Source organism: Sphingobium sp. SG1 (assembly GCF_057063145.1).
On sequence record NZ_JBVVOJ010000002.1, the window covers coordinates 53,916 to 108,534 of the forward strand.

General features: G+C 65.3%; 59 protein-coding genes and 1 tRNA gene (1 of these 60 running past the window's edge). 26 read left to right on the plus strand and 34 right to left on the minus strand.

What is annotated here, in order from left to right; genetic code table 11:
- Nucleotides 1–108 precede the first annotated feature (108 nt).
- From metK to AC0KVN_RS05765, 4 genes are read right to left on the minus strand one after another with little or no spacing between them, the layout of a single operon-like run.
- Nucleotides 109–1,308 carry a methionine adenosyltransferase gene (gene metK / locus AC0KVN_RS05750; RefSeq protein WP_097382700.1) on the minus strand — a complete coding sequence of 400 codons (1,200 nt, stop codon included), beginning with the start codon at nt 1,306–1,308 and terminating at the stop codon, nt 109–111.
- A gap of 57 nt (nt 1,309–1,365) precedes the next feature.
- Nucleotides 1,366–2,907 (minus strand): apolipoprotein N-acyltransferase, encoded by a 1,542-nt coding sequence (gene lnt / locus AC0KVN_RS05755; RefSeq protein WP_435566297.1) that lies wholly within the window; start codon nt 2,905–2,907, stop codon nt 1,366–1,368.
- Between the two features lie 10 nt (nt 2,908–2,917).
- Nucleotides 2,918–3,553, minus strand: a complete 636-nt coding sequence (locus AC0KVN_RS05760; protein ID WP_435566298.1) for a YqaA family protein — start codon at nt 3,551–3,553, stop codon at nt 2,918–2,920.
- An 11-nt stretch (nt 3,554–3,564) separates the two neighbouring features.
- Nucleotides 3,565–4,086 (minus strand): GNAT family N-acetyltransferase, encoded by a 522-nt coding sequence (locus AC0KVN_RS05765; protein ID WP_435566299.1) that lies wholly within the window; start codon nt 4,084–4,086, stop codon nt 3,565–3,567.
- Between the two features lie 114 nt (nt 4,087–4,200).
- Here AC0KVN_RS05765 and AC0KVN_RS05770 point away from each other — a divergent pair, with 114 nt between their 5' ends.
- From AC0KVN_RS05770 to AC0KVN_RS05800, 7 genes are all read left to right on the plus strand, one after another.
- Entirely contained in the window at nt 4,201–4,443 is a 243-nt protein-coding gene (locus AC0KVN_RS05770; RefSeq protein ID WP_004212020.1) for a reeler domain-containing protein, read from the plus strand.
- A gap of 117 nt (nt 4,444–4,560) precedes the next feature.
- Complete coding sequence (locus AC0KVN_RS05775) at nt 4,561–5,337, plus strand: hypothetical protein (RefSeq protein WP_435566300.1); 777 nt, start codon at nt 4,561–4,563, stop codon at nt 5,335–5,337.
- A gap of 253 nt (nt 5,338–5,590) precedes the next feature.
- Nucleotides 5,591–6,586 carry a porphobilinogen synthase gene (gene hemB, locus AC0KVN_RS05780; RefSeq protein WP_435566301.1) on the plus strand — a complete coding sequence of 332 codons (996 nt, stop codon included), beginning with the start codon at nt 5,591–5,593 and terminating at the stop codon, nt 6,584–6,586.
- A 7-nt stretch (nt 6,587–6,593) separates the two neighbouring features.
- Nucleotides 6,594–7,181: a gamma carbonic anhydrase family protein gene (locus tag AC0KVN_RS05785; RefSeq protein WP_069338155.1), complete on the plus strand. Its 588-nt coding sequence runs from the start codon at nt 6,594–6,596 to the stop codon at nt 7,179–7,181.
- Between the two features lie 140 nt (nt 7,182–7,321).
- Entirely contained in the window at nt 7,322–9,340 is a 2,019-nt protein-coding gene (locus AC0KVN_RS05790; protein ID WP_435566302.1) for a pilus assembly protein TadG-related protein, read from the plus strand.
- Complete coding sequence (locus AC0KVN_RS05795; protein ID WP_435566303.1) at nt 9,337–9,852, plus strand: TadE/TadG family type IV pilus assembly protein; 516 nt, start codon at nt 9,337–9,339, stop codon at nt 9,850–9,852. The genes AC0KVN_RS05790 and AC0KVN_RS05795 overlap by 4 nt, the downstream gene beginning before the upstream one ends.
- Entirely contained in the window at nt 9,849–10,268 is a 420-nt protein-coding gene (locus AC0KVN_RS05800; RefSeq protein WP_037507863.1) for a TadE/TadG family type IV pilus assembly protein, read from the plus strand. The genes AC0KVN_RS05795 and AC0KVN_RS05800 overlap by 4 nt, the downstream gene beginning before the upstream one ends.
- 27 nt (nt 10,269–10,295) lie before the next feature.
- Here AC0KVN_RS05800 and AC0KVN_RS05805 read toward each other — a convergent pair whose 3' ends face one another.
- The 6 genes from AC0KVN_RS05805 to AC0KVN_RS05830 form a co-directional block, all read right to left on the minus strand.
- Entirely contained in the window at nt 10,296–10,817 is a 522-nt protein-coding gene (locus tag AC0KVN_RS05805) for a hypothetical protein (RefSeq protein ID WP_435566304.1), read from the minus strand.
- A gap of 55 nt (nt 10,818–10,872) precedes the next feature.
- Nucleotides 10,873–11,490 carry a bifunctional 4-hydroxy-2-oxoglutarate aldolase/2-dehydro-3-deoxy-phosphogluconate aldolase gene (gene eda / locus AC0KVN_RS05810; RefSeq protein WP_017502334.1) on the minus strand — a complete coding sequence of 206 codons (618 nt, stop codon included), beginning with the start codon at nt 11,488–11,490 and terminating at the stop codon, nt 10,873–10,875.
- Nucleotides 11,487–12,467, minus strand: coding sequence for a glucokinase (gene glk / locus AC0KVN_RS05815; protein ID WP_125987052.1), 981 nt, complete (start codon nt 12,465–12,467; stop codon nt 11,487–11,489). Before glk ends, eda begins: the two co-directional genes overlap by 4 nt.
- A 62-nt stretch (nt 12,468–12,529) precedes the next feature.
- Nucleotides 12,530–14,362, minus strand: a complete 1,833-nt coding sequence (edd, locus tag AC0KVN_RS05820) for a phosphogluconate dehydratase (RefSeq protein ID WP_435566305.1) — start codon at nt 14,360–14,362, stop codon at nt 12,530–12,532.
- On the minus strand, nt 14,355–15,830 hold the full coding sequence (zwf, locus tag AC0KVN_RS05825; RefSeq protein ID WP_004212033.1) for a glucose-6-phosphate dehydrogenase: 1,476 nt from the start codon (nt 15,828–15,830) through the stop codon (nt 14,355–14,357). Before zwf ends, edd begins: the two co-directional genes overlap by 8 nt.
- A gap of 148 nt (nt 15,831–15,978) precedes the next feature.
- A complete protein-coding gene (locus tag AC0KVN_RS05830) occupies nt 15,979–16,389 on the minus strand; it encodes a MerC domain-containing protein (protein ID WP_010337978.1) in 411 nt (136 codons plus the stop codon).
- Nucleotides 16,390–16,582: 193 nt separating this feature from the next.
- On the opposite strand from AC0KVN_RS05830, the gene AC0KVN_RS05835 reads away from it, so the two are divergent.
- Nucleotides 16,583–18,040: a S41 family peptidase gene (locus AC0KVN_RS05835; RefSeq protein WP_435566306.1), complete on the plus strand. Its 1,458-nt coding sequence runs from the start codon at nt 16,583–16,585 to the stop codon at nt 18,038–18,040.
- Nucleotides 18,041–18,075: 35 nt separating this feature from the next.
- On the opposite strand, the gene AC0KVN_RS05840 is transcribed toward AC0KVN_RS05835, so the two are convergent.
- The gene (locus AC0KVN_RS05840) at nt 18,076–18,414 is read right to left on the minus strand and encodes a hypothetical protein (protein ID WP_435566307.1); all 339 of its coding nucleotides are present in this window, start codon (nt 18,412–18,414) and stop codon (nt 18,076–18,078) included.
- Nucleotides 18,415–18,530: 116 nt separating this feature from the next.
- On the opposite strand from AC0KVN_RS05840, the gene AC0KVN_RS05845 reads away from it, so the two are divergent.
- The 3 genes from AC0KVN_RS05845 to AC0KVN_RS05855 all read left to right on the plus strand — a co-directional run bounded on the left by AC0KVN_RS05845 (nt 18,531) and on the right by AC0KVN_RS05855 (nt 19,385).
- A complete protein-coding gene (locus AC0KVN_RS05845) occupies nt 18,531–18,839 on the plus strand; it encodes an autorepressor SdpR family transcription factor (RefSeq protein WP_017503720.1) in 309 nt (102 codons plus the stop codon).
- Nucleotides 18,824–19,201: an ammonium transporter gene (locus tag AC0KVN_RS05850; RefSeq protein WP_333701243.1), complete on the plus strand. Its 378-nt coding sequence runs from the start codon at nt 18,824–18,826 to the stop codon at nt 19,199–19,201. The genes AC0KVN_RS05845 and AC0KVN_RS05850 overlap by 16 nt, the downstream gene beginning before the upstream one ends.
- Before the next feature lie 99 nt (nt 19,202–19,300).
- Nucleotides 19,301–19,385 (plus strand) — tRNA-Leu (locus AC0KVN_RS05855).
- A 95-nt stretch (nt 19,386–19,480) separates the two neighbouring features.
- Here AC0KVN_RS05855 and AC0KVN_RS05860 read toward each other — a convergent pair.
- Nucleotides 19,481–20,617 (minus strand): aminotransferase class I/II-fold pyridoxal phosphate-dependent enzyme, encoded by a 1,137-nt coding sequence (locus AC0KVN_RS05860; protein WP_435566308.1) that lies wholly within the window; start codon nt 20,615–20,617, stop codon nt 19,481–19,483.
- Between the two features lie 57 nt (nt 20,618–20,674).
- Between AC0KVN_RS05860 and AC0KVN_RS05865 the strand changes: the two genes are divergently transcribed.
- On the plus strand, nt 20,675–20,941 hold the full coding sequence (locus tag AC0KVN_RS05865) for a hypothetical protein (protein WP_435566615.1): 267 nt from the start codon (nt 20,675–20,677) through the stop codon (nt 20,939–20,941).
- Nucleotides 20,942–21,004: 63 nt separating this feature from the next.
- Here the strand turns inward: AC0KVN_RS05865 and pgl are convergent, their stop codons facing one another.
- The 5 genes from pgl to AC0KVN_RS05890 form a co-directional block, all read right to left on the minus strand.
- Nucleotides 21,005–21,697, minus strand: coding sequence for a 6-phosphogluconolactonase (gene pgl / locus AC0KVN_RS05870; protein ID WP_435566309.1), 693 nt, complete (start codon nt 21,695–21,697; stop codon nt 21,005–21,007).
- Between the two features lie 5 nt (nt 21,698–21,702).
- Complete coding sequence (locus AC0KVN_RS05875) at nt 21,703–22,179, minus strand: YbaK/EbsC family protein (protein ID WP_435566310.1); 477 nt, start codon at nt 22,177–22,179, stop codon at nt 21,703–21,705.
- Complete coding sequence (gene galE, locus AC0KVN_RS05880; protein WP_435566311.1) at nt 22,176–23,177, minus strand: UDP-glucose 4-epimerase GalE; 1,002 nt, start codon at nt 23,175–23,177, stop codon at nt 22,176–22,178. Before galE ends, AC0KVN_RS05875 begins: the two co-directional genes overlap by 4 nt.
- 67 nt (nt 23,178–23,244) lie before the next feature.
- Nucleotides 23,245–25,422, minus strand: a complete 2,178-nt coding sequence (locus AC0KVN_RS05885) for a 3-hydroxyacyl-CoA dehydrogenase NAD-binding domain-containing protein (protein ID WP_483656003.1) — start codon at nt 25,420–25,422, stop codon at nt 23,245–23,247.
- Nucleotides 25,423–25,599: 177 nt separating this feature from the next.
- Nucleotides 25,600–26,808: an acetyl-CoA C-acetyltransferase gene (locus AC0KVN_RS05890; RefSeq protein WP_483656004.1), complete on the minus strand. Its 1,209-nt coding sequence runs from the start codon at nt 26,806–26,808 to the stop codon at nt 25,600–25,602.
- A 151-nt stretch (nt 26,809–26,959) separates the two neighbouring features.
- On the opposite strand from AC0KVN_RS05890, the gene AC0KVN_RS05895 reads away from it, so the two are divergent.
- Complete coding sequence (locus AC0KVN_RS05895) at nt 26,960–27,715, plus strand: metallophosphoesterase family protein (protein WP_435566313.1); 756 nt, start codon at nt 26,960–26,962, stop codon at nt 27,713–27,715.
- Between the two features lie 47 nt (nt 27,716–27,762).
- The gene (locus tag AC0KVN_RS05900) at nt 27,763–29,433 is read left to right on the plus strand and encodes an MFS transporter (RefSeq protein WP_048937021.1); all 1,671 of its coding nucleotides are present in this window, start codon (nt 27,763–27,765) and stop codon (nt 29,431–29,433) included.
- A 42-nt stretch (nt 29,434–29,475) separates the two neighbouring features.
- Here the strand turns inward: AC0KVN_RS05900 and AC0KVN_RS05905 are convergent, their stop codons facing one another.
- A complete protein-coding gene (locus AC0KVN_RS05905; RefSeq protein WP_010335385.1) occupies nt 29,476–30,072 on the minus strand; it encodes a nucleotidyltransferase family protein in 597 nt (198 codons plus the stop codon).
- A gap of 157 nt (nt 30,073–30,229) precedes the next feature.
- Here AC0KVN_RS05905 and folE point away from each other — a divergent pair, with 157 nt between their 5' ends.
- The 6 genes from folE to AC0KVN_RS05935 all read left to right on the plus strand — a co-directional run bounded on the left by folE (nt 30,230) and on the right by AC0KVN_RS05935 (nt 37,271).
- Nucleotides 30,230–30,838, plus strand: coding sequence for a GTP cyclohydrolase I FolE (gene folE / locus AC0KVN_RS05910; RefSeq protein ID WP_037507879.1), 609 nt, complete (start codon nt 30,230–30,232; stop codon nt 30,836–30,838).
- Nucleotides 30,835–31,695: an SDR family oxidoreductase gene (locus tag AC0KVN_RS05915; RefSeq protein ID WP_010335387.1), complete on the plus strand. Its 861-nt coding sequence runs from the start codon at nt 30,835–30,837 to the stop codon at nt 31,693–31,695. Before folE ends, AC0KVN_RS05915 begins: the two co-directional genes overlap by 4 nt.
- 84 nt (nt 31,696–31,779) lie before the next feature.
- Nucleotides 31,780–32,556, plus strand: a complete 777-nt coding sequence (locus AC0KVN_RS05920) for an enoyl-CoA hydratase-related protein (protein ID WP_435566314.1) — start codon at nt 31,780–31,782, stop codon at nt 32,554–32,556.
- 346 nt (nt 32,557–32,902) lie between these two features.
- A complete protein-coding gene (locus tag AC0KVN_RS05925) occupies nt 32,903–35,281 on the plus strand; it encodes a TonB-dependent receptor (RefSeq protein WP_169860393.1) in 2,379 nt (792 codons plus the stop codon).
- Nucleotides 35,281–36,522: a dipeptidase gene (locus tag AC0KVN_RS05930; RefSeq protein WP_483656005.1), complete on the plus strand. Its 1,242-nt coding sequence runs from the start codon at nt 35,281–35,283 to the stop codon at nt 36,520–36,522. Before AC0KVN_RS05925 ends, AC0KVN_RS05930 begins: the two co-directional genes overlap by 1 nt.
- A gap of 119 nt (nt 36,523–36,641) precedes the next feature.
- Nucleotides 36,642–37,271: a class I SAM-dependent methyltransferase gene (locus tag AC0KVN_RS05935; RefSeq protein ID WP_435566316.1), complete on the plus strand. Its 630-nt coding sequence runs from the start codon at nt 36,642–36,644 to the stop codon at nt 37,269–37,271.
- 54 nt (nt 37,272–37,325) lie between these two features.
- On the opposite strand, the gene AC0KVN_RS05940 is transcribed toward AC0KVN_RS05935, so the two are convergent.
- Complete coding sequence (locus tag AC0KVN_RS05940; RefSeq protein ID WP_435566317.1) at nt 37,326–37,958, minus strand: RcnB family protein; 633 nt, start codon at nt 37,956–37,958, stop codon at nt 37,326–37,328.
- Between the two features lie 159 nt (nt 37,959–38,117).
- Between AC0KVN_RS05940 and AC0KVN_RS05945 the strand changes: the two genes are divergently transcribed.
- Both AC0KVN_RS05945 and AC0KVN_RS05950 read left to right on the plus strand, forming a co-directional pair.
- Nucleotides 38,118–39,050, plus strand: a complete 933-nt coding sequence (locus tag AC0KVN_RS05945; RefSeq protein ID WP_037507883.1) for an ABC transporter ATP-binding protein — start codon at nt 38,118–38,120, stop codon at nt 39,048–39,050.
- Nucleotides 39,047–39,817 carry an ABC transporter permease gene (locus tag AC0KVN_RS05950; RefSeq protein WP_159366546.1) on the plus strand — a complete coding sequence of 257 codons (771 nt, stop codon included), beginning with the start codon at nt 39,047–39,049 and terminating at the stop codon, nt 39,815–39,817. Before AC0KVN_RS05945 ends, AC0KVN_RS05950 begins: the two co-directional genes overlap by 4 nt.
- A gap of 66 nt (nt 39,818–39,883) precedes the next feature.
- On the opposite strand, the gene AC0KVN_RS05955 is transcribed toward AC0KVN_RS05950, so the two are convergent.
- From AC0KVN_RS05955 to AC0KVN_RS05975, 5 genes are all read right to left on the minus strand, one after another.
- A complete protein-coding gene (locus AC0KVN_RS05955) occupies nt 39,884–40,204 on the minus strand; it encodes a WYL domain-containing protein (RefSeq protein ID WP_004212065.1) in 321 nt (106 codons plus the stop codon).
- A gap of 113 nt (nt 40,205–40,317) precedes the next feature.
- Nucleotides 40,318–41,628: an MATE family efflux transporter gene (locus tag AC0KVN_RS05960; RefSeq protein ID WP_435566616.1), complete on the minus strand. Its 1,311-nt coding sequence runs from the start codon at nt 41,626–41,628 to the stop codon at nt 40,318–40,320.
- Between the two features lie 119 nt (nt 41,629–41,747).
- Nucleotides 41,748–42,677, minus strand: coding sequence for a DUF808 domain-containing protein (locus tag AC0KVN_RS05965; RefSeq protein ID WP_161733611.1), 930 nt, complete (start codon nt 42,675–42,677; stop codon nt 41,748–41,750).
- Nucleotides 42,678–42,795: 118 nt separating this feature from the next.
- Entirely contained in the window at nt 42,796–43,038 is a 243-nt protein-coding gene (locus AC0KVN_RS05970; RefSeq protein WP_004212068.1) for a hypothetical protein, read from the minus strand.
- Complete coding sequence (locus AC0KVN_RS05975; RefSeq protein ID WP_017501193.1) at nt 43,035–43,394, minus strand: hypothetical protein; 360 nt, start codon at nt 43,392–43,394, stop codon at nt 43,035–43,037. Before AC0KVN_RS05975 ends, AC0KVN_RS05970 begins: the two co-directional genes overlap by 4 nt.
- Before the next feature lie 104 nt (nt 43,395–43,498).
- On the opposite strand from AC0KVN_RS05975, the gene AC0KVN_RS05980 reads away from it, so the two are divergent.
- Entirely contained in the window at nt 43,499–43,768 is a 270-nt protein-coding gene (locus AC0KVN_RS05980; protein ID WP_435566318.1) for a plasmid stabilization protein, read from the plus strand.
- Nucleotides 43,769–43,812: 44 nt separating this feature from the next.
- Nucleotides 43,813–43,980, plus strand: a complete 168-nt coding sequence (locus tag AC0KVN_RS05985) for a hypothetical protein (protein WP_435566319.1) — start codon at nt 43,813–43,815, stop codon at nt 43,978–43,980.
- 150 nt (nt 43,981–44,130) lie between these two features.
- On the opposite strand, the gene rplI is transcribed toward AC0KVN_RS05985, so the two are convergent.
- From rplI to rpsF, 3 genes are read right to left on the minus strand one after another with little or no spacing between them, the layout of a single operon-like run.
- Complete coding sequence (gene rplI, locus AC0KVN_RS05990; RefSeq protein WP_435566320.1) at nt 44,131–44,727, minus strand: 50S ribosomal protein L9; 597 nt, start codon at nt 44,725–44,727, stop codon at nt 44,131–44,133.
- 13 nt (nt 44,728–44,740) lie between these two features.
- On the minus strand, nt 44,741–44,965 hold the full coding sequence (gene rpsR, locus AC0KVN_RS05995; RefSeq protein ID WP_004212076.1) for a 30S ribosomal protein S18: 225 nt from the start codon (nt 44,963–44,965) through the stop codon (nt 44,741–44,743).
- A gap of 13 nt (nt 44,966–44,978) precedes the next feature.
- Nucleotides 44,979–45,383 (minus strand): 30S ribosomal protein S6, encoded by a 405-nt coding sequence (gene rpsF / locus AC0KVN_RS06000; RefSeq protein WP_004212077.1) that lies wholly within the window; start codon nt 45,381–45,383, stop codon nt 44,979–44,981.
- 246 nt (nt 45,384–45,629) lie between these two features.
- Here rpsF and AC0KVN_RS06005 point away from each other — a divergent pair, with 246 nt between their 5' ends.
- Nucleotides 45,630–47,033 (plus strand): GntP family permease, encoded by a 1,404-nt coding sequence (locus tag AC0KVN_RS06005; protein ID WP_483656006.1) that lies wholly within the window; start codon nt 45,630–45,632, stop codon nt 47,031–47,033.
- Nucleotides 47,034–47,091: 58 nt separating this feature from the next.
- Here the strand turns inward: AC0KVN_RS06005 and AC0KVN_RS06010 are convergent, their stop codons facing one another.
- The 7 genes from AC0KVN_RS06010 to AC0KVN_RS06040 all read right to left on the minus strand — a co-directional run bounded on the left by AC0KVN_RS06010 (nt 47,092) and on the right by AC0KVN_RS06040 (nt 53,590).
- Nucleotides 47,092–47,445, minus strand: coding sequence for an RcnB family protein (locus AC0KVN_RS06010; protein ID WP_004212081.1), 354 nt, complete (start codon nt 47,443–47,445; stop codon nt 47,092–47,094).
- 177 nt (nt 47,446–47,622) lie between these two features.
- Entirely contained in the window at nt 47,623–48,339 is a 717-nt protein-coding gene (locus AC0KVN_RS06015) for a CPBP family intramembrane glutamic endopeptidase, BDIM_20840 family (RefSeq protein WP_435566322.1), read from the minus strand.
- Nucleotides 48,340–48,367: 28 nt separating this feature from the next.
- Nucleotides 48,368–48,559: a hypothetical protein gene (locus AC0KVN_RS06020; RefSeq protein WP_435566323.1), complete on the minus strand. Its 192-nt coding sequence runs from the start codon at nt 48,557–48,559 to the stop codon at nt 48,368–48,370.
- A gap of 110 nt (nt 48,560–48,669) precedes the next feature.
- Nucleotides 48,670–49,875, minus strand: a complete 1,206-nt coding sequence (locus tag AC0KVN_RS06025) for an ABC transporter permease (protein WP_004212085.1) — start codon at nt 49,873–49,875, stop codon at nt 48,670–48,672.
- On the minus strand, nt 49,875–50,597 hold the full coding sequence (locus AC0KVN_RS06030; RefSeq protein ID WP_161733605.1) for an ABC transporter ATP-binding protein: 723 nt from the start codon (nt 50,595–50,597) through the stop codon (nt 49,875–49,877). The genes AC0KVN_RS06025 and AC0KVN_RS06030 overlap by 1 nt, the downstream gene beginning before the upstream one ends.
- A 4-nt stretch (nt 50,598–50,601) precedes the next feature.
- The gene (locus AC0KVN_RS06035; RefSeq protein WP_435566324.1) at nt 50,602–52,149 is read right to left on the minus strand and encodes an efflux RND transporter periplasmic adaptor subunit; all 1,548 of its coding nucleotides are present in this window, start codon (nt 52,147–52,149) and stop codon (nt 50,602–50,604) included.
- On the minus strand, nt 52,139–53,590 hold the full coding sequence (locus AC0KVN_RS06040) for an efflux transporter outer membrane subunit (RefSeq protein WP_435566325.1): 1,452 nt from the start codon (nt 53,588–53,590) through the stop codon (nt 52,139–52,141). Before AC0KVN_RS06040 ends, AC0KVN_RS06035 begins: the two co-directional genes overlap by 11 nt.
- Before the next feature lie 189 nt (nt 53,591–53,779).
- Here AC0KVN_RS06040 and fabD point away from each other — a divergent pair, with 189 nt between their 5' ends.
- Nucleotides 53,780–54,619, plus strand: partial view of an ACP S-malonyltransferase gene (fabD, locus tag AC0KVN_RS06045; protein ID WP_026109186.1) — the 5' portion only. It continues 96 nt past the right edge of the window; the window shows 840 of its 936 coding nt (coding positions 1–840); the start codon lies at nt 53,780–53,782; its stop codon lies beyond the right edge, outside the window.

The following is a 54,619-nucleotide window of genomic DNA, read 5'->3' on the forward strand; positions in this document are numbered from 1 at the left end:
AATCGTCTTATTTCGACATGCCGGTAACAACTTGTGACGGACATGCGAAAAGGGCGCGGAAAGCATAGCTCTCCGCGCCCCTTGCTATTGGTCGTCAGAACGCAGGCCTCAGGCGAGCTTCGCCTTGAGCGCGTCGACCAGATCGGTCTTTTCCCAGGGGAAATAGTCGCCGTCGGGCGTGCGGCCGAAATGGCCGTAGGCGGCGGTCTTCTGGTAGATCGGCTTGTTGAGGCCGAGATGGGTGCGGATGCCCTTGGGCGTCAGGCGCACCAGGGTTGGCAGCACGGCTTCGATCGCCGAGGCTTCGACAGTGCCGGTGCCGTGCAGATCGACATAGAGCGAGAGCGGCTCGGCAACGCCGATGGCGTAGCTCAGCTGGATCGTGCAGCGGCGGGCGAGGCCGGCGGCAACGATGTTCTTCGCGAGGTAGCGGGTGATGTAGGCTGCCGAACGGTCGACCTTGGTCGGATCCTTGCCGCTGAACGCGCCGCCGCCATGGGGCGAAGCGCCGCCATAGGTGTCGACGATGATCTTGCGGCCGGTGAGGCCGGCGTCGCCGTCGGGGCCGCCGATTTCGAACAGGCCGGTCGGGTTGACATAGATGCTCTCGTCGCCCGGCAGCCAGCCTTCGGGCAGGACATCGGCCATCACGCCCTTGACGTAAGCGCGCAGCTCGGCGCGGCTGTCGTCATTGTCCATGCCGGCGGCATGCTGGGTCGACACGACGAGGGCGGTCGCGCGGACCGGCTTTTCGTCGATATATTCGAGCGTCACCTGGCTCTTGGCATCGGGTTCCAGGAAAGGAACGACCTTGCCATGGCGGTCGGCCGCCATGCGTTCCAGGATCTTGTGCGAATAATAGAGGGTGGCGGGCATGAGGTCGGGGGTTTCGTCCGACGCATAGCCGAACATGATGCCCTGGTCGCCGGCGCCTTCGTCCTTGTTGCCGCTTTCATCAACGCCCTGCGCGATGTGAGCCGACTGGCCGTGCAGATTGTTCTCGAAGCGGAAGGTTTCCCAGTGGAAGCCGTCCTGCTCGTAACCGATGCGCTTCACGGTGGCGCGGACGGTCGCTTCGATTTCTTCCTTGGCGCCCGGTGCCCATTCGCCATTTTCATAGACGCCCTTGCAGCGGATTTCGCCGGCCAGGACGACGAGCTGGGTCGTGGTCAGGGTTTCGCACGCGATGCGGGCTTCGGGATCCTTGGACAGGAACAGGTCGACGATCGAGTCGGAAATCTGGTCCGCGACCTTGTCGGGGTGGCCTTCGGAAACGGATTCCGAGGTGAAGAGGAATTGGTTACGCATGAGACTCCCGTAAGACATGGGCGGACGAAAGGATATAAAGAAAACTTTATGTGGTTATTAGCTTTTGCCTTTGCGCAAGGCAATAGCCGTGCCGATCAACAGGATCAGGAAGGCGAAGGGCGCCCAATTGCCGATCCGCGCGAACAGCGTGGCGGGCAGCGGCGACGGCAGGCGGCTGTCGAGATAGCCGGCGCGATGGCTGGACAGTGAATGCAGCACATGGCCGCGCGCATCGACGATGGCGGACACGCCGGTGGGCGTGGCGCGGATGATCGGCAGCCCTTCTTCCAGCGCGCGCAGGCGGGCCTGGGCCAGATGCTGGACCGGCCCCCAGCTGCCGAACCAGGCGTCGTTGGACGGGTTGAACAGGAAGTCCGGGCGATGGGCCCGATCGACCACCTGACCTGAAAAGATGATCTCGTAACAGATCTGCACGCCCATCTTGAGCGCGGGGCGGCCAAGGGTGGCGGGCAGGCTCAGGCTCTGCGGGCCGGGGCCGGGCCAGAAATCGACGTCGCCCGGCACCAGCCGTGACAGGCCGATCGGCTGGAGGATGCTGCGCATCGGCAGATATTCGCCATAGGGGACGAGATGCGCCTTGTCGTAGCGGGCGGCAAGCTGGGCATCGGGCGTGACGACGAACAGGCTGTTGTTGGCGCCGGCCAGTTCGGTCGTGCCATAAGGCCCCTTGTCCTTGAAATAGACCTTGGTCGCGCCGGTCATCAGCAGGTCGCCCGGCCCCATCAGGTCGGCGAGGCGCCAGCGCCATTCGGGTTCCATGTCGAGATAGGCGGGGATCGCCGCTTCGGGCCAGAAGATCAGGCGCGGGGCAGGGCGGGGCTTGCCCGTAAGGGTGGCGAGGGTGCGGAAATGCGCCTGTTCCAGCTCGGCCGAGTATTTCTCGTCCTGGCCGATATTGGGCTGAACCACGCGGATCAGCGGCGCGCCGGCGGGTGTCGTCGGCGCGGGCGAGAGCTGGCCCCAGAGCGCGAGGGCGACGAGCGGCACGGCGATGGCGGTGGCGGGCTGATACTGGCGGCGCACGGCGAGCAGACACGCGCCGGCGGCGAGCAGCACCAGCGCGCCCAGGCCATAGGTGCCGATCAGCGTCGCGGCGATCGCGGCGCCGGTCGGCAGCAGGGTGACGCCCAGTGGGTTCCAGGCAAAGCCGGTGAAGATGGTGGCGCGCGCATATTCGCTGGCGATCCAGCAGCCGGCGAACAGCAGCAGGAAGGCCGGGCCGGTGAAGGCGAAACGGCGCCCGGCCCACCAGGCGCCCAAGGTCGCGAGGCCGGGATAGACGGCGAGATAGAGCGAAAGCAGGATCACCGCGCCATAGCCGAACCAGTGCGGCATCGCATCCTGATAGGTGAAGGCATGGGCGATCCAGTTGAGGCCCAGGGTGAAATGGCCGACCCCAAACAGCCAGCCGCGCAGGACAGCGGCGCGGCGGTCAGGCGCGCGCTCGATCAGCAGGATGAGCAGCGCAAAGCAGCCGATGGTGACCGGCCAGAGTTTCAGCGGCTCGAAACCGGTCGCCGAGAGGAAGCCGGCGAGCAGGGCAGCAAGCCGGGGATGGCGCGCAAGCAGGGCGTTCATTTGCGGCGGATCAGGAGATGGTGGCCATGGTGGCGTTGGAGCAGCGATCGCTCTTTTGCCCGCCGCCCGACAGCATCGATGCCGCGACGAAACCGCCGACCACCAGCACCAGGAACAACGCCGACAGCGGTGCCAGATATTTCTCGATGAACGCCTTGATCGGGCGACCGAACTTCCAGAACAGGAAGCCCACGATCATGAACTGGAAGGCGCGGGACAGGATGCTGGCCCACAGGAAGGTGAAGAGCGACAGGCCGATGAAGCCCGCCGTGATGGTGATCAGCTTGAACGGGATCGGGGTCGCGCCCTTGATCAGGATGATCTCCGCGCCATAGTCGCGCAGATAACAAGCCGCGATCGGGAATTTCGCCGACAGGCCAAGGAAATGCAGGATCTGTGCGCCGACCGCCTGATAGAGGAAATGGCCGATGCCATAGCCCAGGAGGCCACCCAGCACCGAAGCGATGGTGCAGATGAGGCCATAGCGGATCGCCTTTTCCGGCCGCGCCAGGCACATCAGGCCCAGCAGCGGATGCGGCGGGATCGGAAAGAAGCTGGATTCCATGAAACTGAAGGCAAAAAGCCAACGTTCGGCGTGCGGGTGAGCGGCCTTGGCCAGCATCCACTGATAGAGCTTGGTGAGCATCGCGAGCGGGCCTAGCTCAGTTGCACGGGAGCCGCCAGCGCTTTTGCCAGGACGACCATTTCCAGCGGCGGATCGAGCGGCACGGGGAAGGGGCGCTTCTCGTCGGTCAGCACATAGCCGCGTCGCTGATAATAGGCGATCAGTTCGGGACGCTGGTCGATCACCGTCATCTCGATCATCGTCGCGCCGAAATCGCGTGCGGCCTGGTCCTCTGCCGCAGCGATCATGCGCCGGCCAAGCCCGGCGGCCTGAAGCTGGGGATCGATGCAGAGCAGGCCGAGATAGGCGACATCCTCGTCACGCTTGCTGATCTGGACGCAGCCGATCGGCATGCCCTTGTCGTCGATCGCGACCAGCAGCCGGTCGGTCGGGCTGGCCAGAATGGCCTGCAATTCCTCGATATCGGTGCGGGCATCGGTCAGCAGGTCGGATTCGAAGGTCCAGCCGGCCCGCGCCTCGTCGCCGCGATAGGCGCGCTCGATCACGCGGTGGAGCAGGGGCAGGTCGGCGGGGGCGGCAAGGCAGATATCCATGGCCCCGCCTTTAGCGGGCCGGCGATGGCTGCAAAAGCCCCGATCATAGGGATGCGGCGATGCTTGATCGGGACGCTGCGGCCGCGATAGGATCGGAACAAACAGGAGAGCGCGATGCAGGATATGGGCGAGGGCAGTTGCCCCTTCAGCTTCAACATGGATCCGGCCAGTTTCAAGGTCGGCGATTCGGTCAGCTATCGCGTGACCGGCAGTCTGGAGGGCTTCCCCTTTGCCGGGGTGCTGCTGGAAGTACATGACGATCATGTCGTGCTGACGTCCGATGTTGACGACAAGGCCAGCCGGATGCGGGCCACCCGCGAGAGCCGGCCGGTGGTGCGCGAAGAGGATGTCTGCTGACGGGCAGGGCGTCGGGCGGCCAATCCCACCATATTACCGATTTGTCAGCTGCCACGGCGTTGACTGTCCGGCGCCGTCTGGGCATGACGCGCAACGCATAGAGACCGGTCGGCACGCTTGATAATTTCGCATATTCCCTGGGACAAGTTGCGGCAGCGGGCCGGCGGCCTGGCGTTCGCGCTGGTGCTGAACGCGATCCTGCTGCTGGCGCTGCTGACGATGGCGCCGCATATCGATCCCAAGAAGGTCGAGGATCGTAATCCGGTGAGCTTCGATATCGAGCCGGCCAAGCAGGCGAACAAGGAAAAATCCAAGGCGCAGAAGGCGGAAAAGCGCGAGCGGGATACCGCCGCGCCCAAGCAGAAGAGCGAGCCGGTGGTGACGCCGCCAAAGCCGGTCCCGACGCCGAGCGTGGAGCCGCCATCGCCTTTCCCCTTCATCACGCTCGACAGCCGCCAGATGGCGGCGGCCGACATCGGCAAGATGGAAAAGAAGACGGCGGGCGTCGGCGACAGCGGCACCGGCAATGCCAAGGCGATCGTCGGGCCGGGCGAGGGACCGGGCGGTGTGCAATTGTTCGAGGCGGAATGGTATCGCCGGCCGACCCATGCCGAATTGTCGACCTATCTGCCCGCCAATGCGCCGGCGCAGGGCTATGGCCTGGTCGCGTGCAAGACGATCGACCATTATCATGTCGAAAATTGCCAGATGATCAGCGAATATCCGACCGGATCGGGCTTTGGCCGCGCCGTGCGCCTGGCCGCCTGGCAATTCCTGGTGCGCCCGCCCCGCGTCGACGGCAAGCCCCAGGTCGGCGCCTGGGTCCGCATCCGCATCGATTATACCCGGACGGTTGTCGGTGGCAGCGCAGGCGCGGACGACGACGGACGCTGAGGCCGCGTAGGCCGGGTATCTAGCAGAAGCGGACATTCCTCCCCGGCACGGGGAGGTGGCAGCGCGAAGCGCTGACGGAGGGGCAGGTGCCTCTTGGCGCTGCGCTATCCGGCCTGTGCCCCTCCACCACTCGCTACGCGAGCGGTCCCCCTCCCCGTGCCGGGGAGGAATGTCTTGTTTCCACCCATTCCCGCCAAGGGCAGGACAATCGGTCCGGCTTGATCCCCTTCCGGTCGCGGCCTACACCCGCGGCATGACTATTGCCTCCTATCCGGCGCTGCGCATGCGCCGCACCCGTGCCACCGCCTGGAGCCGGGCGATGCATGCCGAAAACCGCCTGTCGCCCAGCGATTTCATCTGGCCCCTGTTCGTGACCGAAGGGGACGGCGTCGAGGAACCGATCGTGGCGCTGCCCGGCGTGTCGCGCTGGTCGGTCGACCTGATGGTGGCCCGCGCGAAGGAAGCGCGCGACGCCGGCATCCCCTGTCTGGCGCTGTTCCCCAATACCCAGGCCGAACGCCGCAGCGACGATGGCGCCGAGGCGCTGAACCCCGATAACCTGATGTGCCGGGCGATCCGCGCGATCAAGGATGCTGTGCCCGATATCGGCGTGCTGACCGACGTGGCGCTCGATCCCTATACCGCCCATGGCCAGGACGGGCTGCTCGACGAGACCGGCTATGTCGTCAATGATGCGACGATCGACGTGCTGATCGGCCAGTCGCTCAATCAGGCAGCGGCGGGCGCCGACATCATCGCGCCGAGCGACATGATGGACGGCCGGATCGGCGCGATCCGCGAGGCGCTGGAGGAAACCGGCCACGCCAATGTCCAGATCATGGCCTATGCCGCCAAATATGCCAGCGCCTTCTATGGCCCGTTCCGCGACGCGGTGGGATCGCGCGGGCTGTTGAAGGGCGACAAGAAAAATTATCAGATGGACCCGGCCAATGGCGAGGAGGCGCTGCGCGAGGTCGCGCTGGACCTGGCCGAGGGCGCGGATAGCGTGATGGTGAAGCCGGGCCTGCCCTATCTGGATATCGTCGCGCGGGTGCGCGATCGTTTCTCCGTCCCGGTCTTCGCCTATCAGGTGTCGGGCGAATATGCGATGATCGAGCATGGCGCCGCCGCCGGGTCGGGGGACCGCGATGCGCTGATCCTGGAAACGCTGATGGCGTTCAAGCGGGCGGGCTGTTCGGGCGTGCTGACCTATCATGCGCTGCACGCGGCGCGACTGCTGAATGGCTGAGGCGCAGATGACCGATCATCCCGCCGACCATCCCGATGTTTCGATCATCCCGCTGAACGGCAAGGCGCCGCTGATCCACCCCAGCGCCTTCATCGCGCCGGGATGCCGGATCATCGGCGACGTCGAGATCGGCGCGGATGCCAGCATCTGGTATAATTGCGTGATCCGGGGCGATGTGAACCATATCCGCATCGGCGCGCGCACCAATATCCAGGACGGCACGGTTGTCCATTGCGATAGCCCCGGCGACGGCCGTCCGGGCTATCCGGCGGAGGGCTATCCCACCATCATCGGCGAGGATGTGCTGATCGGCCATATGGCGATGGTCCATGGCTGCGTGCTGGAGGACCGCGCGTTCGTGGGGCTGGGCGCGATCGTGATGAGCGGCTGCACGGTGGAGAGCGACGCGATGCTGGCGGCCGGCGCGCTGCTGTCGCCCGGCAAGACGGTGCTGCATCGGCAGCTCTGGGCCGGGCGTCCGGCCAAATATATGCGCGACCTGACCGACGAGGCGATCATCACCATGCGCGAGGGCGTCGACCATTATGTCCATAATGGCAAGGCGCATAAGGGCGCGGTGCGCCAGATGGGCTGAAAACCGGCGCATTTCCGGTTTCTGGCGATCCGTCGTCGTCAACCAATTGTCCGACATTATTTTGCGAAAATTGCGTGAATTAGCAATTAATCAAGTTTTTGCGCGGAATGGCAGTCCCGACATTTCATTCGGGATTATCCATGAAATTCCGCAATTTATTTCTGAGGCATGACGGTAGTGTCAGTGTCGTTGCTGCCCTGTCGCTGATCGGCGTTATCGGCATGGCGGGTCTGGCTGTCGATCTCAATCGCGGCTATGAGCGGCGGATCGCGACGCAGCGCGTGGCCGACATGGCGGCGCTGGCCGCAGCCGTCGCCTACAAGGCGGACGGATCGCAGGCGATATTGCGGCCCACCGCGGTCGACCTGGTCACCGCCCATGGCATCACTGATGCGACGATCGACGTCGCGCTGCTGGCCGACACGCCCGAAGCCGGCGCCAAGGCAGTGCGCGTCGAACTGACGACGCCGCTGCCGCTCAGCCTCAGCCGCATATTGGGCGCTGCGGCGACCATGCCGGTGAAGGTCAGCGCGATGGCGCGCCTGGCCGGCAGCGCGTCGGCCACGCCCTGCATTCTGGGCCTCGCGTCGTCGGGCAATGCGGTCGAGACGCAGGGCGGCGCGACGATCAACGCGACCGACTGTTCGGTGGTCGGCACCGGATCGGTCAACAATGGCGGGTCGGGCATCACGGCCAAGGAAATCGTCTCGGGCGCGGCCGACATCATCAACAATTATGGCACCTTGTCGGCCGATCTGCTGCGCTATGCGGGCAGCTTTTCCAATCCCAGCTGGAACGGCAATGTCCCGGCGGCTGACAAGCGGATCAACCAGTCGACCGCGATTAGCGACCCGCTCGCCAATTCGATGGATCTCGCCACCGCGCGGCAATTGCTCGGCACCTTCCGCACGCCACGGACCATCGCCAATCCGGTGACGCCGGCCTGCGCCGACATATGGACTTTCGGCAATTCGCCCTCGGCCGGTGCCGCCCCCTTCCGTCAGGGCAACAGCGCCAAATTCACCGTGCCTGCCGGCAATTACTGCCTGTCGCGGATCACGATCGACGGTGGCATCACTGTCACCTTCCAGGCTGGCTCCACCGTCACCGTCGCCAATGGCGTGTCGGTTGGTGGCGGTTCGACTGTCAATTTCGGTGACAATGTCTGGCGGATCAATGGCGGCTTCAACAGTGGATCGAGCGGTGTCACCTTCGGCAATGGCGAAGTGTCGATCGGCGCCGGCACGGTCAGCTTTGCGGGCACAAACCGGATCGGCACCGGGCCGGTCTCGATCGCGGCGAACATCACGCTGTCAGGCGGCACGTCCCTGGCGGTGGGCGCGGGCAGTCATGGCTTCAAGGGGATCAGCGTCGGCGGCGGCAGCTGGATGACGCTGGGCGATGGCGATCTGGACGTCGCCGGCCAGATCAGGATCGATGGTGATTCCACCCTGATCGCGGGCACCGGCAACTACACCCTGGCCAATGCCGGCGGCGACGCCATCACGTTGAGCGGCAGCGGCCGTTTCTTCATGGGCGACGGGCTGTTCAGCGCGAATGGCAATATCGTGACGGCCGGCGGCAGCCGCCTGGTCTTCGGCAAGACCGCCAATCACCTGATCAACGGTAATCTGTCGATCGCCGGATCGGTGCTGTTCGGCGCCGGGCGCTATACGGTGAGCGGCGGCCTGACCAATGGCACCGGCGGCACGACCTGGCCCTATACCTCACCGATCACCAACCAGAGCTGGGGCCAGACGCTGGAGGGCGTTTCGGTGTCCGGCTATGACATGGCCGGCGTCAATGTCAGCTTCATCCTGGGCGGGACGATCAACCTGGCCGGCGGGGCCAAGACCAAGCTGATTGCCCCCACCAGCACCGTCGAAGGGGCGGCCATCGCCGACATATTGGTCGACAGCCTGACATCGCAGGCGACCAACTGGGGCGCAGGATCGCAGAATGTCTTTTCCGGCGTGGTCCATCTGCCCAATTCGGCCGTGACCATGTCGGGCGGCAACAACAGCCTGTCGACGGGCCAGTGCTTCACCCTGATCGCCTATCGCGTCACGGCAAGCGGCGGCGCCAATGCGGGCACCGCCTGCAAGTCGATCAGCGATCTGGTCGGCGGCAGCGGCGGCGATGTGGAGCTGGTGGCATGATCGGTGGCTTGCGAAAGCTGCGTCGCTCGGAACGGGGCGTGGCCACCGTCGAGTTCGCGCTTTGGTTGACCCTGTTCTTCACGATCAGCCTGGTCGCGATCGACATCGCCCAGTTCACCATCCAGCGCGGGCGGCTGGCCGAAGCGGTCAGCGGTGCATCACTGTCGGCCTTCAAGACACGCGACGCGGTGCAGTTCCAGTCCATCCCCGCCTATGTCCAGGCGATGGCGGCGGCGCCGGGGCAAAGCCCGATCACCGTCACCGTCGGCTGCAATGGCGGGACCGGCAATTGCACGAACAGTTCCCGCGTCTGCGCCTGCCTCAGCCAGACGGGCAGCTTCATTCCGACCAACAGTTGCGGCCAGAGCTGTGGCAGCGGCGCGAGCGCGAACAGCCGGTCGGGCTATTATCTCGACATCGTCGCGAGCTACAAGTTCAACCCGCAATTCGTCCCGGCCTCGCTCGCGGAAAAGGCGGTCATCACCCAGAAGACGACGGTGCGTCTGCAATGACCCGATGGCTGAACCCTATCCGATCGAACCAGACGGGCGCAGTCGCAATCGAATTTGCGCTGCTGGCGCCGGTCTTCTTTGCCTGCCTGTTCGGCGTGATCGAACTGGGGCGGCTGGCCTGGACCAAGCAGGCGCTGCGCGAGGCTGCCTACAGCACGGCGCGCTGCCATTTGGTCAATGACAGCGCGTGCGGCACCACGCAGCAGCAGATCAGCTATGCCGTGGCGCGGGCCAAGGCGAACGGCATCGTCATTGCCGCGGCGAATGTCAGCATTCAGGCCAATGTGGCGTGTCGCGGTGTCGGCCAGGCCAGCATGGTCGAGATCAACAAGCCGTTCAGCTCGCCCATCAGCCAGCTCGTGCCGCTACCGACGACGGTGTCGGCGAAATCCTGCCTGCCGGGGCTGGCGGGCTGACAGATGGGCTAATGCCCGGCGCTCCGGTCAGGGCTGGGGCAGGCGGTTCTTCAGCGCGTCGATCCGGTCATTCTGGCTGTCGACCATCGACAGGACGCTGGCGCGCGCCGCGTCGATATCCGCGACGCCGCCCTTTTCCGACCCATCGGCGACCGCGTTGGAGCGTTCGATGAACAGGGTGTCGAGGCTGGCAAGCGCGGAGACGCTGTCATTACGCGCGGATTCGGCGGCGCTGATCGCGACCTGCGCCGCGACCCAGGCGTCGCTCGATACCGATGCGCGGCCGGCGCTGTTCACGGCGCGGTCGGCGCTGGCATAGGCCTTGTCGAAATTGGCGCTGCCGTTCTGCGCCTGGCTGGTCAGCTGGCCGATCTGCGCCTTGAGCTTGTCGTCGGCCGGCACGGGAAGCGGGGCGGCCGGCGCCTCGGCCATCGGCGCGCTTTCGACCGGGCGCTTGGCAAGCGAGGGATAGCTTTCATGCGCGCCGGCGCAGCCCGACAGGATCAGGGCGATGGTGGGAAGGAAGCGGCGCGTGATCATGATCTGCATCTAGGGCGGGACCGAACGGGGTGCAATGGCCCTCTGTCCGGTCCCGCGCGATAGATTAGCGGGGCAGGGCGGCAGCTTCGCGCGCCAGTGCCTCGATCTTGTCGGGATCGACCGGCCCCTTGGGCACGACCCAGCTGCCGCCGACGCATTTGATGAAGGGCTGGGCCAGCCATTCGGGCGCGCTCTGGGCGGTGATGCCGCCGGTCGGGCAGAAGCGGGCGGTGTGCAGCGGCGCGGCCAGCGCCTTGAGCGCCGGAAGGCCGCCCGAGGTTTCGGCCGGGAAGAATTTGAAGTGGGACAGGCCCATGTCCATGCCGCGCATGATGTCGCCGGCGGTGGCGGTGCCCGGCAGGAAGGGGATATTGGCGGCGATCGCCGCCTTGCCCAGCGGTTCGGTGAGGCCGGGGCTGACGATGAAGCGGGCGCCCGCTTCCATCGCGGCGTCGAGCTGGGCCGGGTTCAGCACCGTGCCGGCGCCGACGACCGCGCCCTCGACCTTTGCCATCTCGCGGATGACGTCGAGCGCGGCGGGGGTGCGCAGCGTGACTTCAAGTGCGGGCAGGCCGCCCTTCACCAGCGCCTGAGCAATGGGGAGCGCATCCTCGACCCGATCGACCACCAGCACCGGGATCACCGGGGCCAGTTCCATCACCTGTTCGACGGTCAAGCTCATGCATTCTTCTCCCTAAAGGCCGCGGCAGCGCCGAACAGGCCGATTTCTTCATGGATCGCGCAGCGGATCGGCACGGTTGCCATCAGGCTCTCGAACCGGCCCTTGGCCTTGAAGCGGGTGTGGAAGCCGCTCTGTTCGAGAAAATCCTTCATCCGCTGGGTGAGGCCGCCGGCCAGTACCACCGCATGGGGGCCGTGCGCCAGTGCTAGATCGCCCGCGACCGAGCCATAGCAGAGGCAGAAGCGGTCGAGCGCGCGTCGGGCGAACTCGTCGCTGCCGTCGAGCGCGGCCTGCCACAATTCGGGGTCTTCCATCAGCATGACCCGGTCATGGCCGATGGTGGCGAGCGCCTTGTAGATATAGTTGAGGCCCGGCCCCGACACGATACGCTCGGTCGAGACGCGCAGGAACTTGTCGCGCAGATAGTCGAGGATCTTCACCTCAATCTGGTCGAGCGGGGCGAAGTCGAGATGGCCGCCTTCGGTCGCGATGACATGGGGATGGCCATCATCATAGGCGATCATCGCGACACCAAGGCCGGTGCCGGGACCGACCACGGTGACGCCCCCGTCGCGCGGGAAGGGGCGGTCCTCACCGAACAGCAGGGGCAGATTTTCGTCGGGCAGGCGCGAGACGGCGTGGGCGACCGCCTCGAAATCATTGACCAGGCGCACGGTGCGCAGGCCCAGATCCTCCGCCAGCGTGTCGGCGCGGATGACCCAGTTGCTGTTGGTCAGCTTGATGACTTCGCGGCCGATGGCGGTGGCGAAGGCGATCGACGCGGCGTCGGGCAGCGGGGTGTCGCTATCCTTGCTTTCGTCTTCGACGAACGCGCCCCAGCAGGCCTGGAGGCTGGGATAGTCGGCGACCTTGTATTTGCGGACGGTGCCGAGTGTCGGCACGCCCTTGTCGTCCAGCGAGGCGCGGGTGAAGCGCGCATTGGTGCCGCCAATGTCAGCGGCGATGATGTCGGTCATTTGTCTCTCTCTCCGGACATTCGCGCCAGCGCATCCCAGTGCGCCGGCACGAATGGCTGTGCTTATATCGCGAGTTCGGCGTCCATCGCGGCGAGGATCGGGGAAGCGCCCTGTTCGGCAAGGTCGCTATTGTGGCGGAACAGCGCGAACAGTTCGCGGCCGGTGTCATAGGGCGGAGGCGGCGCGGCGGGAGTGTCGCGCGCGTCCCAGGTGGCGGCGTCGACCAGCGCCTCGACCTGACCGCTTTCGGCACAGACGCGGACGAGATCGCCATCGCGCAGCTTGCCGATCGGGCCACCACCCAGCGCCTCGGGCGACAAATGGATGGCGGCGGGCACCTTGCCCGACGCGCCCGACATGCGACCGTCGGTCAGCAGCGCGACCTTGAAACCGCGATCCTGCAGCACGCCCAGCGCCGGGGTCAGCTTGTGCAGTTCGGGCATGCCGTTGGCGCGCGGGCCCTGGAAGCGGACGACGACGACGACGTCGCGTTCCAGTTCGCCCGCCTTGAAGGCGCGCAGCACATCGTCCTGATCGTGGAAGATCGCGGCGGGGGCTTCGATCGTCCAGCGTTCCTTGTCGACGGCGCTGACCTTCATCACGCAGCGACCAAGATTGCCCTGGAGCAGCTTCATGCCGCCATCGGCCTGGAACGGGTTGGAGGCCGGGCGCAGCATCGCCTCGTCGCGGCTGGCGGGGACATCCTGCCAGACCAGCGCGTCATCCTGCAGCACCGGCTCCTTGCCATAATCGGTCAGATCCTGGCGTGCGACGGTCATGATGTCGCGATGGAGCAGGCCGGCGTCGAGCAGTTCGCGGATGATGACGGCCATGCCGCCCGCTGCGTGGAAATGGTTCACGTCGCCCGAGCCATTGGGATAGACGCGCGCCAGTAGCGGCACCACGTCCGACAGTTCGGCAAAGTCGGTCCAGTCGATATGGATGCCGGCCGCGCGCGCGATCGCGGGCAGGTGGATCGCATGGTTGGTCGAACCGCCGGTTGCCATCAGGCCGATGATCGCGTTGACGATCGCCTTTTCATCGATGCAGTGGCCGAGCGGGCGATAGTCGTTGCCGTCCCAGCCGATGTCGGCGATGCGATGGGTGGCGGCGCGGGTCAGTTCGCTGCGCAGCTTCGTGCCTGGATTGACGAAGGCGGCGCCGGGCATGTGCAGACCCATGACTTCCATCATCATCTGGTTGCTATTGGCGGTGCCGTAGAAGGTGCAGGTGCCCGCGCCATGATAGGAGGCGCTTTCGCTTTCCAGCAGTTCCTCGCGACCCACCTTGCCCTCGGCATAGAGCTGGCGGATGCGCACCTTTTCCTTGTTGGCGAGGCCCGAGGGCATCGGCCCGGCGGGGATCAGGATGGTCGGCAGATGGCCAAAGCGCAGCGCGCCGATCAGCAGGCCCGGCACGATCTTGTCGCAGATGCCGAGCATCAGATTGCCCTCGAACATCGCATGGCTGAGCGACACGGCGGTCGACAGGGCGATGGTGTCGCGGCTGAAAAGGGAGAGGTCCATGCCGGCCTGGCCCTGGGTCACGCCGTCGCACATGGCGGGCACGCCGCCCGCCACCTGCGCCGTGGCGCCGATCTCGCGCGCGGCGATCTTGATCTGCTCGGGGTAGCGGCCATAGGGCTGATGGGCCGAGAGCATGTCATTATAGGCGGTGATGATACCGATGTTCATCGCCCGGCCGGTGCGGATGACAGCCTTGTCCTCGCCGCTGGCGGCAAAGCCATGCGCGAGATTGCCGCAGGACAGCTGGGCACGGTTGGTGCCCGCGTCGCGGCCGCGCTCGATCAGGTCGAGATATTTGAGGCGCGTCGCCGCACTGCGCTCGGTGATGCGTTCTGTGACCTTGGCGATCACGGGGTGAAGATCAGTCATGCCAGCTGGCTCCGTCGCGTTCGATTAGGGCAATGGCCGAGGACGGCCCCCAGTTCCCGGAGGAATAGGTCGACACCTTCATGTGCGCCTCCTTCCATCCGTCGATGATGGAATCGATCCAGGCCCATTGGGCTTCCACTTCGTCGCGGCGGACGAACAAGGTCTGGTCGCCGGCGAGCAGGTCCAGGATCAGTCGTTCATAGGCGATGCGGCGACGCTGGCCGGCAAAGGCGGCGGTTAGCGACACGTCGAGCGTCACTTCCTCCAGTTGCACCTGCCGCTCCAGTCCCGGCCGCTTCGACATGATGGTCAGTCGGATATATTCTTCCGGTTGCAGGCGGATCACCAGCGTGTTCGGTTCCAGCCCGGAGCCCCCACCCGAATGTTGCCCGTCACGGCCGAAGATCGAATGGCGCACCGGCTTGAACTGGATCATGATTTCCGACTGGCGCGCGGGCAGCCGCTTGCCGGTGCGCAGGTAGAAGGGGACGCCCTGCCAGCGCCAATTGTCGATATGCGCCTTCAGCGCGACGAAGGTTTCGGTGTCGGACGGCTGGCCCAGTTCGTCGGCATAGCCGGTGACGATCTGGCCGCCGACGGCGCCGGGCGTATATTGGCCGCGCACGCTGTGGGTCTTGACCGTTTCGGCGGTCATCGGACGCAGCGAACGCAGCGCCTTCACCTTCTCGTCGCGCACGGCCGTGGGGTCCATGCGGGCGGGCGGCTCCATCGTCAGGATGGAAAGGATCTGGAGGATATGGTTCTGCACCATGTCGCGCAGCGCGCCGACACCGTCATAATAGGAAACGCGGCCTTCGAGGCCCACGGTTTCGGCGACGGTGATCTGGACATGGTCGATTGCGGTGGCGTTCCACAGCGGTTCGAACATGACATTGCCGAAGCGGAGCGCCAGCAGGTTCTGGACGGTTTCCTTGCCCAGATAATGGTCGACGCGGAAAATCTGCTCTTCAGCGAACAGGTGGCCGATGCTGTCGTTCACGACCTTGGACGAGGCGAGATCCTTGCCGATCGGCTTTTCCATCGCGATCCGCGTCCTGGGCGTCAGCAGCCCGGCGTCGGCCAGCCCCTGGGCGGTCGGGCCGAACAGCGAGGGCGGGGTAGAGAGATAGACGGAAATGCCGCGTTCCAGGCGTCCATCGACGCGCTCGGCCAGCTCGGCGAAATGGGCGCCGTTGCTGGAATCGACCGGCTGATAGAGGATCATCGCGCGGAAACGCGCGGCGATGTCGGCATCATAGCGGTCGGCCGGCAGGAACTGCTTGAGCGCCGCGCAGACTTCCTCGCGAAAGGCCTCGTCATCCATTTCGGTGCGGGCCGAAGCGATGATCAGGAAATCGTCGGGCAGCAGGCCGTCCGACAGAAGATTGTAGAGCGATGGGAAAATCATGCGCCGGGCAAGATCGCCGGTGGCACCGAACAACAGGAACGTGGCAGACGGTTCGGTCAAAGGACAGTCCTTCTCCGTTAGTTATCTATATCTGCACGATGCGGCTCTTATACCGGCCATGCTTCGTTACGCAAGCAGGCTATAGGCAGGAAAATGATGCTGCAACTGCGAACGACTCGCGGGAAGGCGGGGCGGTCTATAGCGTCGGTCAGCAGGCGGTGCGCAGGCCCCGGCGCCAGTTGAGGATATGCGCCCCGGCCAGCAGGGCACTGCCGCCGACGGTCCAGATCGCTTCGCTCAATGGGGTGCGGGCCAGCAGCGCGCCCACGGCCATCAGCAACAGGCCAGCCAGGCCGATGCCGAGCGGCAGCGCGGCGCGGTGGCGGCGCCAGCCCTGCAACAGCGCGAACAGGCTGGTCGGCACGGCGATGGCGAGCATCAGCAGGTGGAAGGATTCGCCCGGATCGATCCGGGCGGCGATGGTCGGCAGCAAGGCGAAGAGCAGCGGCAGGCCCAGGCAATGGACGGTGCAGAGCGCGGAGGCGCAGATGGCGAAGCCGTCCAGCCAGGAGCGGGGGCGGCCGGCCGGATCGCGTTCCGGCGCTTCGCAATGGGGCATGATGGTTCCTAAATGATATAATGTTACATTTTCATCGGCCATATCGATATGGGGGCATGGGAAGTCAAGGGCAGGGGGACGGAAGGCGTTGCCGGGGCGGTTGGTTGACGGCGCGGAAAGCGCTTTTGTTTCAACGCTGTCTTGCCGTGCTGCGGTGCGCGGCCTATCCCGTCTGCGGTCTTTGGGGGGAATAATGATGAAGCATGGGGTTGCGCGCCTGGCGTTGCTGGCGGGTGGGCTGGCGATGCTGGCCGCTTGTGGCGGTGGCGGATCCGACAGTGCGGGCACTGCGCCGCCGACCGTGACGCCCACGCCCACGCCCACGCCGACCGCCACCTGTTCGGTGCGGGAGCGGCAGGATTGGGCGGCGGCGACGCTCAAGGAATGGTATCTTTTCCCCGAAACCCTGCCGTCCGCGCTCAGCCCGGCCGGCTATGCCAGTGTCGACAGCTATATCGACGCGCTGACACAGGGCGCGCGGTCGCAGCGACGGGATCGCTATTTCACCTATCTCACCTCCATCAAGGCGGAGAATGCCTATTATCAGTCGGGGTCGAGCGCCGGCTTCGGCCTGCGCTTCGCGACCGACAGCGGGGTCACCCGCCTGTTCGTCATCGAATCGTTCGAGAACGGCCCGGCGCTCGCCGCCGGCATCGATCGCGGCGCGGAGATATTGGAGATCGGCACCAGCATCACCAACATGCGCAGCATATCGTCGCTGTTCGCGTCGGGCGGTGCCGATGCCGTGGCCGATGCGATGGGGCCGGACAGTGCCGGCACGACCCGGCTGCTGCGCATCGCCGATGCGACCAGCACGCGGACCGTATCCGTGACCAAGCGCGACTTCGACCTGATGCCGGTATCGAACCGCTATGGCGCGCGGGTGATCGACGATGGCGGCCGCCGTGTCGGCTATGTCAATCTGCGCACCTTCATCCTGTCGGCGGAGCAGCCGCTGCGCGACGCGTTCGCCGGTTTCAAGGCGCAGGGCGTGACCGACATCATCCTCGACCTGCGCTATAATGGCGGCGGCCTCGTTTCGACGGCCAAGCTGCTGGGCGATCTGATGGGCGCGAACCGGGCGTCGACCGACGTCTTCACCCGCATGACCTTCCGCCCGGAAAAGAGCGCGGAGAACGAGACCTATAATTTCGAGCCGCTGGCGCAATCGGTGGCGCCCACGCGCATCGCCTTCATCGGCAGCGGCGGGACGGCATCGGCGAGCGAACTGGTGATCAACGCCTTCATCCCCTATCTGGGTGCGCAGGCGGCGCTGATCGGCGCCAACACCTATGGCAAGCCGGTTGGGCAGATCGCGATCGATCGCGAAGCCTGTGACGACCGGTTGCGCGTGGTGGCCTTCGCCACCCAGAACAGCGCGGGCAATGCCGATTATTATGATGGACTGGCGAGCAGCATCAAGGCCAGTTGCCAGGCATGGGACGATATCAGCTATCCGCTGGGCGATCCGCGCGAGGCGGCGACCCGGCAGGCGCTGGACTTCATCGCCGGGCGGAGTTGTACGCCGATCGGCGGCGCGGTGGCGACGCTCAGCCGCAAGGCGGTGACGTCGCCGGTGTCCGCCCCGCGCGAATTGCTGGCGCCGCAGCGGCCCAATCCGGCCCAGCGCGAGGTGCCGGGTCTGTTCTGACCGGTCAATCGATCAGGTGGCAGCGCTGACTGCGATCAGCGCTGCTTCTTGGTGATGGTCGCGGTGAAATCGGGATCTTTGTTCGCCACCCAGTCGACGAACTTGCGGATCGGCGGATGGAGCAGCAGGCCTTCCACGTCCATGCCGTGGCGCTGCAATTCGGAATTGGTGAAATTGGCGATCAGCGTCTGCTGGCAGATGCCGTGCATCGGCACGACGTCGCGGCCGCCCCTGCTCTTGGGAACGGGATGGTGCCACACGATGGTCGTGCCCGTTGGACGCCCGCACAGCCAGCAGGGCGGTGGGGGCGGCGCTTCCGCTTCCTCGCTATGCACATCTTCATAGGGGCCGTGTTTGGAATATTTGCGGGCCATGTCTCTGCCTGGATTGAAGGAAACTTTGGCCGCTCCCTATCGCAGCCGGCGCGGCAGCGCCACGGGGATCGTCATGGCCGCTTGACTCATTTCGATATTTAGCTAATTGTCTCATCATGAGCCAGGTCTTCCGCGCCTTGTCCGATCCGACCCGTCGCCGGGTGCTGCAATTGCTGCGCCAGGGGCCGATGAGCGCGGGCGAACTGAGCGACCAGTTCGATGTCTCCAAGCCGACCATGTCGGCGCATTTCGCGGTGCTGAAGGAGGCCGACCTGGTCCATGCCGAAAAGGCCGGCAAGTCGGTCATCTATCATCTCAAGCTGTCGGTGCTGGAAGAGGCGCTGCTGGGCTTTGCCCAGTCGTTCGGCATCGGCGTGGAGGCGCCGGATCAGCAACGGGAGAAGGCAGGATGGACAGGGAATTGAAGGCGGGCTTGCTCTGGGGCGGCGGTATCCTGCTGCTGGCGTTGGCCGCCAGCCAGGGACGCAAGCTCGACTGGCTGGACAGTGACATGGTTACGCGGCTGGTGATCGGCGCCAACGGGTTGATGATCGCCTGGTATGGCAATCGCATGCCCAAGGCTTTTCTGCCCGACGCCTGCGCGCGGCAGGTGGCACGGGTCGGCGGCTGGTCGATGGCGCTCAGCGGCATTATCTATGCCGGCTTCTGGGCGTTCGCGCCGATACCGGTGGCGGTGGTCGGCGGCTGCATCGCGGTGGGGGTGGGGATGGCCGTGACGATCGGCTATGGCCTCACTCTTCGCGCCCGGCTGCGGGCTCGCCGCTAGGCCCTTGTTTCGCCTGCCTGGCGGCTTTGTTGCGGGAGTGATTTTGGGGGCTTTGCAGCCGGTTCATGACCTGCTAGGTGCCGCCTTCCACGATCAGATGCGGGCGTGGTGAAACTGGTAGACGCGCCGGACTCAAAATCCGGTTCCGCAAGGAGTGTCGGTTCGATTCCGACCGCCCGCACCATCTTTTGATCGGCCTCGATTGCCGCCATTTGCGGCCTCGCTTATTCCTCGCAAAATTGCAGATGGCGTTACGGACCTTTTTAGGCCCGCTGCCTTTCAGCGGCCCGGCTGCGCCTGGAACCAGGGGATCATCCGCGCGATCGCATCCTCGACCCGGTCGGTCGAGACGGCGAAGCTGAAGCGGATGAAGCGGTGGCCGTCGACCGGATCGAAATCGATCCCCGGTGCGGTGGCGACGCCGGTTTCGCGCAGCAGCTTCTGGCAGAAGGCCAGGCTGTCATTGGTGAGATGGCTGATATCGGCATAGATATAGAAGGCGCCATCGGGCGGGGCGATGCTGGCGAGGCCGAGCGCGGGCAGGGCGTCGAGCAGCAATTGCCGGTTGCGGCGATAGGTGTCGACATGGCCTTCCAACTCGTCGGTGCAGTCGAAGGCAGCCAGCCCCGCCTGCTGTGCCAGCACCGGTGGCGTCAGGAACAGATTGCCCATCCGCGCCCGCGCCGCTTCGATCAGGTCGGCGGGCACGACGATCCAGCCCAGCCGCCAGCCGGCCATGCTGAAATATTTGGAGAAGCTGTTCACGATCACCGCGTCCAGGGCAAATTCCAGCATCGACCGGGCCGGCTCGCCGAAGCTGAGGCCATGATAGATTTCGTCGGAGATGATGCGGATGCCACGGTCGGCGCACACTTTGGCGATCGCCGCCAGTTCGTCGGCCGGGATGATCGTGCCGGTCGGGTTGGCCGGGCTGGCGAGGATCAGGCCGTCTGGCGCTGGCTCGATTGCGGCCAGCGCGTCGGCGCTGATCTGATAGCGTTCGGCCGAACCGCAGGCGATCTCGACCGGCTCCAGATAGAGGGCCTTCAACGTATTGCGATAGGCGACATAGCCCGGCCGCGCGGTGGCGACGCGGGCGCCGGGCGCGAACAGGCTGGTGAGCGCCAGCACCAGGCCGGGCGAGGCGCCGCAGGTCAGCAGCACCTGTTCGGGATCGACGGCGACATTGTGCCGGTCGGCATAGAGGCGGGCGATCCGTTCCTTTAGCGCCGGACTTTCCCAATAGCCCATCGGGTCGGTATCGAGCACCTCATGCGCCAGCGCGATGGCGGCGGCGGGCGCACCGGTCGAGGGCTGGCCGAACTCCATGTGCAGGATGGAGCGGCCCTGGGCCTTGAGAGCATGGGCCTCGCGGCTGATGGCGATGGCGTGGAAGGGATCGATCTGGGCAATCATGCCGGGTGCCTATTCTGTGCGGGCAACCATGTCCATGGCCGCTACGTTCTGTCTGGCATGAACCAAGCGCTGCTCACCGCCCTGCAATATTATGGTGCCAGCGCCGCCACCCTTGCGGCGCTGGTGGTGTCGCTGAACCTGGGGCGGCGGATCACCGGCTGGGCGTTCGTGCTGTTCGTCACCAGCTCGATCGCGCTGGTCGGCTGGGGCTTTCTCGACAAGGACAGCGAGGGCATCGGCTGGCAGAATGTCGCGCTGTTGGCGATCAACGCGGTCGGCGTGTGGCGCTATCTGATCTCGAAACATGCGGTGCGCGACCGATAGTCCTCCCCTGCAAGGGGAGGTTGCTGCGCAAATGGTCCCTCTCCCCTTGCAGGGGAGGAGTTTTTAGGCTTCGGCGATCCACACCTCGACCGGCACCTTGTCCTGCAGCAAGGCCAGGCGGATCGGTAGCTCTTCGACCGGGCCGCCGGCGAGCGCCTGGTCATAGACCGCCTTCTTGCCCGCGCCGCCGATCTGCAGGAAGATATGGCGGCTCTGCAGGATCGCATGCGCGGTCAGCGACAGGCGCTGGTGCGGCGCGACCGGCGGGGTGGCGGCAATGGTGTAAGCCTGGCTGGAAAGCCCCTCGGCCAGTTCCTTGCCCTCCGGGAAGAGCGAGGCGGTATGGCCGTCATCGCCCATGCCGAGCAGGATGATGTCGAACGGCCAGGGGAGGGCGGTAAAGTCCGCCTCGACCGCGCTCTGGCCGGCATAGGCGTCGGCGGCGCTGTTCTTCATCGGCACGAAGCGTGCGGCCGCCGCCGGACCCTGCAGCAGGGTTTCGCGCACCAGCCGCTCGTTGCTGTCGGCGCTGACCGGATCGACCCAGCGTTCATCGACCAAAGTGACGATCAGCTTCGTCCAGTCGAGCGGAACCTTCGACAGCGCTTCCAGCACGGGGCGGGGCGAGCGGCCGCCCGAGACGGCCAGCGTCGCGACACCGCGCTGGGCGATCGCCTCCGACAACAGGGTGGCGATGCGGGCGGCGATGTCGGTGGCAGCTTCGGCGCCGGTGGCAAAGATATGTTCGGTCGGCATGGCTCTCACTCGACGATTTCGGGAAGGGTGCAGATGTCGATCCATTGCGCCCCGGTCAAGGCGGCAAGCCGGTCGGGTGTCAGTTCGACCGAGGCGGTGCGCGATCCCGCCGCCGGAAACACGGTGTCGAACGCCTGCAAGGAGACATCACAATAGACCGGCAGGGCGCTGGCGAGGCCGAAGGGGCAGACACCGCCGACCGGATGGCCGGTGATCTCCTCCACCTCATGCGCGCCCAGCATGCGCGGCTTGGCGCCCAGAGCCGCCTTCGCCTTGCCATTGGACAGGCGGGCGTCGCCGCGGGCGCAGACCAGCACCACCCTGTCGCCGACGCGCAGCGACAGCGTCTTGGCGATGCGGGCGGGTTCGACGCCCAGCGCGGCTGCTGCCTCGATCACCGTCGCGGTGCTGGTCCCCTGGTCGATGATCGCGACATCGGGCGCCTGCGCGGCGAAGAAGGCGCGAACGCTGGCTTCGCTCATGCCTTCTGGATATCGCTGAGCTTGCGTTCCCAGGCGAGCGCATGGTCGACGATCTGGCCGAGATCGGCATAACGCGGCTGCCAGGGAAATTCCGCCATCAGCGCGCTATTGTCGGAAATCAGCGCGTCTGGATCGCCGGCGCGGCGCCCTTCCAGCCGGCGCTCGATCGTCATGTTGGTGACCCGGTCGACCGCATCCAGCACTTCGAGCACGGAGAAGCCCCGGCCATAGCCGCAATTGAGCATGTAATTGCGATCGGGATGGGCGATCAGCGCTTCAAGCGCCAGCACATGGGCGGCAGCCAGATCGCTGACATGGATATAGTCGCGCACGCCGGTACCGTCGGGCGTGGCGAAATCCGTGCCGAAGACGCTGACATGGCTGCGCTTGCCCAGCGCCGCCTCGACCGCGACCTTGATCAGGTGGGTGGCGCCCGCCGTCGACTGGCCGGTGCGGCCCTGCGGATCGGCGCCGGCGACGTTGAAATAGCGCAGCGCGCAGAAGTTCATGGCGTGGGCGGCGGCGACGTCGCGCAGCATATATTCGGTCATCAGCTTCGACATGCCATAGGGATTGATCGGCCGCTGCGGCGTCGTTTCCCTGACCGGGCTTTCCTCCGGGATGCCATAGGTGGCGGCGGTCGAGGAGAAAATGAAATGGGGGACGCCGATGGCGACCGCGCTTTCCAGCAGGTCGCGGGTCTTGGCGCTGTTGTTGTTGTAATATTTGAGCGGGTTTTCGACCGATTCCGGTACCACCACCGATCCGGCGAAATGCATGATCGCCTGGACGCCATGTTCGCGCAGCGTCGCCTGTACCAGCGCCTGGTCTGCGATGTCGCCCTGCACGAAGGGGATGTCCTGCGGCACGGCCCAGCGGAAGCCGGTGACCAGATTGTCGATCACCACCACGCCATAGCCGGCATCCTTCAGCGCCAGCACCGCATGGCTGCCGATATAGCCGGCGCCGCCCGTGACCAGAACCGTTGGCTTGCTCATAAAGAAAAGGTCTCCCCGAATATGTCCGGGGAGACCTAATACAGAAGCGTTACGATTTACAAATCGCTCATGCTGCAGCGCGAGACGGAACGGGGCGATAGAAGGTCGCACCGTTGGCGGCCATTTCCCGCAACTGCGCCGTGGGGGCGAAGCGCGAGCCATGGGCGGCGGCCAGCCGGTCCAGCACGGCCACGACATGGGCGATGCCGACCGTGTCCATATGGCTGAACGGACCGCCGGTATAGGGCGCGAAGCCCCAGCCGAAGATCGCGCCGATGTCGCCATCTTCCGGCGTTTCCAGCACGCCTTCCTCGAAGCAGCGGGCGCATTCGATCAACTGGCGATAGAGGAGGCGTTCCTTGACTTCCTCGACATCCGGCTGGGCGTCGGCGCGCGGGAACAACTCGCCCAGCACCGGCGAGAGATGCTTCTTGCCGCCCTCGGGATAGTCGTACCAGCCCTTGCCATTCTTGCGGCCCAGGCGATCGGCTTCGACCATCTTGAGCATGATGTCGTCCGACCCCTGGGGAACATAGGCGTCGCCCAGCTCCTTCTTGGCGGCGGTCATGATCTTGACGCCCAGTTCGATCGACACTTCGTCGCTGACGGCCAGCGGGCCGGTCGGCATGCCAAGCTGCTTGCCGGCATTTTCGATCAGCGCCGGGTTGATGCCTTCGCCGACCAGCTCCGCGCCTTCCTGCACATAGGTGCCGAAGCTGCGCGAGGTGTAGAAGCCGCGGCTGTCATGGACGACGATCGGGGTCTTCTTGATCTGGGCAACGAAGTCGAGCGCCTTGGCGATCGCGGCCGGGCCGGTCTTCTCGCCCAGGATGATCTCGACCAGCGGCATCTTCTCGACCGGCGAGAAGAAGTGGACGCCGATGAAATTCTCGGGCTTGGACCAGGCATTGGCGAGCTTGGTGATTGGCAGGGTCGAGGTGTTGGAACCGAAGATGGTGTCGGCGCCCAGCACGGCTTCGACCTGCTTGGTCACTTCCGCCTTGATCGCGACATCCTCGAACACCGCTTCGATCACGAAGTCGGCGCCGGCGAGCGCGGCATAGTCGGTGGTCGGGGTGACGCGGGCCAGGGTGGCGGCCATCTTCTCGGGCGTCATGCCACGACCCAGGCGCTTGGCCAGCACCGCCTCGACATGGGCCTTGCCCTTTTCGGCATAGGCCTGGTCACGGTCGAACAGCACCACGTCCATCCCGGCCTGCGCCGCGACGGTGGCGATGCCCGCGCCCATCATGCCGGCACCCAGCATGGCGAGCTTGGTGGTCGGCGCCTTGGGCTCGTCCTTGGGACGGCGTGCGCCGCGCTCGGCCGCCTGCTTGTTGACGAACAGGGTGCGGATCATGTTCGACGCCTGCGGATCGGCGGCGACCTTGGCGAAATATTTGCTCTCGATCCGGATCGCCCGGTCCATCGGCAGGGTGATGCCCTCATAGACCGCCGACAGCAGGGCGATCGGCGCGTTCATGTTGCGCTGGGTCTGCTTGAGCGTCATCGGCAGGGCGCCGGCCATGGTCTGGACGAAGGCGGGGTTGAAGCCGCCGGCGCCGCCTGGAACCTTGAAGCCCTTGACGTCCCAGGGCTGGGTATTGGCGGTCGGGTTCGCCTTGACCCAGTCCTTGGCGGCGGCAAGCGCCGTGCCCTGCGGCACCACGGTGTCGACGACCTTCAGCATCGCGGCTTCGGCCGGGCGGAACAGCTTGCCCTGCAGCATGTACATCAGCGACGCCTGCACGCCCATGATGCGCGGCAGGCGCTGCGATCCGCCGCCGCCGGGGAACAGGCCGATCAGGATTTCGGGCAGGCCGAGCTGGGTCTTGGGGCTGTCGCCGACGAAGCGGCGATGGCAGGCCAGCGCCAGTTCGAAGCCGCCGCCGACACAGGTGCCCTCGATCGCGCAGGCGACCGGCTTGCCGGCGGTTTCCAGGCGACGGAACAGCTGGTTCAGCACGAACACATTGTCGAAGATCGCGGTGGGTGCGGGGCGCTGGCCATCGGCGCTGGCCAGCATCGACCCGAAATATTTGAGGTCCATGCCGGCCATGAAGCCGCTGTCCTTGCCCGATGCGATGACCGCGCCCTTAATGCCCTCTTCCGACGCGATGCGGGTGATGGCGGTGTCGAGGTCAGCCAGGAAGTCGGGGCCGATGACGTTCATCGACTGGCCGGGCACGTCGATCGTCAGGGTGGCGATGCCGTCGGCATCGATGTCGAATGCGATGGTGTTCATTGGTATGGCTACCTTTCCCAAACCCCGTTCGTCCTGAGTAGCCCCTTCGACTGCCTGCCAAGGCAGGCGCTCAGGACGGGCATTGAGCGAAGTCGAAATGGCGTATCGAAGGATGCTTCGATACGGGACTTCGACAGGCTCAGTCCCTACTCAGCACGAACGGGTCTTATACTTGTTTCAAACGCGCTCGATGATGATGCCGGTGCCCATGCCCGCGCCGACGCACAGGTTGATGAGCGCGGTGCCCTTGCCCGAGCGTTCCAGCTCGTCGAGCGCGGTGCCCAGCACCATGGCGCCGGTGGCGCCCAGCGGATGGCCCATGGCGATCGCACCGCCATTAACGTTGATCTTGCTATGGTCGAGCTTCATCGCCTGCATGTAGCGCAGCACGACCGAGGCGAAGGCTTCGTTCAGTTCCCACAGGTCGATGTCGGCGGTGGTCATGCCAGCACGGGCCAGCAGCTTGCCGGCGACAAATTCCGGGCCGGTCAGCATGATCAGCGGTTCGGACCCGATCGAGGCCATCGCCTTGATCTTCGCGCGCGGCTTCAGGCCGTATTTCTCGCCGATTTCCTTGTTGCCGACGAGAACCGCGGCGGCGCCATCGACGATGCCGCTGCTGTTGCCGGCATGATGGACATGGTTGACCTTTTCCAGCTCGGGATAGCGCAGCAGGGCGACGGTATCGAAGCCGGGCATCTCTTCGCCCAGTGCCTGGAAGCTGGGCTTCAGGCTGCCGAGCGACTGCATCGTCGCGTCGGGGCGCATATGTTCGTCATGGTCGAGCGCGATGCCGCCGATCACGTCGCGGACCGGCACGATCGACTTCTTGAAACGGCCTTCGTCCCATGCGGCCTTGGCGCGGCGCTGGCTCTCGACGGCATAGGCGTCGACATCGTCGCGGCTGATGCCGAACTTGGTGGCGATCACGTCGGCGCCGATGCCCTGGGGCGCGAAATAGGTCTTGTAGGCGACCGCCGGGTCCATCGCCCAGGCGCCGCCGTCCGATGCCATCGGCACGCGGCTCATCGATTCGACACCGCCGCCGATCGCGAACATCACTTCGCCCGAATAGACCTTGGCGGCGGCCATGTTGACCGCTTCCAGGCCCGATGCGCAGAAACGGTTGATCTGCACGCCCGGCACGGTCTGGGCATAGTCGGCGTTGAGCACGGCGACGCGCGCGATGTCCGCGCCCTGTTCGCCCACCGGGCTGACGCAGCCCAGGATCACGTCGTCGACGTCTGCGGTGTCGATCTGGGTGCGGTCACGCACCGCTTCGAGCATCTGCGTCGCAAGCTGGATGGGGGTGATGTCGTGGAGCGAACCGTCGCTCTTGCCCCGGCCACGGGGCGTGCGGACGGCGTCGTAGATATAGGCTTCCATGGTTCCTTTTCCCTCTCCGTTGGCGGCTTTTGGCGCACCGGAAGTGGCCCTGAATGTATTTACGTTTACGTAAAGTGCAAGCCTGAAATGGTCGGTTTCCGCCGACATGGCCTTGCCGTAAGGTCAGGTGCGGGCCTGATGTGGGGCGCGATTGCAGCGGGACAAGCGCCAGGTGAAGATTGCGGTTCTTTCCGACATCCATGGCAATATCGATGCGCTTAACGCCGTGCTGGCGGACGTGGCTGCGCGCAATATCGATCTATGTGTCAATCTCGGTGACATCTTGTCGGGGCCGTTGTTTCCCTGCGAGACCGCCGATCGGCTGATGGCGTTGGATTTGCCGACGATCCGGGGCAATCATGAGCGGCAATTGCTGACGCTGGCGCCCGAACGCATGGGCGCGTCCGACCGGGCGACCCATGATCTGCTGGCGCCGCGCCATCGCGACTGGATCGCTGGATTGCCCGAGACGCTGTGGCTGACGGATGAGATATTGATGGTCCATGGCACGCCGGACAGCGACATCGATTATTGGCTGGAAACGGTCGAACCGACCGGGCTGCGCGCCGCGACCGAGGCGGAGGTGGAGGCGCGGGCAGGGGACGTCGTCGCGCCGTTGATCCTGTGCGGCCATACCCATGTGCCGCGCATCCATCGTCGCGTCGATGGCAGGCTGATCGTCAATCCGGGCAGCGTCGGCCTGCCGGCCTATGAGGATGATCGACCCTCGCCGCACAAGGTGGAGACCGGATCGCCCGAGGCGCGCTATGGGCTGGTCGAGCGGATGGCCGACGGCTGGCACGCGGAGATCGTCCTGGTCGCCTATGATGTCGAACGCGCGGCCGCCACCGCCGATGCGCGGGGGCGTCCCGACTGGGGCCGGGCGCTGCGTACCGGACGGATGTGAACCAAAGGCCGAGTCGCGGGTTTGACCGACGTTCCTAAATCCGCTTGATGGTTTTCGTGCCTGACACCGAGTCCCCCCAGCCGTCCTCGCCCTTTGCCATTCCCATCTTCCGCGCGATCTGGATCGCGAGCCTGGCGTCCAATTTCGGCGGGTTGATCCAGTCGGTCGGTGCGGCCTGGATGATGACTTCGCTGTCCGCTTCGCCGGTGCTGGTGGCACTGGTGCCGGCGTCCACGACGCTGCCGATCATGCTGTTCTCGCTCTGGGCCGGCGCGGTCGCCGACAATCTGGATCGGCGCAAGGTGATGATGGCCTGTCAGCTGTTCATGCTGCTGGTGTCGACTGCCCTTGCGCTGGTCGCCTGGCTCGGCGCGCTGACGCCCTGGACGCTGTTGGGCTTCACCTTCCTGATCGGCTGCGCGACGGCGGTGAACGGCCCGGCCTGGCAAGCATCGGTCGGCGACATGGTGCCGCGCAGCGTGCTGCCCAGTGCCGTCGCTATGAACAGCATGGGGTTCAATCTTGCCCGTAGTACCGGCCCGGCGCTGGGCGGCGTGATCGTCGCGGCGGCGGGCGCGGCGGCGGCGTTCCTGGCCAATGCAGTCAGCTATATCGGCCTGGTCGCGGTGCTGGCGCGCTGGCGGCCGGAATTGCCGCCCAAACTGCTGCCGCGCGAGCGGCTGGGCGTCGCGATGTGGGCCGGGGTCAGCTATGTCTCGATGTCGCCCAAGATCCAGCTCGTGCTACTGCGCGGCGGCGCCTTCGGCATCGGTGCCAGTGCGGTGTCGGCGCTGATGCCGCTGGTGGCGCGCGATGTGCTGGGCGGCGGCGCGCTGACCTTCGGCCTTACCAGCGGTGCCTTCGGCGTCGGCGCGGTGGCCGGGGCGCTGTCCACCCGGCGGCTGCGCGCGCGCTTCTCGATCGAGGCAATCGTGCGGTCCGCTGCCCTGTCGCTGGCGGCGGGAACGGCGATCACCGCCATGTCGGGCTATCTGGCGCTGGCGCTGCTGGGTTATCTGCTCGCCGGGGCGGGCTGGGTCATGGCGCTGTCGACCTTCAACGTGTCGGTCCAGATGTCGGCGCCGCGCTGGGTCGTCGCCCGCGCCGTCGCCATCTATCAGATGACCGCGTTCGGCGGCATGGCGATCGGCGCCTGGCTGTTCGGCAATCTGGCCGAGGATCATGGCGTGGTCGAGGCGCTCTATGCCTCCGCCGCGGTGCAACTGGTCGCTGCGCTGATCGGCTTCGTTCGTCCGCTGCCGCAGATCGGCGATGACAATCTCGATCTCCAGAATCGCTGGCGCGAGCCGGAGACGGCCGTGCCGGTCGAGCCGCGCAGTGGCCCGGTGGTCATCACCATCGAATATCGCATTCCGGTGGGGTCGGTCGTCCCCTTCCTCAGCGCGATGAGCGAGCGCCGCCGCATTCGCAAGCGCGATGGCGCGCATGGCTGGTCGCTGATGCGCGATCTGGGCGATCCGGAACTCTGGGTCGAACGCTATCATGTGTCGACCTGGCTCGACTATGTCCGCCATAACCAGCGGCGCACCATCGCCGACATCACCAACAGCGATACGATTCACGCGCTGCACAGTGGCGGCAAGCCGCCGGTTGTGCATCGCATGCTGGAACGCCAGACCGGCTCGTTGCCGCTCAGTCGTGCCCCTGATCCGCGGGAAATGGGCGACGGTCTGACCGATCCGACGCGATCGACCTGAAGCGGGGCAAGGCAAAGCGGCTTCGCCTGCCCCTTTTGTGCCTCAGGTCGGTGTCACCGGGGGGCGGCCAAGATCCTCCGGCGTATCGATGTCGTGCAGCACATTGCCGATCGTCTCGATCTGGATGCCGTGGCTCAGCAGTGCGCGGGCGCCCTGATCGCCCTTGAGTGCCAGCAATTCGGGGAAATGCTTGCGGCCGATGAAGGCGGGCGGGGAGGAAGAGAAGCCGTCGGTGCTGGCGACGACCGATCTTATGTCCTCGGCCGCCATGCAGAGATGGTTATAATGGGTCTGCGGCACGTCGGGCATGTCGGCCAGGCAGATCAGGATGCCGCGCACCTTGCGCTTGTCCATCACATGTTCGACCGCGAGCCGGATGCTGCTCGACAGGCCTTCCTCGGGACGCTCGTTGACGATGATATCGAAGCCGCGCCGGTCGAGCTTGCGGTGCAGCACCGGTGCAAATTCGATGGGCCGCACGACGGCAACCAACTCGGCAAAGGCCATGGAGGCGATGGTTTCCAGCGTATGCGCGGCAACCGGCTTGCCGCGCAGGTCGGCCATCAGCTTGTCTTCCTCGCCGAAGCGGGTCGACATGCCGGCTGCCAGAAGGACGGCGGCGATGCGTTCAGTGCGCATGATCTTGCGATTGTAATGACATTTTTATGTGGTGCGTTCCCGTTAGACTGTGATTTGCCACCACAGCGATGTTGTGTCCAGCCGGGGCAAAAGGGCTGGTCAGACGCGCACGCAGTCGCCATATGCCGGGGCCAACAATTATGGAGTGGCCCAGTTCATGGCATATGATCCCGATGCGGAAACCGTAGGCGAAGGCTCGAAGGAGCCGGTCCCGGCCGAAGTGTCGGAGGCGATCCGCACCCTCATCCGCTGGTCAGGCGATGCGCCTGAGCGGGAGGGGCTGGTGGAAACGCCCGAGCGGGTGGCGCGCGCCTGGCGCGAATATTGCCGGGGCTATAATGATGATCCGGCCTATCATCTCTCGCGCATCTTTCATGAGGTGGGCGGTTATGACGATGTCGTGCTGCTGAAGGACATTCCGTTCCAGTCGCATTGCGAACATCATATGGCGCCGATCGTCGGGCGCGCGCACATCGCCTATCTGCCGGGCGACTATGTGGTCGGCATTTCCAAGCTGGCCCGCGTGCTGCACGCCTATGCCAACCGGCTGCAGGTGCAGGAACGGCTGACCTCCGAAGTCGCCAACTGCATCTGGGAAAATCTCAAGCCCCAGGGCGTCGCCGTGGTGATCGAGGCGACCCATGGCTGCATGACCGGCCGCGGCGTGCGCACCCCCAATGTCATCATGAAGACCAGCCGCATGCTCGGCGTCTTCCGCGACGATGAAAAGTCGCGCGAGGAAGTGCTGAAGCTCATCGCCTCGTGAATGATGTGACCGGAGAGGGGGAGGGCGCCGAGCCCGCCTATCGCCCGATCGGCGGTGCGAAGAAGGATGCGGGGCCGACCGGCCCCTTGCCGCTGGCCTCGCGCCGGCTGGCGCTCGTGACCGGCGGCCATCGCCGGCTGGGCGGCATCATTTCGGCGGCGCTGGCGCAGGCCGGCTATTCGCTCGCCATCCATGGCAGCCATGACACGCGGCTGGACTCTCATCTGGCGATCGCGCTGGAGGAGAACGGCGCCGAGTGGGAGGGTTTCGTCGTCGACTTTGCCGATCCCGAAGCGGCCGAGGAACTGGTCGCGCAGGTTGCCGAACGCTTCGGCCGCCCGCCCGACCTGCTGGTCAACAGTGCTGCAATCTTCGGCCAGGACCGGATCGACAGCGTCACCGCCGACGATCTGATGCGCCATTATGCGGTCAATTGCGCCGCGCCCGCGATGTTGACCAAGGCGTTCGCGACCGTTCCGGCCGGGACCGGCGATCGCTGCATCGTCAATATCCTCGACCAGCGGATCGACCATCCCCATGGCGATCAGCTGGCCTATACGCTGTCCAAGCTGGCGCTGGCCGGCCTGACGAAGACGGCGGCCAGCAGCCTGGCGCCGCAGGTGCGGGTCAATGCGGTGGCGCCCGGCCTTACCATCGCCACGCCCGACTATGATGCGGAGCAGATGGCGCGGCTGGAGCAGTTGATGCCGCTCGGCCGGCTGCCGCAGGCGGAACAGATCGCGCAGGCGGTGCTTTATCTCGCTGGGGCGACGGCGGTGACCGGCCAGACCCTCTATGTCGATGGCGGCGCCCATATGCGCAGCTATGATCAGGATTTCATGCATCTTTGCCGATAGCATCGGCAAAATCGCCGCTCTGCAAAGGCTGGCGATCCGGTTTTGGCCGACATAGATCGGCGCTGACAGCTTAGGGAGACGGCAATGGCATATGAAACGATCCTGGTGGAACAGCAGGGCGCGGTGACGCTCATCACGCTCAACCGGCCGCAGGCGCTCAACGCGCTCAACAGCCAGGTGCTCGCGGATCTGGGCGCGGCCTTTGCCGCCTATGATGCCGACCCGACCCAGCATTGCGCGGTGCTGACCGGCAGCGAAAAGGCCTTTGCCGCCGGTGCCGACATCAAGGAGATGGTCGACAAGGAAGCGGCCGACTTCTTCCTGCAGGATTTCTTCTCCGACTGGCAGACCAAGGTGGTCGCCACCCGCAAGCCGTGGATCGCGGCGGTCGCCGGCTTCGCGCTGGGCGGTGGCTGCGAACTGGCGATGATGGCGGACTTCATCCTGGCGGCCGACACCGCCAAGTTCGGCCAGCCCGAGGTGAAGCTGGGCGTGGCGCCGGGCATGGGCGGATCGCAGCGGCTGACCCGCGCGGTGGGCAAGGCCAAGGCGATGGAAATGTGCCTGACCGGCCGGATGATGGGCGCCGAGGAGGCTGAGCGCGCTGGCCTGGTCGCGCGGATCGTGCCGGCGGACGAGTTGCTGGACGACGCGCTCAAGACCGCCGCCGCGATCGCGGCGATGCCGCCGATGGCGGCGATGGTGAACAAGGAAATGGTCAATATCGCCTTCGAGACCAATCTGGCGCAGGGCATTTTGACCGAACGCCGCCTGTTCCAGATCCTGACCGCCACGCAGGACAAGAAGGAAGGCATGACCGCCTTTGTCGAGAAGCGTCCGGGCGTCTGGAAGGGGCGATAAAGACTGAAAGAACGATCCTCTCCGACGAAGAGAGGACAGGCCATTTTACGATCCTCTCCAGGCCTGGCCTGGGGAGGATTTTTTGTGCACGCGTGCGAGGAAGCGGGCATTGATTACGAAATCTCAATGCTTTGACGCGCCTCGTTCCGCTTGAGAAATCATCATAAGCGCGTGGTGGATTTTCCCGAAGGGCTCGTTTCAGATGACAAATGGATGACATGGCTGCGCTCGCCCGAAGGGACGAGCGACAGGCTAGGGTCCGGGGAGGAACGGCGCGATAGCCCGAAGGGGCGGGCGCTCCTGATTGGCGCGAACTGCCCTTTTGCAGGGCCTACAGGGAGCCTCTATGCCTTCGATTTCGTCCGTCCGTCGCGTGTCTCGCGCTGCGCTGCTGCTTGCCTGCTGCGCGGGTGCCTTATCCTCTGCAGCCTGGGCGCAGGAGGCCGCTCCAACGGACGAAAATGACAGCATCACCGTGACCGGTCGTCGTATCTCGCAATCGTCGGAAGCGATCGGCGAAGACAAGATCAACAATGTCGTCGCCGTCACGCGCGAGGCGCTGCTGTCGGCGCCGTCGGGTATTTCGGGCCTGAAGATGCTGGAGCAGCTGCCCGGCTTCAACGTCCAGACCGATGGTGCGCTGGGCCTTTATGAATTCGGCAACAGCGTCCAGACCCGCGCCTTCAACCTCGACCAGATCGGCTTCGTGGTCGACGGCATTCCGACCGGCCGCAGCGACGCCTTCGGCGGCAGCCCTGTCTTCCGCTATGTCGACAATGAAAATCTGGGCGTGGTGGAAGCCTCCGTCGGCGCCGCCGATGTCGGCCTGCCCAGCTATTCCAGCCTTGGCCCGGTGGTGCAGTATAACAGCATTGCCCCGCAGGAGGAGATGGGCCTGTTCGTGTCGCAGAGCTTTGGCGACAATAATATGAAGCGCACCTTCATCCGCGCCAGCACTGGCCGGGTGGGGCCGTTCAAGGCCTATGTCAGCCGCACCAAGCTGGACAGCGACCTGTGGCGCGGTCCCGGTTCGGTCGATCGCGAACATTGGGAAGGCCAGATCCATGCCGATCTGGGCGGTGACAGCTGGGCGCGCTTCAAGTTCGTGTCGAACGACTTCTTCGATTATGACTCGCCGACGATCACCCGCGCCCAGTATAATTGCACCGCCACCAGCGTGGTCGGCGCCTGCGGCCGCGACTTCGCCTATATCGAGAATGTGCCCAATACCACGACCGGCTTCGCGCCGACGGCGGCGGGCGTCTATTATTCCAATTCCAACTACACCAATGTCTACAACCTCGCGATCAACGTGCGGAAGGACAAGCTTTATGGCGGCACCTTCCACCTGGGTATTGCCGATGGCGTGTGGGCGGAATCGACCCTCTATTATGAAGACAAGAATGGCTATGGCGTCTCGCCCGACAGCTATTCCAACTCGCTGAGCCGCTACACGGCGCAGGCGGCCGCGGGGCTGGACGTGACCGCGCCCAAGGGTGTGCAATATGGTCGGTCGGGCGTCGGCGGCGATCGCTATGGCGTGACCACCAAGCTGCACTGGGAAAGCGGCAATAATGTCGTCGAAGGCGGCATCTGGGCCGAAGTCGACAAATATCACCGCACCCAGGCGCGCTACAACACGATGGACGGCGCCCCCGATGGCGAGCCCAATCTGGACGAACTGGTCTATCTGCGCCGCGACTATCGGTCCAAGCGCGACACGCTTCAGATCTTCCTGAAGGATACGCTCAAGCTGATGGATGACCGGCTGGTTCTGGATGCCGGCTTCAAGGGGCTGATGCTGGACTACAGCCTTGGCGGCTATCGCGACTTCGACGACTATTATCGCGTCGTGGGTGGCACGGCGGTCGCAGGCTGGGGGCCACAGTATAACACGGCCCATTATCGCGACATGTTCCTGCCGATGGCGGGCCTGCTGTTCAAGATCAACGAGCGCAGCCAGATCTTCGCCTCCTATGCCGAGACGATGGCACTGCCCAAGGGCATGGATGATATCTATGCCGTGACGCGCACCGGCACGTCGGCGCTGGTGCCCCAGCCCAAGGCAGAACGCGCGCAGAATATGGAAATCGGCTTCCGTACCAACCAGGGGCAGCTCTACGCCTCGATCGCGGGCTATTACACCAAGTTCAAGAACCGCATCCAGTCGATCACCACTTTCCAGGAAGGCGGCGGCAGCACCACCGAAACCTTCTACCAGAATGTCGGCCGGGTCGAATCCTACGGCGTGGAAGCCAGCGGCACCTACAAGCCGGCCTTCCTCAACGGCCTTGCCTATGCCAACGCCAACGTCACCTACAACAACGCCAAGTTCCAGGACGATATCGTCGCGTCGGTCACCTATGCGACCTCCGGCAAATATATCCCGGACAGCGCCAAGTGGATCGTCAGCGGTGGCGTCACGATCGAGCCGGCAAGCTGGCTGGTCGCCAACATCAGCGGCAAATATACCTCGAAGCGCTGGTCCACCTTCACCAACACGGCAGGCTCCAGCGTGCCGGCCTACACCGTGTTCAGCGGCTATGTGGATATTGGCGACGGCTGGAGCTTCGGCCCGGTGAAGAGCATCAAGGCGCGCTTCAACGTCGACAATATCTTCGACAAGGACACGCTGTCCTACATCTCCTCCTCGGTCACGGGTGACGGATCCTTCCGGCCGCTGTCCCCACGCACCTTCCAGTTCACCATTTCGGGCGAGATCTGATGCGGAATGCTAATCTTATGGGGGCAGCGCTGGTCGCGCTGCTCCCGATTGCGGCGCAGGCCCAGCCCAAATCTGCGTCTGGGGGCGTGTCGAAGCAGGTCTATCAACTGCACCAGAAGCTGATCACGCTCGACAGCCATCTTGATACCCCGGCCTCGCTCGACCTGCCCGACTGGTCGATCGACGAGGAGCATGGCGTCCATAGCGACTATACCCAGGTCGACCTGCCGCGGATGAAAAAGGGGGGGCTCGATGGCGGCTTCTGGGCGATCTACACCGGGCAGGGGCCGCTGACGATCGAGGGCTTCCGCAAGGCGCGCGATTTCGCGCTGCTGCGCGGCATGTCGATCCGATCGATGGTGGCGGCGGACCCCGACAATTTCACGCTGGCGCTGCAGGCGAAGGACGCCGCGCCGATCGCGGCGGCGGGCAAGCGCATCGTCTATATGTCGATCGAAAATGCCTATCCGCTCGGCGAGGATGTCTCGCTGATCAAGACATTCTACGACATGGGCGTGCGCGTGTCGGGCTTTGCCCATTTCGCGCATAACCAGTTCGCCGACAGCTCGACCGATCCGTCGAAGAAGCCGCGTTATGGCGGCCTCAGCCCGCTCGGTAAGGAATTGCTGAAGGAGATGAACCGCCTCGGCATCGTCCCCGACGCCTCGCACAGCTCAGACCAGGTGCTGGACGATCTGCTGGCGCTGTCGACCACGCCGGTGCTGCTGACCCATTCGGGCTGCAAGGCCGTCTATGACCATCCGCGCAATATCGATGACGAACATCTGAAGGCGCTGGCGGCCAAGGGCGGCGTGATCCAGATGAACGCCTATGGCGCCTATCTGCGCGCATCCAAGCCCAATCCCGAGCGGCAGAAGGCGTTGATGGCGCTTTACAGCCAAATGCGGGAGGATGCCAAGATTTCGCCCGAGGCGCGCGCCGCGATGCTCGCCAAGCGGCAGGAGATCGACAGGCTCTATCCCGATACCGACCGGCCGACCTTCGACGATTTCATGGCGCATATGCTGCACGCGCTGAAGGTCGTCGGCCCCGATCATGTCGGCATCGGCCTGGATTGGGACGGCGGCGGCGGGGTCGTCGGCATGGAGGATGTGGTTGATCTGCCCAAGATCACAGACGCCCTGCTGAAGGCCGGTTATAGCGAGGCTGACGTACAGAAAATCTGGTCCGGCAATGTGCTGCGCGTGCTGGCCGCGGCCGAGGCGGGCAAGCAGAAATAAGGACTTGTGCCGGACCGGCCGTTGCTGGTCCGGCATGAAATCTTGTTAAGCCAATCGACGGGGGCGCTCCGGCCCGCTAAGGGGAGTCGGCACCAGAAAGGAGCGGTCGCATTTCGCCCATGCAGCACAAGCCGAAGCGCAGCCGGGCAATCGCCCTGCCGAACAGCGAGTTTCGCGCCCGCGCCACCGAATATCTCGATTTCCTCGCCGCCTGGGTGAAGAAGCCCCGGCAGACCGCCTCGGTCGTGCCCAGCAGTCGCTATCTGGCGCGGCTGATGGTGGCCGACATCGATCCGCAGGGCGGCCGCGTGCTGGAACTGGGCGGGGGCACGGGCGTCTTCACCCGCGCCATCCTGGAAACCGGGCTTGCCGCCGACCAGTTGGAGGTGGTGGAGATCAATCCCGCCTTCGCGCGTGGGCTGCGGCGTCATTTTCCCCATGTATCGATCCTGGAGACGCCGGCGCAGATCGTCTCGGTCGCGGCCGCCGGTGGCCCCGGCGACTATCAGACCGTGGTCAGCGGCCTGCCGCTGCTGGCGATGGACCGGGCGATGCACATCGACATATTGTCGGAAGCCTTCCGCATGCTGAAGCCGGGCGGCAGCCTGGTGCAGTTCACCTATTCGACACGGCCGCCGGTCAGCCGCGCGGTGCTGGACCAGCTGGGCCTGGAGGTTGTCCGCGCCGGCCATACGGTACGCAATTTCCCGCCGGCAACCGTCTTCCGCTTCACCCGACGGAGCGAATGATCGGGACAAGAGAAAAGGGCCGCATCGGATGATGCGGCCCTTCCTGTTTCTGCCTCAGTAGAAGGCGCCGTAGACGACATCGACCACGCGGCGCGATCGGACCTCGACCAGCAGCAGGTCGGGGCCATAGCGGATCCAGCGATAGCCATAGGGCGGCGCCCCCAGGCCTAGGCGCCAATAGTCGTTGTAATAATAATAGCTGGAGAAGAAGACCGCCGGCAGGAACAGGCCGACCGTCCAGCGCCGATAGCGATAGCCATGGGGATAGCGGAAGGCCGGGCCGGGGATCGGCCGGAAATTGGGCGGACGGCCGGCGCCGGGGCGATGCGGCTGGCCTGGCCGTGGTGGCTGGACGCCGGGACCACCGGGACGGGGCGGCTGGGGCGAAGGGCCACCCGGACGGGGTGGTTGAACTGCCGGTCCACCTGGCTGGCCCGGACCGGGCGAAGGCTGTCCGGGGCGGGGCGGTTGCGGGCGAGAAGCACCGGGCCGGGACGGCTGTGTCGACGGACCGCCGGGGCGGGAAGGCTGCACTGATCCGCCGGGGCGTGAGGGGGCGGGGGTAGGACGCGTGGACGGAGATGGTCGAGCGCCGCCGCCGGATGGCGGTCGGCCGCCCTGCTGGGCAATGGCGATATCGGGAACGACGATCAACGCGATCGACAGATAGAGAATTGCCTTTTTCATAGCCTTCTCCACATGGTGGGGCGTCAAGCCTATGCCCGCTCATTACCGGCTTCAATCTTTTTCCAATATGTTGCCCTGCTTCGCTATTTGCCGCGCTGCCGGTTGCATGGCGCGGTCCGCCTCCTATCTTGCCGACACAAGGAAAGGGGGCGCTGCCGCATGGCATCCATCATCGAAATCAAGGGCCTGACGAAAAGCTATGCGTCGGGTTTTCAGGCGCTCAAGGGCGTCGACCTGAATATCGAGGAGGGCGAGATTTTCGCGCTGCTCGGCCCCAATGGCGCGGGCAAGACGACGATGATCTCGATCATCTGCGCCAATGTCCGCCCCTCTGGCGGCACCGTGACGGTCGCCGGCCATGACATCATCCGCGACTATCGCGGCGCGCGCGCGGCGATCGGCCTGGTGCCGCAGGAACTCAATACCGATCAGTTCGAGCGGGTGATCGACACCGTCACCTTCAGCCGGGGCCTCTTTGGCAAGCCGCGCAACGACGCCTATGTCGAAAAGGTGCTGCGCGACCTGTCGCTATGGGACAAGCGCCACAACAAGATCCGCGAACTGTCCGGCGGCATGAAGCGCCGGGTTATGATCGCCAAGGCGCTGAGCCATGAGCCGCGCGTGCTGTTCCTGGACGAGCCGACCGCCGGCGTCGACGTCGAACTGCGCCGTGACATGTGGAAGCTGATCGGCGAACTGCGCCAGACCGGCGTCACCATCATCCTAACCACCCATTATATCGAGGAAGCCGAGGAGATGGCCGACCGGGTGGGCGTCATCAACCATGGCCAGTTGATGCTGGTCGAGGACAAGACCGCGCTGATGGAGAAGCTGGGCAAGAAGACGCTGTCGATCATGCTGGCCGAGCCGATCGAGGCGCTGCCGCCCGAACTGGCCGACTGGGATGTGGCGCTGAAGGCGCAGGGGCAGGAGATCGAATATCTGTTCGACACCCGCGCTGAACGCACCGGCGTCTCCTCGCTGCTGCGCAAGCTGGGCGATCTCGGTATCGGCTACAAGGATCTCAACACGCGGCAGAGCAGCCTGGAGGATATTTTCGTGAGCCTGGTCCATCAGGAGAAAGCGGCATGAACGGCCCCAATCTGCGCGCGGTCGCCGCCATCTACAAGTTCGAGCTGCACCGATTCCGACGCACCTGGCTGACCGGCCTGCTGGTGCCGGTCATCACCACCTCGCTCTATTTCATCGTGTTCGGCGGGGCGATCGGATCACGCATGACCGAGATCGACGGCATTCCCTATGCCGCCTTCATCGTGCCGGGCCTCATCATGATGTCGATGTTCACGGAGAGCATCTTCAACGCCAGCTTCGGCATCTACATGCCCAAATTCACCGGCACCATCTATGAGCTGCTATCGGCGCCGGTGTCGGCGATGGAGACGGTGATCGCCTATGTGGGCGCAGCGGCGACCAAGGCGCTGATCGTCGGCTTCATCATCTTTGCCACGGCCCATCTGTTCGTCGATCTGCCGGTGGCCCATCCCTTCGCCATGGTCGGCTTCATGCTGCTGATCGCGGTGAGCTTCTGCCTGTTCGGCTTCATCCTGGGCATCTGGGCGCAGGGGTTCGAGCAGTTGCAGGTGATCCCGCTGCTGATCATCACGCCGATGACCTTCCTGGGCGGGGCCTTCTACTCGATCCACATGCTGGCCGAGCCGTGGCGCACCATCACCCTGTTCAATCCGATCGTCTATCTGATCTCGGGCTTCCGCTGGACCTTCTTCGGCAAGGGTGATGTCGGGATCGAGTTCAGCCTGTTGTTCGTGGGCGGCATGCTGGCGCTGTGCCTCGGCATCATCGCCTGGGTGTTCCGCACCGGCTATCGGCTCAAGAAGTAACGATAAAAGAAAAGGGCGGCCATTGGCCGCCCTTCTTCATTCTGGTCGATGCGATGCCAACACCGATCAGGCGGCGGCGCTCTGCGGATCGACCGCGAACAGGGTCACACCCTTATATTTGTCGTCGCCCTGGTCATAGAGGCCGTGCATCGCCTCGAACGTCTCGTCCAGAATCTCGACATCGCTCAGGCCCGCCAGCTTGAACGTGCCCAGCTTCAGCTCGCGCGGCGGGCGGCCGTCGCGGTCCGTGGTCACGGCGTCCATGAACATCTCGTCATGGCGCGTGTAGAGGATGTGCGGGGCCAACGTGACGACCATCTTGTTATAGGTCGCCTTGAGGCACTTCTGAAGCGCGATCGCTTCGAAGATAGGGGTCGGAGAGTCCATGATGGGCCGCCCATATCAAGAAACACGGCCCCGTTTCAATTGCTTTGTGCGTCGCACCATGTGCCTGCCGTGCAACCGGCCGGATTTTCACGACGAATTGTGCGGCCGTTTTCCTAGCGCAGAACCAGCCCCAGCCGGTCGCGCAGCGACCAGCGCGCGATCAGCAGGATCGCCACCGTGCCGAGGCCCGCAGCCAGGCCGAACCAGATACCAACGCCATGCAGTCCCATCGGGAAAGCGAGCAGGGCGCCGACGCCGATACCGATGATCCAGTAGCCGAAAAGGGCGAAGATCATCGGCACCTTGGTATCCTGGATGCCGCGCAGCACGCCGGCGCCGACGGCCTGGGCAGCGTCGACCAGTTGGAACAGCGCGGCGACCGCCAGGAAGCTGACCGCCAGATTGGCGGTGGCGAGATTGGCCGGATCATGGACGTCGAGGAAGATCGACACCAGCGGTCGCGGGATCAGGACCAGCATCAGCGCAGCCGCCATGGCGAAGCCGGTGCCGACGATCAGCGCCAGCCAGCCGGCCCGACCGATCGCGGCGGGATCGGATCGGCCATAGGCGACGCCGACGCGCACGGTCGCGGCCTGACCAATGCCCATCGGCACCATGAAGACGAGCGAGGCGATCTGGATCGCCACGGCATGGGCGGCGAGCGATTCCCGGTCGATCAGCCCCATCAGGAAGGCCGAGGCGTTGAACACCGTGACTTCCAGCCCCAGCGTGATCGCGATCGGCAGGCCCAGCGTCCACACCGCGCGCTGCCGGTCGCGGTCACGCATCCAGAAGCGGCCCATCAGCCGATAGCGGCGGAAGCGGCGATCGACCAGGATGACGGTCAGCAGGCCCAGGAACAGGAAGGTGGAAGAGAGGGTGCTGGCGATGCCGGCGCCCAGCAGGCCGAGCGCGGGCAGGCCCAGATGGCCGAAGATCAGCGCCCAGCCGACCAGCACGTTGAACGGGATGGCGAGCAGCATGATGATGAGGCCCCAGAGCGGGCGCTCCAGTGCCGAGATGAAGTTGCGCAGCGTGGTGAAGCAGAGGAAGGGCAGCAGCGCCCATTGCATGCCGCGCATCAGATGGCCGGCTTCGCGCGCCAGGTCTGGTTCCTGCCCCATGGCGCGCAGGATCGCCTCGCAATGCCACAGGATCAGCCAGGCCGGCAGCACGAAGAAGGCGGCGGCGCGCAGCGTCTGGTGGACGGTGCGGCGCACGTCGCGCACCGAATGGCGGCGACGGCCCCGCTCGCTGGCGATCAGCGGCGCGGCGGCCGTGACGAGGCCGAGGCCGAAGATCAGCAGCGCGTTGAACAGGTTGATCGCCAGCGCCCCGGCGGCGACCGCTTCCGCGCCCAATCGACCGACGAGCAGCAGGTCGGTTGCGGCGATCCCCGACCAGGCGACATTGCCCGCGATCATGGGAATGGCGAGGGTGACGAGCGCGCGCGCCTCGATGCGCCAGGGGGAAGATTGGGTCACTTGGAAGGTCCGGAGCGAGGGAGGCGCCGGCAAAGGCGCGGGCGCTCCCCTTAATCGCCTCAGTGCTTCTTGAACAGATGCAGCACGGCAACGATGATGCCGCCGATCACCAGCCCGACAATGCCCGCGCCGATCGCATTCACCAGCCAGTCGATCACCGGACCGATCGCGGGCACGGCATGGGCGGCGCCCTCGGCCAGATGATGGATCGTACCGGGGATCAGATCCCAATGGAATTCGTGCAGGCCATGGACGATCAGGCCGCCCCCGACCCACAGCATCGCCGCCGTACCCACGACGCCCAGCACGCTCATCACGACCGGCATCGCCTTTACCAGGCCACGGCCGATCGCGCGCGTCGCCGCGCCGCTGCGCTGGGCGAGGTGCAGGCCGATATCGTCCATCTTCACGATGAAGCCGACCACGCCATAGACGCCGGCGGTGATCGCGATGGCGACGACGACCAGGATGATCGCCTGTTCCCAGATCGGCTCGCTGGCGACAGTGCCAAGAGCGATGGCCATGATCTCGCCCGACAGGATGAAGTCGGTGCGGATCGCGCTGGAGACCTTCTGGTCCTCCAGTTCCTTGGAGGTCAGGGTTGCGGCGGCATCCGCCACCTCGTCATGGCCGCCCTGGATCGCCTCCAGCAGCTTCTCCGCCGCCTCGAAGCACAGGAAGGCGCCGCCCAGCATCAACAACGGTGGCAGCAGCCAAGGGGCAAAGGCACTGAGCGCCAGTGCCGCCGGCAGCAGGAACAGCAATTTGTTGCGCAACGATCCGCGCGCGATCTTCCAGATGATCGGCAGTTCGCGGTCGGGCGACAGGCCCATGACATAGTTCGGCGTCACGGCGGTATCGTCGATAACGACGCCGGCGGCCTTTGTGCCGGCCTTGCCGGCGGCAGCGGCGACATCGTCCAGCGACGTGGCCGCCATCTTGGCGATACCGGCAACATCGTCGAGCAGCGCGATCAGACCCGAAGGCATGGTTGAATAATTCCCCTGTTGAAACGGATGGATATCATCCGTGCGCGCTTCTTAATGCGCGGGCAGGGTGGGGGCAATGGAGCGATGATTGCCGGTTCGTGACCGGGCGTCGGCGATATCAGTAATTGCCGGGCGGATCACTGGCGGGGAAGGATTCGTCGGACTGTTCATCGACCATGTCCCAATCGCTGTCGTCCGCCTGCGGCCCGGCGTCGCGGACGATGCCGGACGAGCCGACCGGGCCGCGATCGTCCAGATCATCGGCTGCGGCACCATCATCCTTGCCGGCCCGTTCCTTCAGGCTCTTCCAGGCAACGGCGCCAAGGCCGGTCAGAAAGGCCAGCTTCAACAATCCCTTCATGGTGTCTCCTTCGACGCACTGTGGAGATGGACCCACTTGGCGGCGTCCTGGTCGATAGCCTCGGGCGAGAGACGAATTTCGCCCTCTTCGTCCGCGCTGCCGGCATGATCCTCGTCCGCGCCGGTCATGCCGGGCGGAAAGATGGTCCAGCGCTGTTGCAGAGCGGTATCGATCATCGCCTGCCAGGCGGTCACGTCGCCCGTCTCGCGCATGGCGGGATCGGGCTCCTTGAGCATCGCCAATATGCTGGCGGCATCCTCGACCCAATAGGGCCAGTTATGCGTTGCCCCGGCGGCGAGATGCCGGGCGAGGCGCTCAAGCAGGGTGCGTTGCTCCATGATGTCCGGAACGTTCATGGCGACTCTCCGTTCCTCATTTTCTCGCCATGCAACTTAATGGCAATCCTCGGGAAATGCCTCTCGGTATTTGAACCGATATGGGACGAAAAAAGGAGGCAGGCATGCCCAGAGGCGACAAGGATCGTTACACTGGCAAGCAGAAGCGTAAGGCCGCGCATATCGCGCAAAGCTATGAAGAGCGTGGCGTGTCGCATGACGAGGCAGAGGCGCGGGCCTGGGCCACGGTGAACAAGGATTCGGGCGGGGGCAACCTGTCGGGATCGGGGCGGGGCAAGCCCGACAGCCATGCCGCCGAACGGCGTAAGGTCGCGGATCGATCGGCTGCGGCGAAGAAGGGCTGGGAAACGCGCCGTCGCCGGGCGCAGGGCTGAAATCAGGGCTAGAAGATATCGCCGTTGCTGAAATGGGCAGCGAGATGAGCGATCCAGGCGGCACCAGCGGCGGCAGCCCGGTGCGGGTGGTGAAGATGAGGTGGACGATCCCCTCCCGCGCCTGCCATTCCGGGAACGGCAGCGCCAGGGCGCCCGAGCGCGACGATCTGGACATGGCCCTTGGGATAGAGCGTCAGGAAATCGGGGAATAGGGCGGCGACGGCAATACGGCACTGCTCATGGACCGACAGGCCAAGCTCGGTGACCTAGAACCGGCGCGATGAGCGTCCGATCAACCGCCCACGGCAATAAAAAAGCCGCCCGGTAACGGGCGGCTTTCTCGTTTGTCAGAGCGAAGAGGCTCAGGCTTCTTCGGCCGGGGCTTCTTCCGCCTCGACGGCGATTTCGCCCGGCTCGGCGTTCGGATCGTAATCCTCGGTGAAGCCGGCTTCGTCCTTCTCGAACAGGTCGGCCATCACGTCGACGCCCTGCGCCTGCAGTTCGGCTTCTTCCGGCGAGCGGGCAACGTTCACCGTGATGGTAACGGCCACTTCCGGGTGCAGCGCGACCTTGACGTCGAAGACGCCCAGGGTCTTGATCGGACGCTCCAGCACGACCATCGCCTTGGAGACGTTGGTCACGCCATCGGCGTGCAGCGCGTCGACGACGTCACGGACGGCGACCGAGCCGTACAGGTGGCCGGCGTTCGACGACTGGCGGATCAGGATGATCTGCTTGCCGTTGACGCCTTCGGCAGCCTTTTCGGCGTCCGAACGACGAGCGGCGTTGTCGGCTTCGATCTTCGCGCGGTTGGCTTCGAACACAGCCTTGTTGGCGGCGTTCGAACGAAGAGCCTTCTTGTTGGGCAGCAGGAAGTTACGAGCGTAACCGTCCTTCACGGTGACGACGTCGCCGATCGCGCCCAGCTTTTCGATGCGCTCAAGGAGAATGATTTCCATGGGTCTTTCTCCCTTACTTCACGATGTAGGGCAGCAGGCCCAGGTGACGGGCGCGCTTGATGGCCTGGGCCAGCTCACGCTGCTTCTTGGCGGACACCGCGGTGATGCGGCTGGGGACGATCTTGCCGCGCTCGGACACGAAGCCCTGCAGCAGACGGACGTCCTTGTAATCGATCTTCGGCGCATCCTTGGCGGCGAAGGGGCAGCTCTTGCGGCGGCGGAAAAACGGGCGTGCCATGTTTCAGATCTCCTTATTCGGCAGCCGGGGCTTCTTCGCGCTCACGGCGCGGGCCACGGTCACCACGGGGGGCACGGTCGCCGCGTTCGGCGCGTTCCTGCTTGCGCATCATCACCGACGGACCGGCTTCCAGCTCTTCGACCTTGATGGTCATGTAGCGGATGATGTCTTCGTTGATCTGGGTCTGACGCTCCAGCTCGGCAATCACGTTGCCCGGTGCGTCGATGTTCAGCATGACGTAGTGCGCCTTGCGGTTCTTGGCGATCTTGTACGCGAGCGAACGCAGGCCCCAGGTCTCGACCTTGGTCACCTTGCCTTCATTTTCCTCGACGATCTTGGTGGCGGTTTCCGCCAGAGCGTCCACCTGCGCCTGTGCCAGATCCTGGCGCGCAAGGAACACATGCTCGTAAAGAGCCATGGGTATTGCCTCATCTGTTGGCCGATCGCTGACGCCCACCCCATGTGGAACGCCCCTCCGGCTGTCGTCTCAAGCATTCGAAATCGTCCGACGTCCGAATCCGGGGCCGAGCGAAGGCGCGCCTATGACGGAAAAGGGGGAGAAAGGCAAGCGGCATCGGTGCAGCCATGGGCGGCAGCGGCCCTGCTTGCAGTCAGGCTTCACCTGTCTCTATCCTGCCCTTCAGAAAAAGAGAAGGAGAGACGGATGGCGGTCGCGATCGCGGCACTGGCGCTGATCTTGCTGATGCTGGCGGCCTATCGCGGCATGAGCGTCATATTGATGGCGCCGTTGCTCGCCATGCTGGCGGTGTTCCTGACCGATCCGGCGGCGGTGCCGACCGTCTTTTCCGGCCTGTTCATGGACAAGGTCGCCACCTTCCTGAAGCTCTATTTCCCCGTCTTCCTGCTCGGCGCGCTGTTCGGCAAGCTGGTCGAGATATCGGGCTTTTCCCGCGCGATCGTGACGGCGGTGATCGGTTTCGTCGGCGCGGGAAGGGCGATCCCGGCGATCATGATCGTGACGGCGCTGCTGACCTATGGCGGGGTCTCGGTCTTCGTCGCGGTGTTCGCCGTCTACCCCTTCGCCGCCGAGATGTTCCGCCGCGCCGACATCCCCAAGCGGCTGGTGCCCGCGACCATCGGCCTTGGCGCGCTGACCTTCACCATGGATGCGCTGCCCGGCACGCCGCAGATCCAGAATGTCATTCCGGCCAGCTTCTTTGGCACCACCGCCTGGGCGGCGCCGGTGCTGGGCGTGATCGGATCGGTGGTGATCGCGGCGGCGGGCCTTGTCTATCTCAACTGGCGGCGCCGGGCGATGGCGGCCGCGGGGGAGGGCTATGGCGCGCCCGAAACGCTGGTCAACGAACCCGACCGGCAGGAAGAGGCGGCCACCGTCCATCCGCTGGTCGCCCTGCTGCCACTGCTGGTGGTGGGGCTGGGCAATCTGGCGTTGACGCTGCTGATCCCGCGCATCACCGGCGGGGCGGAAGAGGTGAGCATTCGGCTGGCGGGGCTGCCCGAGCCGGTGACAGCGAAGGTGACACAGCAAGCGGCGCTGTGGGCGGTGGAGGGGGCGCTGCTGATGGGCATCGCCACCATCCTGATCTTTGCCTTCCCGGTCGTGGCACGGCGCTTTGCGGAAGGGTCGAAGGCGGCGGTCGGCGGCGCCTTGCTGGCGGGGATGAACACGGCGGTCGAATATGGCTTTGGCGGAGTGATCGCGGCGCTGCCGGGCTTCCTGGTCGTCAAGGACGCGCTGAAGGCGGTGCCCAACCCGCTGATCAACGAAGCGGTTACGGTCACGACCCTGGCCGGCATCACCGGATCGGCGTCGGGCGGCCTGTCGATCGCGCTGGCGGCGATGGCGGACCAGTTCGTGGCGGCGGGCGATGCGGCGGGTATACCGCGCGAAGTGCTGCACCGGGTCGCGTCGATGGCATCGGGGGGCATGGACAGCCTGCCGCATAATGGCGCGGTCATCACCCTGCTGGCGGTGACGGGCCTCACCCATCGCCAGGCCTATAAGGACATATTCGCGCTGACGCTCATCAAGACGATGACCGTCTTCGTCGTGATCGCCGTCTATTATCTGACCGGGCTGGTGTGAACGCGAAAGCGCCCCGGAGCGGTGGCTCCAGGGCGCTTTTCAGGAGGGCGGGGCCTGCTTAGCGGATGGCGCCGGCGACGACCGCGCCGATGATCCCGCTGGTGAGGGCGACCAGCACCGCGTCATTGCCCGAGCGGACCCAGTGGTAACCGCGCGGCGGGGCCGACAGGCGATAGCCGCGATAATTGTCGACGACGCGATAATTGGTCGCATAGCGGCGATCGAAGCGCTGGCCCTTGGCCCAGTGGCGATCGTTGCGCACCACCGTCTTCTTCTGGACGACGGTGCGGTGCGGACCTTCCTTCACGACCCGGACGGTCTCGCGATGGGGCGCGGCCTGGGCCTGGGCGGTGACGATCGGGCTGGCGGCAACGGCAGTGGCGGTCAGGGCCAGGATGATCTTCTTGAACATGTCTTCACTCCTCTTGTTTCAATCGAGGGCGCCGCTTCCGGCGTCGAAGACAGAGATAGGCCGCGCTTGTCGCAAGCCTGTCCCAAGGGTGGGGCAAGTTTGTCGGAAATTGTATCAAAACCCGATTTAAGCTGAATATCGGTTCAGAAATTGCGCTTTTTCAATGCCTTGTTCGACTCACAGCATCAGCGAGATGGCATTGCCGAAATTGTGCAGCAGGATCGGCAGCAGCAGGCTGCCGGTACGCAGGCGCAGCCAGACAGCCAGCAGCGAGGGGATGGCGGTAAGCGCCATCACGACTGGATCGAAGCTGAAATGGCCGGCTGAATAGCCGAACGCATGGGCCAGGCCGAACAGGCCGCAGGACAGCAGAGCGCCCCAGCCCCAGTCGACGCCCAGGAAGCGGACCCGCCGGGTGAAGGCGCGATCGAGCGCGAAGAGCAGGATACCGCGATAGAAAGGTTCTTCCTCCAGCCCCGGCATGGTGAGCTGGAAGGCGATTTCCTCCGCGCTGCTCGGATCGTCGGGGAAATAAAGGGCGAGCGCGGTGAAGAAGGCGCAATAGAGGAGAGCCACGGGCAGGGCCGCGGTCAGGCTGCCGCGCGCCTGCCGGAGGGTGAGGCCGACCCGCTTCCAGCCGAAGGCCGGCAGGGCGGCGACCAGCAGCGTGAGAGCAAGGGCCAGCAGCTTGCCCTGCCAGTTCCAGTCGGCGGCGGGGATGAGATCGGGGATATGGCGATAGGCGCGGGTCAGCAGCGCGTCATTGGCAGCGACCAGGGCGACGGCAACCAGCAGCCAGCCGGGCCGAAAGCCGCGCCGATCGATCAGGCCGATCGCGCCGCCTGCGGCCAGCAGCAGCGCCAGCGTGCCGAGCAGGCCGATGACGCCGTTCATGCGCGCCGCTCCGGCGCGCGGCGGCGGCTCAGTCGTTGGAGGCGGGCAGAGAGACGGCGGGCAGGGGCGTGGCGGTGACGGTCATGCGGGCGAGCAGGATGGGATGATCCTTGCCCTCCAGCAATTGCGCCGTCTGCGGTGCCTGCGCGTCGGCAAAGGGGGTGAGGCTGACCCCAAACAGCAGCGCACTGCTGATGAGGCTGGCGGCGATCATCTTCATGGAGGCATTCCTTCCAAAGCGCCGGAGCGGCGCCATGGAAGGAGGGATTAGGCAGAAGATGTCGCAGCATTATCCCGGATAACCGCCCTTTTGTCGGAAAATGTATCAGCCTATTCGTGCCGCAGCGCGTCGATCGGGTTCAGGCTGGCCGCCCGGCGCGCCGGGAAATAGCCGAAGACCACGCCGATCGCCGCCGAAAAGAGGAAGGCGATCAGATTGACCTGCGGGTCGAAGGTGAAGGGCACCTTCATCAGCGGCGCGATGCCGACCGATGCGATGAGCGCAATGACCAGGCCGATTAGGCCGCCCATGCACGACAGCACGATCGCCTCCACCAGAAACTGCATCAGCACTTCGCGCGCGACCGCGCCGATGGCGAGGCGGATGCCGATCTCGCGGGTGCGCTCCGTCACCGACACCAGCATGATGTTCATGATGCCGATGCCGCCGACCAGCAGCGAGATGGCGGCGACCGCCGCGACGATCTGGGTCAGGATGGTGGTGGTGCCGGTCAGCGTGTCGCTGATCTGCTTGGTGTCGAAGACGTTGAAATTATCCTCCGCGCCCGCCTTGATCTTGCGGCGCTCGCGCATCAGCTGCTCCAGACTGTCCTGCACGGTCGCGCTGTCATAGGCGTCGTCGACCGCGACCATGATCTGGCTGATGTCGCGATCGCCGGTGAAGCGGCGCTGGACGAACTTGATCGGCATGACGACGACATCGTCCTGGTCGCCAAAGCCGCCCTGGCCGCGGGTCGCAAGCACGCCCACCACCTGACAGCTGACGCCCTTGATCCGCATCCGCTTGCCGATCGGGTCATTGCCCTGGAACAGGTTGGTGCGCACCGTATTGCCGATGATGCAGACCGATTTGCCGGCCTCTTCCTCGTCCGGCATGAACAGCCGGCCTTCCGACACATTCCAGGACTGGACCTGCGAATAGGCGGAGGTCGTGCCATAGACAGTGGTCGACCAGTTATTGCCTTCATAGATGGCGGTGCCGCTCGACTGGACCACCGGCGCCACGGCGCGCACGCCGGTCAGCTGGTTCTCGATCGCGGTCAGGTCCGCTTCCTTGAAATTGGGCGGGCGCGGCCCGCCGCCGCCACGGCCGAAGCCCTGGCCGGGGCGCAGTTGCAGCACATTGGCGCCCAGCGAGCTGATCTGTTCGCGCACGGCGGCGGTCGCGCCATTGCCCAGCGTCACCATGGTGACGACGGCGGCAACGCCGATGATGATGCCGAGCGTCGTGAGGAAGCTGCGCATCTTGTGCCGGTTGATCGCCCGGAAGGCGAGGATGACAGTGGTGCCCAGCATCAGCCCACGGCTCCCTTCTGCGGTCCGCCCTGGCCCTTGTCGACCCGCTCCACCAGCCCATCCTTGAAATGGACGATGGTGCGGGCAAATTCGGCCATGTCGGGTTCGTGCGTCACCATCAGCACGGTGATGCCGCTATTCTGGTTGAGGTCGGTCAGCAATTGCATGATCTCCACCGACCGTTCGGAATCGAGATTGCCGGTCGGTTCGTCCGCCAGCAGCACGTCGGGCTGGGTGACGATGGCACGGGCGATCGCGACGCGCTGTTGCTGGCCGCCGGACAGTTCGGCCGGCGTATGGTCCCACCAGTCCTTCAGGCCCACCTTGTCGAGCGCGGCCATGCCCATGTCATAGCGGGTCTTCTTGTCCTCGCCGCGATAAAGCAGGGGCAGCTCGACATTTTCGAGCGCGCTGGTGCGGGCGAGCAGGTTGAAGCCCTGGAAGACGAAGCCGAGATAGCGGCGGCGCAGCAGCGCGCGCTGATCGCGGTCCAGCGTCTCGACGTGGCGGCCCTTGAACAGGAACTGCCCGCCCGATGGCACGTCGAGGCAGCCCAATATGTTCATCGTCGTCGACTTGCCCGAGCCCGAAGGCCCCATGACGGCGACGAAATCACCCTGCTCGATGTCGAGGTCGATGCCCTTGAGTGCCTGAAAGGCGGTGGGGCCGCTGCCGAAGATCTTGGTGATCCCCCGCAGCGAGATGATGGGATCGGCGGCCATGGGATCAGGTTCCGCTCTGCCGGCCGGTGCCTCGGCTTTCGGTGCCGTTGCTGCCCTGGGGGGCGGCGGGCGTCGGGGCGACCGGGGCGGTCTGGGGTGCGGCGTCGCCCGAATTGCCGAGCGACTTGACGCTGGCGGGGCTGCCGTCGGCGGCGGGATTGCGCGGGCGGTCCTTCGAGCCATTGGCCCCAGCGGCGGGGTCTGCCTTCTGGTCCTCGGCGGGCTGCTGCGCGCCGGCGGCGAGCTGGCCGGTGATGACCTTCATGCCGGGCTTCAGGTCGCCGCCAGTGACGACGGTGCGCGATCCGTCGCTGGCGCCGACGGTGACCTGGATCGCCTTGGGATTGCCCTCTTCATCCAGCACGTAGAGGGTCTGGCTGCTGCCTGCACCGAAATTGACCTGGCGGTTGGCGCCGCTGCGGCGCATGCGGCCGGGCCCGGGCAGCACGCTGGTGATGCCGCCACCCGATCCGGCGCCGCTGCTGGGCTTGAAGCGCAGCGCGCTGTTGGGGACCAGCAGCACGTCATGCAGTTCCTGGGTCACGATGTCGGCGGTGGCGGTCATGCCCGGACGCAGCGTTTCATCCGCATTGTCGACCGACAGCACGGCGGTATAGGCGACGACCGTGCCGGTCGTGCTGGTGGTCGTGGTGCTGGACGAGGACGAACTGCTGCTGGAGCTGTTGGACCCGACATTGACCCGCGTGACCTTGGCCGGGAAAGTGCGGCCGGGGAAGGCATCGACGGCGAAATTGGCGGTCTGGCCTTCCTTGACCTGGCCGACGTCCGCTTCGTCGACCGACACCTCGACCTCCATCTTGGTCAGATCCTCGGCGATGGTGAACAGTACCGGCGCGTTGAGCGAGGCGGCGACGGTCTGGCCGGGCTCGATATCGCGCGACAGCACGACGCCGGTCACCGGCGAGACGATCTGGGCGATCGACAGGTTGGTCTTTGCCGTCGACAGCTGGGCGCGCGAGACATCGACCTGGGCCTGCGACGAACGCAGCGTGGCGAGAGCCTGATTATAATTGGCGCGCGCGGTGTCCATTTCGGTCTTGGCCGGCACGCGGCCACCGGAAAGCTGATAGACGTTGAGCTGGCGGTCGAGCGTCGCCTTGGCCAGTGCCACCTGCGCCTGCGCCTGGGCAACGCCGGCCTGAGCCGAGGATACCTGCGCGGTATTCTGGTTGATCGTGTCGACCAGGCGGCGGGTGTCCAGTTCGGCCAGCTTCTGCCCCTTGGTCACCCGATCATTGACGTCGACATAGACGGCGGTGATCTTGCCCGACTGTTCGGACCCCACATCGACCTGGTTGATCGGCTTCAAATTGCCGGTGGCCGACACGCTGACCGTCAGGTCGCCCTGGCGCGCCTCGCGGGTCGCATAATTGGGCTTGTCGTCGCCGGCAAAGCAGCGCGCCACGAGCAATATGAGGATCAGCAGCACGACGCCGATGACGGCGCGCATCACCCATTTGCGATGCGGCTTTTCCGGCTTGGCGCCGAGAAAGTCGTTGAGATCCTGGTCGGGGCTGGCGTCATTGCTCATTGGGGCGGTCATCCATATTCTGCCAGCCGCCACCCAGTGCATTATAGAGCTGGGCGATGGCCAGTATCTCGTCCGATTGGGCGCTGGCGAAGCTGTTGCGGGCGTTCAGCAGGGTGGTTTCGCTGGTCGACAGCGTCTGGAAGTCGATGAGGCCCGCCTGATATTGGCTGCGGGCCATGATCGCGGCATTGTTCGATGCTTCCATGGCGGTGGCGAACTCGACCTTGCGGGCGCGGGCGCTGTTGAGCGATGCCATCGCATTCTCGACATCCTCCAGCCCGGTCAGCACCGTCTGCTTGTAGAGGGCAAAGGCACCGTCGGTCGCCGCCCGCTGCGATCGCACCTGCGAGGCGAGGCGGCCACCGTCGAAGATCACCTGGGCGACATTGGCGAAGACATTGCCGGTGATGACGTCGAACAGATTCTTGATCGCCGTGCTGGTGCTGTTGATATTCCCGCTGATCGCCAGCGAAGGATAAAGCTGGGCCTGGGCGACGCCGATCCGTGCGGTGGCGGCGGCCAGCGAGCGTTCGGCCGACCGCACGTCGGGCCGCTGGCGCAGCGTGTCGGCCGGGATGCCGGTGGCGATCTGGCTCGAGGCGGTCGGGATGGCGGCGGGCGTCTCCAGCGTGCGGGTGGCATCGCCCGGTGCCTGGCCGGTCAGCACCGCGATGCGGTTCAGGCTGCCGCGCAGGCTGGCCTCCAGTTGCGGGATGGTGGCGTTGGTCTGGGCCAGTTGCGCCTTGGCCTGCTGCTCGTCGAGCGAGGAGACAAGGCCGGCCTGCAGCCGCCAGCTGGCGATGTCGTAATTGTCCTTCTGCACCCGCTGGCTTTCGTGGGCGATGCGCAACTGCTCCTGGGCCAGGCGTGCCTGGACATAGTTGCTGACCAGTTCGGATATGATGCTCAGTCGGACATTGGCCAGACTATAGCCCGACGCGGCGAGGTCCGCCCGGGCGGCTTCGGCGCCGCGCGAGAGTTCGCCGAACAGGTCGACCTGCCAGCTGGCGTTGATGCCGGCATTATAGCTGTTGGTCCATTTGCCCTGGCCGGTGTTGATGACATTGCCGTTGTCGTCGACCCGCACGCCGCTGCCGCCACTATTATAGTTGCGACCGCCGCTGGCCGATCCGTTGACCTGCGGCAGGAAGGAGGCGTTGGCCTGGCGCAGCGATTCCCGCGCCTGGCGCAACCGCGCCTGCGCCTGGACGATGTCCAGATTGCCGGCGATCGCCTGATCGATCAGGGCATTGAGCGCCGGGTCATTGAACTGGGTCCACCAGGTGGCGAGGGTGGCGTCGTCGATCGGCGTGCCGCCGCCCTGGCTGTAGCCGGCGGGGATGCCGAGGGCGGCGGACTGGGGTGCGTGATAATCCGGCCCTGCCGCGCAGGCAGACAGGGTGAGCACCGATCCGGCGAGCCATGCAATGCGATATCGCACCTTTTCCTTGCACTCCGTCGTCGTTAAAGGGGCCAGCGATATTCCCCCGAGAGACAGGGGGCAGGTGTATCAGGTCGTTACGTGCCCAAAAGCCATGTACGCCTCAATGCCATATATGTCTCAAAGTGTAACGTGCGTGAATTCCCGTGTTTTTCTCTGGAAAGACACCAGTAGATCAGAGGATGGAAGATGAGGGCATTTCTTTTCCCGGGCCAGGGTAGCCAGTCGGTCGGCATGGGCAAGGCGCTGGCCGAGGCAAGTCCGGCGGCAAAGGAACTGTTCCAGGAAGTCGATGACGCCCTGTCGCAGCATCTGTTCCGCATCATGGTGGAAGGCCCCGAGAGCGACCTGACCCTGACCGAGAATGCCCAGCCCGCGATCATGGCCAACGCGCTCGCCACGCTGCGCGTGATGCAGAAGGAAGGCGGCTTCAGCCTGGCTGACAAGGGTGATTATGTCGCGGGCCACTCGCTGGGTGAATATAGCGCGCTCTGCGCGGTCGAGGCGTTCGACCTTGGCACCACCGCCCGCCTGCTCAAGCTGCGCGGTCAGGCGATGCAGGCCGCCGTGCCGGTGGGCGAGGGCGCGATGGCCGCGCTGTTGGGCGCCGACATCGAAAAGGCGCAGGCGCTGGCCGATGCCGCTGCGGAGGGCGAAGTCTGCACCGTCGCCAACGACAATGATCCCAGCCAGGTCGTCATTTCCGGCCACAAGGGCGCAATCGAGCGCGCCGTCGCGCTGGTCAAGGATTATGGCATCAAGCGCGGCGTGCTGCTGCCGGTGTCGGCGCCCTTCCACTGTCCGCTGATGCAGCCGGCCGCCGATGCTATGGCGGAAGCGCTGGCGAAAGCGACGATCAACGCGCCGCTGCTGCCGGTCTATGCCAATGTGCTGGCCGCGCCGATCAGCGACACGACCGACATTCGCGAGCGTCTGGTCGAGCAGGTCACCGGCCGCGTCCGCTGGCGCGAGTCGATCGGCGCGATGTGGGACGCGGGCGTCACCGATTTCGTCGAACTGGGCGGCAAG

Coding starts and splice junctions, on each gene's coding strand:
- AC0KVN_RS05800 (WP_037507863.1), top strand. CDS start 9,849: ATGACCCGATGGCTGAACCCTATCCGATCGAACCAGACGGGCGCAGTC.
- folE (WP_037507879.1), top strand. CDS start 30,230: ATGGCATATGATCCCGATGCGGAAACCGTAGGCGAAGGCTCGAAGGAG.
- AC0KVN_RS06030 (WP_161733605.1), bottom strand. CDS start 50,597: ATGGCCGCCGATCCCATCATCTCGCTGCGGGGGATCACCAAGATCTTC.
- glk (WP_125987052.1), bottom strand. CDS start 12,467: ATGACCGACATCATCGCCGCTGACATTGGCGGCACCAATGCGCGCTTC.
- AC0KVN_RS05890 (WP_483656004.1), bottom strand. CDS start 26,808: ATGGAAGCCTATATCTACGACGCCGTCCGCACGCCCCGTGGCCGGGGC.
- AC0KVN_RS06010 (WP_004212081.1), bottom strand. CDS start 47,445: ATGTTCAAGAAGATCATCCTGGCCCTGACCGCCACTGCCGTTGCCGCC.
- AC0KVN_RS05845 (WP_017503720.1), top strand. CDS start 18,531: ATGAGCCAGGTCTTCCGCGCCTTGTCCGATCCGACCCGTCGCCGGGTG.
- AC0KVN_RS05950 (WP_159366546.1), top strand. CDS start 39,047: ATGAACGGCCCCAATCTGCGCGCGGTCGCCGCCATCTACAAGTTCGAG.
- AC0KVN_RS05955 (WP_004212065.1), bottom strand. CDS start 40,204: ATGGACTCTCCGACCCCTATCTTCGAAGCGATCGCGCTTCAGAAGTGC.
- AC0KVN_RS05805 (WP_435566304.1), bottom strand. CDS start 10,817: ATGCAGATCATGATCACGCGCCGCTTCCTTCCCACCATCGCCCTGATC.
- metK (WP_097382700.1), bottom strand. CDS start 1,308: ATGCGTAACCAATTCCTCTTCACCTCGGAATCCGTTTCCGAAGGCCAC.
- AC0KVN_RS05975 (WP_017501193.1), bottom strand. CDS start 43,394: ATGAACGTTCCGGACATCATGGAGCAACGCACCCTGCTTGAGCGCCTC.
- AC0KVN_RS05765 (WP_435566299.1), bottom strand. CDS start 4,086: ATGGATATCTGCCTTGCCGCCCCCGCCGACCTGCCCCTGCTCCACCGC.
- rplI (WP_435566320.1), bottom strand. CDS start 44,727: ATGGAAATCATTCTCCTTGAGCGCATCGAAAAGCTGGGCGCGATCGGC.
- lnt (WP_435566297.1), bottom strand. CDS start 2,907: ATGAACGCCCTGCTTGCGCGCCATCCCCGGCTTGCTGCCCTGCTCGCC.
- AC0KVN_RS06015 (WP_435566322.1), bottom strand. CDS start 48,339: ATGAACGGCGTCATCGGCCTGCTCGGCACGCTGGCGCTGCTGCTGGCC.
- pgl (WP_435566309.1), bottom strand. CDS start 21,697: ATGCCGACCGAACATATCTTTGCCACCGGCGCCGAAGCTGCCACCGAC.
- AC0KVN_RS05965 (WP_161733611.1), bottom strand. CDS start 42,677: ATGCCTTCGGGTCTGATCGCGCTGCTCGACGATGTTGCCGGTATCGCC.
- AC0KVN_RS05795 (WP_435566303.1), top strand. CDS start 9,337: ATGATCGGTGGCTTGCGAAAGCTGCGTCGCTCGGAACGGGGCGTGGCC.
- AC0KVN_RS05770 (WP_004212020.1), top strand. CDS start 4,201: ATGCAGGATATGGGCGAGGGCAGTTGCCCCTTCAGCTTCAACATGGAT.
- AC0KVN_RS05925 (WP_169860393.1), top strand. CDS start 32,903: ATGCCTTCGATTTCGTCCGTCCGTCGCGTGTCTCGCGCTGCGCTGCTG.
- AC0KVN_RS05900 (WP_048937021.1), top strand. CDS start 27,763: ATGGTTTTCGTGCCTGACACCGAGTCCCCCCAGCCGTCCTCGCCCTTT.
- AC0KVN_RS05875 (WP_435566310.1), bottom strand. CDS start 22,179: ATGAGCGAAGCCAGCGTTCGCGCCTTCTTCGCCGCGCAGGCGCCCGAT.
- AC0KVN_RS05960 (WP_435566616.1), bottom strand. CDS start 41,628: ATGATCGCGGGCAATGTCGCCTGGTCGGGGATCGCCGCAACCGACCTG.
- AC0KVN_RS05885 (WP_483656003.1), bottom strand. CDS start 25,422: ATGAACACCATCGCATTCGACATCGATGCCGACGGCATCGCCACCCTG.
- hemB (WP_435566301.1), top strand. CDS start 5,591: ATGACTATTGCCTCCTATCCGGCGCTGCGCATGCGCCGCACCCGTGCC.
- AC0KVN_RS05945 (WP_037507883.1), top strand. CDS start 38,118: ATGGCATCCATCATCGAAATCAAGGGCCTGACGAAAAGCTATGCGTCG.
- AC0KVN_RS05760 (WP_435566298.1), bottom strand. CDS start 3,553: ATGCTCACCAAGCTCTATCAGTGGATGCTGGCCAAGGCCGCTCACCCG.
- AC0KVN_RS05850 (WP_333701243.1), top strand. CDS start 18,824: ATGGACAGGGAATTGAAGGCGGGCTTGCTCTGGGGCGGCGGTATCCTG.
- AC0KVN_RS05930 (WP_483656005.1), top strand. CDS start 35,281: ATGCGGAATGCTAATCTTATGGGGGCAGCGCTGGTCGCGCTGCTCCCG.
- rpsR (WP_004212076.1), bottom strand. CDS start 44,965: ATGGCACGCCCGTTTTTCCGCCGCCGCAAGAGCTGCCCCTTCGCCGCC.
- AC0KVN_RS05860 (WP_435566308.1), bottom strand. CDS start 20,617: ATGATTGCCCAGATCGATCCCTTCCACGCCATCGCCATCAGCCGCGAG.
- AC0KVN_RS05940 (WP_435566317.1), bottom strand. CDS start 37,958: ATGAAAAAGGCAATTCTCTATCTGTCGATCGCGTTGATCGTCGTTCCC.
- AC0KVN_RS06005 (WP_483656006.1), top strand. CDS start 45,630: ATGGCGGTCGCGATCGCGGCACTGGCGCTGATCTTGCTGATGCTGGCG.
- AC0KVN_RS05785 (WP_069338155.1), top strand. CDS start 6,594: ATGACCGATCATCCCGCCGACCATCCCGATGTTTCGATCATCCCGCTG.
- eda (WP_017502334.1), bottom strand. CDS start 11,490: ATGAGCTTGACCGTCGAACAGGTGATGGAACTGGCCCCGGTGATCCCG.
- AC0KVN_RS05970 (WP_004212068.1), bottom strand. CDS start 43,038: ATGAAGGGATTGTTGAAGCTGGCCTTTCTGACCGGCCTTGGCGCCGTT.
- AC0KVN_RS05830 (WP_010337978.1), bottom strand. CDS start 16,389: ATGCCCCATTGCGAAGCGCCGGAACGCGATCCGGCCGGCCGCCCCCGC.
- AC0KVN_RS05920 (WP_435566314.1), top strand. CDS start 31,780: ATGGCATATGAAACGATCCTGGTGGAACAGCAGGGCGCGGTGACGCTC.
- AC0KVN_RS06025 (WP_004212085.1), bottom strand. CDS start 49,875: ATGCTGGGCACCACTGTCATCCTCGCCTTCCGGGCGATCAACCGGCAC.
- AC0KVN_RS05980 (WP_435566318.1), top strand. CDS start 43,499: ATGCCCAGAGGCGACAAGGATCGTTACACTGGCAAGCAGAAGCGTAAG.
- AC0KVN_RS06035 (WP_435566324.1), bottom strand. CDS start 52,149: ATGAGCAATGACGCCAGCCCCGACCAGGATCTCAACGACTTTCTCGGC.
- AC0KVN_RS05865 (WP_435566615.1), top strand. CDS start 20,675: ATGAACCAAGCGCTGCTCACCGCCCTGCAATATTATGGTGCCAGCGCC.
- AC0KVN_RS05905 (WP_010335385.1), bottom strand. CDS start 30,072: ATGCGCACTGAACGCATCGCCGCCGTCCTTCTGGCAGCCGGCATGTCG.
- AC0KVN_RS05790 (WP_435566302.1), top strand. CDS start 7,322: ATGAAATTCCGCAATTTATTTCTGAGGCATGACGGTAGTGTCAGTGTC.
- AC0KVN_RS05840 (WP_435566307.1), bottom strand. CDS start 18,414: ATGGCCCGCAAATATTCCAAACACGGCCCCTATGAAGATGTGCATAGC.
- AC0KVN_RS05985 (WP_435566319.1), top strand. CDS start 43,813: ATGAGCGATCCAGGCGGCACCAGCGGCGGCAGCCCGGTGCGGGTGGTG.
- AC0KVN_RS06020 (WP_435566323.1), bottom strand. CDS start 48,559: ATGAAGATGATCGCCGCCAGCCTCATCAGCAGTGCGCTGCTGTTTGGG.
- galE (WP_435566311.1), bottom strand. CDS start 23,177: ATGAGCAAGCCAACGGTTCTGGTCACGGGCGGCGCCGGCTATATCGGC.
- AC0KVN_RS05835 (WP_435566306.1), top strand. CDS start 16,583: ATGATGAAGCATGGGGTTGCGCGCCTGGCGTTGCTGGCGGGTGGGCTG.
- edd (WP_435566305.1), bottom strand. CDS start 14,362: ATGACTGATCTTCACCCCGTGATCGCCAAGGTCACAGAACGCATCACC.
- rpsF (WP_004212077.1), bottom strand. CDS start 45,383: ATGGCTCTTTACGAGCATGTGTTCCTTGCGCGCCAGGATCTGGCACAG.
- AC0KVN_RS05935 (WP_435566316.1), top strand. CDS start 36,642: ATGCAGCACAAGCCGAAGCGCAGCCGGGCAATCGCCCTGCCGAACAGC.